Origin of the sequence: Actinomadura syzygii (assembly GCF_008085905.1) — a bacterium.
Taxonomy (GTDB): domain Bacteria; phylum Actinomycetota; class Actinomycetes; order Streptosporangiales; family Streptosporangiaceae; genus Spirillospora; species Spirillospora syzygii.
The window spans coordinates 112981-168177 of the sequence record NZ_VSFF01000013.1 but is presented as its reverse complement, the minus strand read 5'-3'; the positions used below and the strand labels follow the sequence as shown (position 1 = coordinate 168177).

At 72.3% G+C, this 55197-nt stretch carries 54 protein-coding genes and 1 pseudogene (2 of these 55 cut by a window edge); 31 read left to right on the top strand and 24 right to left on the bottom strand.

Features of this window, described 5'->3' with window-relative positions; all coding sequences use genetic code 11:
* Nucleotides 1-176: the 3' portion of a hypothetical protein gene (locus tag FXF65_RS32745; RefSeq protein WP_148353937.1), read on the top strand. The gene continues 1018 nt to the left of window position 1, outside the view; 176 of the gene's 1194 nt are visible here — the last part of the coding sequence; its start codon lies off the left edge, out of view; the stop codon is at nucleotides 174-176.
* A 292-nt stretch (nucleotides 177-468) separates the two neighbouring features.
* Here FXF65_RS32745 and FXF65_RS44875 read toward each other — a convergent pair whose 3' ends face one another.
* Nucleotides 469-837 (bottom strand): hypothetical protein, encoded by a 369-nt coding sequence (locus tag FXF65_RS44875; RefSeq protein ID WP_222868874.1) that lies wholly within the window; start codon nucleotides 835-837, stop codon nucleotides 469-471.
* Between FXF65_RS44875 and FXF65_RS46320 the strand changes: the two are divergent.
* Nucleotides 730-1023, top strand: a pseudogene (locus tag FXF65_RS46320) (hypothetical protein); the annotation flags it as partial. The gene FXF65_RS44875 and the pseudogene FXF65_RS46320 sit on opposite strands and share 108 nt — an antisense overlap.
* Here FXF65_RS46320 and FXF65_RS32735 read toward each other — a convergent pair.
* Nucleotides 1008-2387, bottom strand: coding sequence for an MFS transporter (locus tag FXF65_RS32735; RefSeq protein WP_222868852.1), 1380 nt, complete (start codon nucleotides 2385-2387; stop codon nucleotides 1008-1010). The pseudogene FXF65_RS46320 and the gene FXF65_RS32735 overlap by 16 nt on opposite strands.
* Nucleotides 2388-2470: 83 nt before the next feature.
* Here FXF65_RS32735 and FXF65_RS32730 point away from each other — a divergent pair, with 83 nt between their 5' ends.
* Both FXF65_RS32730 and FXF65_RS32725 read left to right on the top strand, forming a co-directional pair.
* A complete protein-coding gene (locus tag FXF65_RS32730; RefSeq protein ID WP_148353935.1) occupies nucleotides 2471-2950 on the top strand; it encodes a winged helix-turn-helix transcriptional regulator in 480 nt (159 codons plus the stop codon).
* A 40-nt stretch (nucleotides 2951-2990) separates the two neighbouring features.
* Nucleotides 2991-3464, top strand: coding sequence for an SRPBCC family protein (locus FXF65_RS32725; protein WP_148353934.1), 474 nt, complete (start codon nucleotides 2991-2993; stop codon nucleotides 3462-3464).
* On the opposite strand, the gene FXF65_RS32720 is transcribed toward FXF65_RS32725, so the two are convergent.
* The 4 genes from FXF65_RS32720 to FXF65_RS32705 all read right to left on the bottom strand — a co-directional run bounded on the left by FXF65_RS32720 (nucleotide 3461) and on the right by FXF65_RS32705 (nucleotide 7426).
* Nucleotides 3461-4348 (bottom strand): ROK family protein, encoded by an 888-nt coding sequence (locus FXF65_RS32720; RefSeq protein WP_148353933.1) that lies wholly within the window; start codon nucleotides 4346-4348, stop codon nucleotides 3461-3463. The two genes, FXF65_RS32725 and FXF65_RS32720, sit on opposite strands and share 4 nt — an antisense overlap.
* Nucleotides 4345-5160, bottom strand: coding sequence for a carbohydrate ABC transporter permease (locus FXF65_RS32715; protein ID WP_148353932.1), 816 nt, complete (start codon nucleotides 5158-5160; stop codon nucleotides 4345-4347). The genes FXF65_RS32720 and FXF65_RS32715 overlap by 4 nt, the downstream gene beginning before the upstream one ends.
* Before the next feature lie 73 nt (nucleotides 5161-5233).
* Complete coding sequence (locus FXF65_RS32710) at nucleotides 5234-6178, bottom strand: carbohydrate ABC transporter permease (protein WP_246199278.1); 945 nt, start codon at nucleotides 6176-6178, stop codon at nucleotides 5234-5236.
* Entirely contained in the window at nucleotides 6179-7426 is a 1248-nt protein-coding gene (locus tag FXF65_RS32705) for an extracellular solute-binding protein (protein ID WP_148353931.1), read from the bottom strand.
* A 578-nt stretch (nucleotides 7427-8004) separates the two neighbouring features.
* Here FXF65_RS32705 and FXF65_RS32700 point away from each other — a divergent pair.
* Nucleotides 8005-8796, top strand: a complete 792-nt coding sequence (locus FXF65_RS32700; protein ID WP_148353930.1) for an SRPBCC family protein — start codon at nucleotides 8005-8007, stop codon at nucleotides 8794-8796.
* 10 nt (nucleotides 8797-8806) lie between these two features.
* The gene (locus FXF65_RS32695; RefSeq protein ID WP_148353929.1) at nucleotides 8807-9802 is read left to right on the top strand and encodes an SRPBCC family protein; all 996 of its coding nucleotides are present in this window, start codon (nucleotides 8807-8809) and stop codon (nucleotides 9800-9802) included.
* A 6-nt stretch (nucleotides 9803-9808) separates the two neighbouring features.
* Here the strand turns inward: FXF65_RS32695 and FXF65_RS32690 are convergent, their stop codons facing one another.
* Entirely contained in the window at nucleotides 9809-10645 is an 837-nt protein-coding gene (locus FXF65_RS32690; protein WP_148353928.1) for a class I SAM-dependent methyltransferase, read from the bottom strand.
* 183 nt (nucleotides 10646-10828) lie between these two features.
* Here FXF65_RS32690 and FXF65_RS46005 point away from each other — a divergent pair, with 183 nt between their 5' ends.
* A complete protein-coding gene (locus FXF65_RS46005; RefSeq protein ID WP_148353927.1) occupies nucleotides 10829-13033 on the top strand; it encodes a sensor histidine kinase in 2205 nt (734 codons plus the stop codon).
* Here the strand turns inward: FXF65_RS46005 and FXF65_RS32680 are convergent.
* Entirely contained in the window at nucleotides 13030-13635 is a 606-nt protein-coding gene (locus FXF65_RS32680) for a response regulator transcription factor (protein ID WP_148353926.1), read from the bottom strand. The genes FXF65_RS46005 and FXF65_RS32680 overlap by 4 nt on opposite strands.
* Before the next feature lie 122 nt (nucleotides 13636-13757).
* Between FXF65_RS32680 and FXF65_RS32675 the strand changes: the two genes are divergently transcribed.
* Nucleotides 13758-14519 (top strand): ABC transporter ATP-binding protein, encoded by a 762-nt coding sequence (locus tag FXF65_RS32675; protein ID WP_187412621.1) that lies wholly within the window; start codon nucleotides 13758-13760, stop codon nucleotides 14517-14519.
* Nucleotides 14519-16948, top strand: coding sequence for an ABC transporter permease (locus FXF65_RS32670; protein WP_148353925.1), 2430 nt, complete (start codon nucleotides 14519-14521; stop codon nucleotides 16946-16948). The genes FXF65_RS32675 and FXF65_RS32670 overlap by 1 nt, the downstream gene beginning before the upstream one ends.
* A gap of 3 nt (nucleotides 16949-16951) precedes the next feature.
* On the opposite strand, the gene FXF65_RS32665 is transcribed toward FXF65_RS32670, so the two are convergent.
* The 6 genes from FXF65_RS32665 to FXF65_RS32640 form a co-directional block, all read right to left on the bottom strand.
* On the bottom strand, nucleotides 16952-18055 hold the full coding sequence (locus tag FXF65_RS32665) for a DUF6183 family protein (protein ID WP_148353924.1): 1104 nt from the start codon (nucleotides 18053-18055) through the stop codon (nucleotides 16952-16954).
* Nucleotides 18056-18096: 41 nt separating this feature from the next.
* Complete coding sequence (locus tag FXF65_RS32660) at nucleotides 18097-19557, bottom strand: APC family permease (RefSeq protein WP_148353923.1); 1461 nt, start codon at nucleotides 19555-19557, stop codon at nucleotides 18097-18099.
* Entirely contained in the window at nucleotides 19554-20480 is a 927-nt protein-coding gene (locus FXF65_RS32655) for a polysaccharide deacetylase family protein (RefSeq protein WP_148353922.1), read from the bottom strand. The genes FXF65_RS32660 and FXF65_RS32655 overlap by 4 nt, the downstream gene beginning before the upstream one ends.
* Nucleotides 20477-21418, bottom strand: coding sequence for an agmatinase (gene speB / locus FXF65_RS32650; protein WP_148353921.1), 942 nt, complete (start codon nucleotides 21416-21418; stop codon nucleotides 20477-20479). The genes FXF65_RS32655 and speB overlap by 4 nt, the downstream gene beginning before the upstream one ends.
* 78 nt (nucleotides 21419-21496) lie before the next feature.
* Nucleotides 21497-22243 (bottom strand): SDR family NAD(P)-dependent oxidoreductase, encoded by a 747-nt coding sequence (locus FXF65_RS32645; RefSeq protein WP_148353920.1) that lies wholly within the window; start codon nucleotides 22241-22243, stop codon nucleotides 21497-21499.
* On the bottom strand, nucleotides 22244-22975 hold the full coding sequence (locus FXF65_RS32640; protein ID WP_148353919.1) for an SDR family NAD(P)-dependent oxidoreductase: 732 nt from the start codon (nucleotides 22973-22975) through the stop codon (nucleotides 22244-22246).
* Between the two features lie 211 nt (nucleotides 22976-23186).
* Here FXF65_RS32640 and FXF65_RS32635 point away from each other — a divergent pair, with 211 nt between their 5' ends.
* The 9 genes from FXF65_RS32635 to hpnH all read left to right on the top strand — a co-directional run bounded on the left by FXF65_RS32635 (nucleotide 23187) and on the right by hpnH (nucleotide 33940).
* Nucleotides 23187-24248, top strand: a complete 1062-nt coding sequence (locus FXF65_RS32635; RefSeq protein WP_148353918.1) for a PucR family transcriptional regulator — start codon at nucleotides 23187-23189, stop codon at nucleotides 24246-24248.
* A gap of 465 nt (nucleotides 24249-24713) precedes the next feature.
* Complete coding sequence (locus tag FXF65_RS32630) at nucleotides 24714-25514, top strand: SAM-dependent methyltransferase (protein WP_148353917.1); 801 nt, start codon at nucleotides 24714-24716, stop codon at nucleotides 25512-25514.
* A 139-nt stretch (nucleotides 25515-25653) separates the two neighbouring features.
* Nucleotides 25654-26541 carry a DUF5753 domain-containing protein gene (locus FXF65_RS32625; protein ID WP_246199276.1) on the top strand — a complete coding sequence of 296 codons (888 nt, stop codon included), beginning with the start codon at nucleotides 25654-25656 and terminating at the stop codon, nucleotides 26539-26541.
* 343 nt (nucleotides 26542-26884) lie between these two features.
* Nucleotides 26885-27742 carry a squalene synthase HpnC gene (gene hpnC / locus FXF65_RS32620; protein ID WP_148353916.1) on the top strand — a complete coding sequence of 286 codons (858 nt, stop codon included), beginning with the start codon at nucleotides 26885-26887 and terminating at the stop codon, nucleotides 27740-27742.
* Nucleotides 27743-27746: 4 nt separating this feature from the next.
* A complete protein-coding gene (gene hpnD / locus FXF65_RS32615) occupies nucleotides 27747-28607 on the top strand; it encodes a presqualene diphosphate synthase HpnD (RefSeq protein WP_148353915.1) in 861 nt (286 codons plus the stop codon).
* Complete coding sequence (hpnE, locus tag FXF65_RS32610) at nucleotides 28604-29974, top strand: hydroxysqualene dehydroxylase HpnE (protein ID WP_148353914.1); 1371 nt, start codon at nucleotides 28604-28606, stop codon at nucleotides 29972-29974. Before hpnD ends, hpnE begins: the two co-directional genes overlap by 4 nt.
* Nucleotides 29971-30981 (top strand): polyprenyl synthetase family protein, encoded by a 1011-nt coding sequence (locus FXF65_RS32605; protein WP_148353913.1) that lies wholly within the window; start codon nucleotides 29971-29973, stop codon nucleotides 30979-30981. Before hpnE ends, FXF65_RS32605 begins: the two co-directional genes overlap by 4 nt.
* A gap of 39 nt (nucleotides 30982-31020) precedes the next feature.
* Nucleotides 31021-32886, top strand: coding sequence for a squalene--hopene cyclase (gene shc / locus FXF65_RS32600; protein WP_148353912.1), 1866 nt, complete (start codon nucleotides 31021-31023; stop codon nucleotides 32884-32886).
* Nucleotides 32887-32935: 49 nt separating this feature from the next.
* The gene (gene hpnH, locus FXF65_RS32595) at nucleotides 32936-33940 is read left to right on the top strand and encodes an adenosyl-hopene transferase HpnH (protein ID WP_148353911.1); all 1005 of its coding nucleotides are present in this window, start codon (nucleotides 32936-32938) and stop codon (nucleotides 33938-33940) included.
* Nucleotides 33941-33962: 22 nt separating this feature from the next.
* Here the strand turns inward: hpnH and FXF65_RS32590 are convergent, their stop codons facing one another.
* Entirely contained in the window at nucleotides 33963-34808 is an 846-nt protein-coding gene (locus tag FXF65_RS32590; protein WP_148353910.1) for an SMP-30/gluconolactonase/LRE family protein, read from the bottom strand.
* Nucleotides 34809-35119: 311 nt separating this feature from the next.
* Between FXF65_RS32590 and FXF65_RS32585 the strand changes: the two genes are divergently transcribed.
* Together FXF65_RS32585 and FXF65_RS32580 are read left to right on the top strand one after the other, a co-directional pair.
* A complete protein-coding gene (locus FXF65_RS32585) occupies nucleotides 35120-36241 on the top strand; it encodes a PQQ-dependent sugar dehydrogenase (protein ID WP_222868851.1) in 1122 nt (373 codons plus the stop codon).
* Nucleotides 36242-36430: 189 nt separating this feature from the next.
* Entirely contained in the window at nucleotides 36431-37273 is an 843-nt protein-coding gene (locus tag FXF65_RS32580; protein ID WP_148353909.1) for an SAM-dependent methyltransferase, read from the top strand.
* A gap of 60 nt (nucleotides 37274-37333) precedes the next feature.
* Here FXF65_RS32580 and FXF65_RS32575 read toward each other — a convergent pair whose 3' ends face one another.
* Nucleotides 37334-37786, bottom strand: coding sequence for a MaoC family dehydratase (locus FXF65_RS32575; RefSeq protein WP_148353908.1), 453 nt, complete (start codon nucleotides 37784-37786; stop codon nucleotides 37334-37336).
* 158 nt (nucleotides 37787-37944) lie between these two features.
* Between FXF65_RS32575 and FXF65_RS32570 the strand changes: the two genes are divergently transcribed.
* From FXF65_RS32570 to FXF65_RS32560, 3 genes are all read left to right on the top strand, one after another.
* Entirely contained in the window at nucleotides 37945-39984 is a 2040-nt protein-coding gene (locus FXF65_RS32570; RefSeq protein WP_148353907.1) for a SpoIIE family protein phosphatase, read from the top strand.
* Between the two features lie 71 nt (nucleotides 39985-40055).
* Nucleotides 40056-40427 (top strand): BlaI/MecI/CopY family transcriptional regulator, encoded by a 372-nt coding sequence (locus FXF65_RS32565; protein WP_148353906.1) that lies wholly within the window; start codon nucleotides 40056-40058, stop codon nucleotides 40425-40427.
* Nucleotides 40424-41317, top strand: coding sequence for a M48 family metalloprotease (locus FXF65_RS32560; protein WP_148353905.1), 894 nt, complete (start codon nucleotides 40424-40426; stop codon nucleotides 41315-41317). The genes FXF65_RS32565 and FXF65_RS32560 overlap by 4 nt, the downstream gene beginning before the upstream one ends.
* Nucleotides 41318-41332: 15 nt before the next feature.
* Here the strand turns inward: FXF65_RS32560 and FXF65_RS32555 are convergent, their stop codons facing one another.
* Nucleotides 41333-41788 carry a tellurite resistance TerB family protein gene (locus FXF65_RS32555; RefSeq protein WP_148353904.1) on the bottom strand — a complete coding sequence of 152 codons (456 nt, stop codon included), beginning with the start codon at nucleotides 41786-41788 and terminating at the stop codon, nucleotides 41333-41335.
* A gap of 197 nt (nucleotides 41789-41985) precedes the next feature.
* On the opposite strand from FXF65_RS32555, the gene FXF65_RS32550 reads away from it, so the two are divergent.
* Nucleotides 41986-42345, top strand: coding sequence for a hypothetical protein (locus tag FXF65_RS32550; RefSeq protein WP_148353903.1), 360 nt, complete (start codon nucleotides 41986-41988; stop codon nucleotides 42343-42345).
* A gap of 40 nt (nucleotides 42346-42385) precedes the next feature.
* Here FXF65_RS32550 and FXF65_RS32545 read toward each other — a convergent pair whose 3' ends face one another.
* The 4 genes from FXF65_RS32545 to FXF65_RS32530 all read right to left on the bottom strand — a co-directional run bounded on the left by FXF65_RS32545 (nucleotide 42386) and on the right by FXF65_RS32530 (nucleotide 47173).
* Nucleotides 42386-44314 carry an amino acid transporter gene (locus tag FXF65_RS32545; RefSeq protein ID WP_148353902.1) on the bottom strand — a complete coding sequence of 643 codons (1929 nt, stop codon included), beginning with the start codon at nucleotides 44312-44314 and terminating at the stop codon, nucleotides 42386-42388.
* A 112-nt stretch (nucleotides 44315-44426) separates the two neighbouring features.
* Entirely contained in the window at nucleotides 44427-45011 is a 585-nt protein-coding gene (locus FXF65_RS32540; protein WP_148353901.1) for a TetR/AcrR family transcriptional regulator, read from the bottom strand.
* A gap of 6 nt (nucleotides 45012-45017) precedes the next feature.
* Nucleotides 45018-46565, bottom strand: a complete 1548-nt coding sequence (locus FXF65_RS32535) for an MFS transporter (protein ID WP_148353900.1) — start codon at nucleotides 46563-46565, stop codon at nucleotides 45018-45020.
* 74 nt (nucleotides 46566-46639) lie between these two features.
* A complete protein-coding gene (locus tag FXF65_RS32530; protein ID WP_148353899.1) occupies nucleotides 46640-47173 on the bottom strand; it encodes a CGNR zinc finger domain-containing protein in 534 nt (177 codons plus the stop codon).
* A gap of 95 nt (nucleotides 47174-47268) precedes the next feature.
* Here FXF65_RS32530 and FXF65_RS32525 point away from each other — a divergent pair, with 95 nt between their 5' ends.
* On the top strand, nucleotides 47269-48132 hold the full coding sequence (locus FXF65_RS32525; RefSeq protein WP_246199275.1) for an alpha/beta fold hydrolase: 864 nt from the start codon (nucleotides 47269-47271) through the stop codon (nucleotides 48130-48132).
* Between the two features lie 74 nt (nucleotides 48133-48206).
* On the opposite strand, the gene FXF65_RS32520 is transcribed toward FXF65_RS32525, so the two are convergent.
* On the bottom strand, nucleotides 48207-48701 hold the full coding sequence (locus FXF65_RS32520) for a winged helix-turn-helix transcriptional regulator (RefSeq protein ID WP_148353897.1): 495 nt from the start codon (nucleotides 48699-48701) through the stop codon (nucleotides 48207-48209).
* A 97-nt stretch (nucleotides 48702-48798) separates the two neighbouring features.
* Between FXF65_RS32520 and FXF65_RS32515 the strand changes: the two genes are divergently transcribed.
* Nucleotides 48799-50238 (top strand): MFS transporter, encoded by a 1440-nt coding sequence (locus FXF65_RS32515; protein WP_148353896.1) that lies wholly within the window; start codon nucleotides 48799-48801, stop codon nucleotides 50236-50238.
* 6 nt (nucleotides 50239-50244) lie between these two features.
* On the opposite strand, the gene FXF65_RS32510 is transcribed toward FXF65_RS32515, so the two are convergent.
* Nucleotides 50245-50853, bottom strand: a complete 609-nt coding sequence (locus FXF65_RS32510) for a TetR/AcrR family transcriptional regulator (RefSeq protein ID WP_148353895.1) — start codon at nucleotides 50851-50853, stop codon at nucleotides 50245-50247.
* A 65-nt stretch (nucleotides 50854-50918) separates the two neighbouring features.
* Here FXF65_RS32510 and FXF65_RS32505 point away from each other — a divergent pair, with 65 nt between their 5' ends.
* Nucleotides 50919-51653, top strand: a complete 735-nt coding sequence (locus tag FXF65_RS32505) for an SDR family NAD(P)-dependent oxidoreductase (protein ID WP_148353894.1) — start codon at nucleotides 50919-50921, stop codon at nucleotides 51651-51653.
* A gap of 47 nt (nucleotides 51654-51700) precedes the next feature.
* Nucleotides 51701-52438: a GntR family transcriptional regulator gene (locus tag FXF65_RS32500; RefSeq protein WP_148353893.1), complete on the top strand. Its 738-nt coding sequence runs from the start codon at nucleotides 51701-51703 to the stop codon at nucleotides 52436-52438.
* 10 nt (nucleotides 52439-52448) lie between these two features.
* Here FXF65_RS32500 and FXF65_RS32495 read toward each other — a convergent pair whose 3' ends face one another.
* The gene (locus FXF65_RS32495) at nucleotides 52449-53162 is read right to left on the bottom strand and encodes a phosphatase PAP2 family protein (RefSeq protein ID WP_148353892.1); all 714 of its coding nucleotides are present in this window, start codon (nucleotides 53160-53162) and stop codon (nucleotides 52449-52451) included.
* A 201-nt stretch (nucleotides 53163-53363) separates the two neighbouring features.
* Here FXF65_RS32495 and FXF65_RS32490 point away from each other — a divergent pair, with 201 nt between their 5' ends.
* The 3 genes in view from FXF65_RS32490 to FXF65_RS32480 are tightly spaced (at most 2 nt apart) and all read left to right on the top strand, a layout consistent with a single transcriptional unit that may run on beyond the window.
* Nucleotides 53364-54329 carry a tetratricopeptide repeat-containing protein gene (locus tag FXF65_RS32490; protein WP_187412620.1) on the top strand — a complete coding sequence of 322 codons (966 nt, stop codon included), beginning with the start codon at nucleotides 53364-53366 and terminating at the stop codon, nucleotides 54327-54329.
* Between the two features lie 2 nt (nucleotides 54330-54331).
* Nucleotides 54332-55078: a PIG-L deacetylase family protein gene (locus tag FXF65_RS32485; protein ID WP_148353890.1), complete on the top strand. Its 747-nt coding sequence runs from the start codon at nucleotides 54332-54334 to the stop codon at nucleotides 55076-55078.
* Nucleotides 55075-55197: the 5' portion of a hypothetical protein gene (locus FXF65_RS32480; RefSeq protein WP_148353889.1), read on the top strand. 999 nt of this gene lie beyond the right edge of the window; 123 of the gene's 1122 nt are visible here — the first part of the coding sequence; the start codon lies at nucleotides 55075-55077; its stop codon lies beyond the right edge, outside the window. The genes FXF65_RS32485 and FXF65_RS32480 overlap by 4 nt, the downstream gene beginning before the upstream one ends.

Below are 55197 nucleotides of genomic sequence, written 5' to 3'. Positions count from 1 at the left end.
CGCACCGTCCGCCCGGACACCTCCTCCTCTCCCACGACCTGCCCGGCGCGTTCCAGGCGTACACGCATTTCCGCACCCTGCGCCGCCTGCCGATAAAAACAGCGACCATCTTGCAGTACGTGACGGGAATAATTGCCTCGCTGGCCGTCTTCTTCGTCCAACGCCTATTCACCTGACACGCGGCGATCCCTGGTCATGTGTGATGCGCCCCGGCGGGCGGCGGAAAGAGGAACGTTCCGGTGCCGTCGTGATCGTTCGTGCCGAGGAAGACGCAATGTCTGGATTGGCGCCAGATTGACGTCCGGCGGATGAGTGTGCTTCTGACAGTACTGCTACTGTTCTGTCATGGAGATTATCATACTTTTAGCAATGACTTCTGTACACTTTGTGTCCGTTATTTCGGTGCTCCTGTTCTATCGGTTCGGGCGACTGTCCGCGCCAGGGCGCCTTGTGCTCGCTCGCGCCCAGTTAGCCGGGACGCTCGGCCCGGTGGGCGCGTTCGTGGTGCTCTACGGAGCCGGGGTGTTCGTGCTGACGGCGGGCGGCCTGGCCCTCGGCGAGCTGGTGCAGCGCGTCGAGGGCCCCGTAGACCGAGCGGTTTTCGAGATGATGGAGGACCACTACGACCCGCAGTGGGCCGATCCGGTCGAGTTGGTCGGACGGTTGGGCAACGTCTGGCAGACCCGGTTCGTCGCCCTCCTGGCGATCGTCGTGCTCACCGGGGTCGCATTGTGGCGGCGAGAACGGCCCTGGGTTCCTGCCTTTCTCATCGGTACGTCCGTCCTGGTGCAGAAATTCGATCAGGCGGCGCTGGCCAAGGTCGTGGACCGGGGACACCCGCCGACCACGCTGGGCACCTTTCCGTCCGGTGGCTGCGCGCGGGTTCTGGTGATCTACGGCACGATCACGTTCCTCACTTTGGCCTATTCGCGTGCGGGTCGGGCCGTGAAGATGTGGAGTTGGAGCGCCATCGTGACCCTCGCCTACGTCGAGGGATACACGCGCACCTATTTGAACAAGCATTGGGTGACCGATGTATTCGGAGGATGGGCGGTCGGCGGGGCGATGCTGCTCGTCACCGTCTTCGCGGCGCGAGCCTTGCTGGACGCGGGACGAATGGCACCGGACGGCGACGCAGCACCGATCCGCTCCAATCCCGACCGGACGCCCCGCCCCCGCTGTGTTGAGAGGACAGGGTGCTCGGTAGGGCGAAACTTCTCGTCGTCCCGTTTTGGCCGTATGCGCTGGCTGACCGCCCAAACGGAGAGTCCGCAGAGGGCGAAGGCGGCTCCGAGAATGGCGGATCCGGTCCATCCGGCAGCGGAGTAGACCGTCGTGGTGGCGGTTGCCCCGAGGGCTGAGCCGAGAGAGTAGAAGAGCATGTATCCGCCGATGGCGCTGCTCGTCTGGTGCGAGTAAACGGTGGTGAGCAGGTGCTGGTTGCTGACGTGCACCGCCTGGACCGCGAGGTCGAGGACGATGACGCCGACCACGACCAGCCAGAGTGACCACGTCGCCTGACCGGAGGCCAGCCAGGACGCGGCCAGGAGCGCGAGTCCGACTCCCGTGACGAGATTGGCGCGACCGGCATCAGCCCACCGGCCCGCCCTTGCGGCACCCAAGGCGCCGGCGAGGCCCGCGATTCCGAAGAGACCGATTTCCGCGGAGCTCAGATGCCAGGGTTCGGCTGCGAGCGGTAGTGCCAGCCCGCTCCAGAGCGTCCCGAAGGAAGCGAACAGAAAGAACGCGATCAGGCCGCGCGAGAGGAACACGGGCTCGCGAAAGAGACGACCGAGTGAGACCAGCACATGGCCGTACGTCGCGTCAGTGGAGCGATTGTCGGCTGGCAGCAGCTTCAGGACGAGAAGAGTCAGCGCGATGAGGAGTACGGCAAGCGCCACGTAGATGCTTCGCCATCCCCAGACCGCGGCGAGACTTCCCGCGAGGACGCGCGATCCGAGAATGCCGATGATGACGCCGGAAGTGACGATTCCAAGCGTCCGGCCCCGGTCGGCGGGCGTCGCCAGGTCGGCGGCGAACGCGACGGTGGTCTGGACGACGACCGCGAACAGTCCGGTCAGGGCAAGCCCGACGAGCAGGAGCCAGAGTTGGGTGGCGACCGCCGCCAGCACCATCCCGACCGCGGCGAGGAGCAGGTGGCTCGCGATGAGCTTGCGCCGATCGAGCATGTCTCCCAGCGGTACGAGGAAGGCCAGGCCGATCAGGTAGCCGACCTGCCCCGCGGCCACGATCCAGCCCAGGCCCGCGTCCGCCACGCCCAGGTCATGGCCGATCTGGGCGAGGACGGGCTGCGCGGCGTAGATCGTGGCGACGGCGACCGAGCAGATCACTGCGAGCAGCGTCCTCCGGCCGAACGTGAGGCTCACGGGAGACTCCAATCAGTAGCAGATTGCAACTAAGCTGACCGTACGGCAGAATAGTTTCAATCCGCAACTCATCTGGAGGTGTGATGACCGCCACCGCCCGCCTCGGCGACATGGACTGGACCGACTCCAGCTGCCCGGTCGCCCGTGCGCTCGACCTCGTCGGAGAGCGGTGGAGCCTGTTGATCATTCGCGACGCGATGGACGGCGCCCGGTCGTTCACCGACTTCCAGCGGTGCACCGGGATCGCGCGCAACATCCTCACCGACCGCCTCCGGCGGTTGGTCGAGCGCGGCATCCTCGACCGGCGGACGGCACCGTCAGGCCGTCGGCAGGTCTACGTACTCACCGACGTGGGACGCGACCTCTTCACCGTCATCGTGGCCATGCGCCAGTGGGGCGAACGTCATGCGTTCGCTCCGGACGAGGCCCACTCGGTCCTCGTCGACGAGAGCGGACTCCCGCTCGCGCAGCTACGCGCCACCGATTCCCACGGCGCACCCGCGAGCATCGACACGACCGCTGTCCAGCGGAAGGACCAGAGCCCGCAACCTGGGGCAAGGTAGATCCCTGAGACGCGGCCCGCATCGTGGTAGAGGTAGGTCCATGTACTCGACGCAGGTCACCCGTCGCATCGACGCGCCGCGTCCCGTGGTGTACCGGGCGCTTCTCGACGGGGACGCGATCGCGGCTTGGCGGGTGCCGGACGGCATGACCAGCCGGGTGCACGAGTTCGACGGACGTGAAGGCGGCGCCTTTCGCATCTCGCTGACCTATGACGAGCCGACCGCGACCGGAAAGACGTCCGCCCACACCGACACCTACCACGGCCGGTTCGTGAAGCTCGTACGGGACGAGCAGGTGGTCGAGGTCTTTCAATTCGAGACCGACGACCCGGAGTTGAACGGCGAGATGACGATGACCACGACACTCGCCGACGCGGACGGAGCCACCGACGTGACCGTTCTGCACGAGGGGATGCCCGACAGCGTGCCCGCCGCGGACAACGAACTCGGCACCCGAATGGCCTTGGACAACCTTGCGAGATTCGTCGAACGCGGCGAGCGCGGAACGGGTTAGGGCGAGTCCTCCACCAGTCGGGCGGCCAGGATCGTTGCGCCCTTCACGGCTGCCTGGTCGTCCAGTTCGGAGTGCAGGAGGCCGGGAGGCGGGCGGAACGTCAGCCGGGCCGCGAGGCGTGATTCGAGCGGTTCGAGGAGTCCTCGGTCCGCCTTCGCCAGGCCGCCGCCCAGGATGATCAGGCCCGGGTCCATGAGGAGCGTTGTGGCGGCAAGGCCGTCCGCCAGGCAGTCGAGGGCTTCCGTCCAGACCCGCGCTGCCTTTTCCTCGTTCTTGTCGGCTCGGGCTATGACCTCCTCAGCTGGGACGTTGCCGCCGTAGCGGCGGGAGATCGCGGCGGCGGAGGCGTACGTCTCCAGGCAGCCCCGGTTGCCGCACGCGCAATCCTCGCCGTTCGGCCGGACGACCACGTGACCGATCTCACCGCTCCAGCCGGCGACACCCGAATACGGTGTGCCGCCGATGATGAGGGCGGCGGCGATGCCGGTGCCGATGGCCACGAAGACGAAGTCCCCGGCATTGCGGCCCGCGCCGAGAACGGCCTCTCCGAGGCCGCCCGTGCGAACGTCCTGGCCGATCGCGACGGGAATCCCGATGCGTTCCCGCACCAGTTCCAGCATGGGCACGTCCCGCCAACCGAGGTTCGCGGAATTGACGGCGACGCCCGCCTTCTCGTCCACGATCCCGGGGACGGCGATTCCCGCGGCGCGGGCCGGAGAGCCGACTGCGGCGGCGCGCGCGACCAGGTGGGCGGCGAAGTCCAGGATGCCGCCCACCGGGTCCACGTGGTCGGTGGGCCACGACTCGGTCGCCACCACCGCGGAGTCCCGGGTGATGGCGGCCTTCATCGTGGTCCCGCCGACGTCGAGTCCGATCAGGCTCATTTCACCGAGCCCGCGGTGAGGCCGCCGATGAGGTAGCGCTCGATGAAGATGAACAGGATGACGACCGGCACGATCGCGATCAGCGACGTCGCGAAAAGGAACTGCCAGTGCGCCTGGTATTGCGTCACGAACGACGGGACGCCGACGGTCAATGGGCGCCGGTCCGGCGACGCGGTGACCGTCAACGCCACGATGTACTCGTTCCACGCCGCGATGAACGTGTAAACGATCGCGGTGACGACGCCCGGCATGGAAATGGGCAGTGTGACGCGGGTGAGCGCGCCGACGCGCCCGGCGCCGTCCAGGAAGGCCGCCTCCTCCAGCTCTTTCGGGATGCTGGAGAAATAGCCGTGCAGGATCCAGATGCAGAACGGCAGGTTGAACGCCGCGTTCACCAGGATCAGCGCGAGCAGCGTGTCGGTCAGGTTGAGCGCGACCATTTCCCGGTAGATGCCGATGACCAGCGCCGTCGGCGCGAACATCTGCGTCACCAGGACGAGCAGCAGGAAGGCCCCCCGCCCGCGGAAACGGTTCCGCGCAGTGTAGTACGCGGCGGGCATCGCGCACGCGAGCGTCACGATAGTCGCGGCGGCCGCGACGGTGAGCGAGACCCGCAGATATGTCCAGACCGGCGCGGCCGACCAGACGTCGATGAAGTTCGACCACGTCCAATGCGACGGGAGGTAGGTGCCCGGCGACTTCGTCAGTTCCTTCTCCGGCTTGAGCGCGGTGATGAACATTTGTAGGTACGGCAGCAGGAAGACGAAGGCGACCAGCCAGCCGAGCCCGGTGAGAACGACCCGGCGAGTCATCGGCCCCTACCTTTCTGGGGGGCGACCCCCAGGCCCCCGAGCCGGAGGTTCGATGATCCTCGCTTCGCTCCGGTCATCGAACCTCCTCCCGCCAGCGCGCGGCACGCAGATAGAACAACACCATGACAAGGATCAGGGCGAAGTTGACGACCGCCATGGCGCCGGACTCGCCGACGTGCTGGTCGTAGAAGGCAAGTTTGTACATGAACGTTGTTGTGGTGTCGGTGTCGCTGCCCGGCCCGCCCGCGGTCATCGCCCAGATGATGGGGAAAGAGTTGAACACGTTGATGACGTTGATGATGGACGCGATCAGAATGGCCGGGCGCAGCAGCGGAAGCGTGATGCCGAAATAGGTCCGGAACGCGCTGGCGCCGTCGACCCGAGCCGCCTCGTACACGTCCTCCGGAATCGTCTGGAGCCCCGCGAGGATCACGAATGACGTGAACGGCAGCGAGACGAATACCGCGACCCACATCATCCACAGCATCGCCTGGCCCGGATGCGCCAGCCAGTTCACCGGTTTGTCGATGATGTGGAGGTCGAGCAGAACGCGGTTGACGAGCCCGGAGTAGTTGTCCAGCATCCATTTCCAGATCAGCGCCGTCATCAGCACCGACGCCGCCCAGGGGACGATGACGGCCCAGCGGACGACGCGCCGTCCGGGGAAGCGGGCGTTCAGCAGCTGGCCGAGCGCGAGGGACAGCGTCATCGTGATGACCACGATCCCACCGACCCACAGCAGCGTTCGCAGCACGACGGGGATCAGGTCGTCCTCGTCGAACAGGTCGGTGTAGTTGGTGGTGCCGTTGTAGCCGACGGTGACGCCGGACGAGGTGATGTGCTGCAGCGACGTCCGCACCATCTCGATGACGGGCCACAGCACGACGACGCAGATCAGCACGAGGGACGGGCCGAGCCACGCCAGCGGCGTCAGCGCCCGTCCGGTCCGGCGGAGCAGGGAGGGGCGGGGGGCCTGGGAGGTGGCGGCCCCCCGCCGCCTGGTCTTGAGATCCTGCACTCAGCCGGCCTTCTCGGCGGTCTCCTGGATCTTGTCCAGAACCGACTTCGGGTCTTTGTTCGCGACGGAACTGCCGAGGTCCTGCTTGACCGCGCCCGCGACTGCGGACCACGCCGGGTTGGTCGTGGGGGCGAACTTGGACGTCGGGAGGGCGTCCACGAACTGCTTCATGTACGGGTCGGCGCTGAGCGCGTCACCGGCCGACTTCGTCACCGGAAGGAAGCCCTCGGTGGTGAGGAACTTCGAGGTGTTCTCCTTCTGGTAGAAGAAGTCGAGGAACTTCTTGACGGCGTCCTTGTTCTTGCTGTCGTCCTTCTTGAAGGCGGCGAGAACGTCCATGACGCCGAGCGTGTTGTGCTCGCTGCCGCTCTTGCTCGGCAGCGGCGCGACGCCGAAGTTCAGGCTCTTGTTCACCGGGTCGATGAATCCGGCCTTGGTGAACGGGCCGCCGATGGCCATTCCGACCTTGCCCTGCGCGAACTGGTTGAACACCGTCTTCCGGTCGGTGCTCTCCGGGTTCGGCTGGGTCAGCCCGGACTTGTTGAGGTCCTTCAGGAAGGTCAGCGTGTCGATGTTGGCCTGCTGGTTGATCGCCCATTTCCCGGACGCGTCGACCCAGCCGCCGCCATTGTTCATCGCCCACGAGTAGAACTCGGCCTGCGCCTCTTCGGGGCCGAGCGGCAGACCGTAGCCGATCGTGCTGCCCTTCTTGATCTTCTTCGCGTCGGCCTTGACCTCGTCCCAGGTGGCGGGCGGGGACTTGATGCCGGCCTTCTCGAAGAGGTCCTTGTTGTAGAAGAGCAGCCGGGCGCTGGAGATGAACGGGAGGCCGTACTGCTCGCCGTTGTACTTCGCCTGCTCGACGAACGTGGGGGTGAAGTCGCTGAGCGTCGTCGGGGACAGCACCTCGGACGCCTTGTAGATGAGGCCGTCCCGCGCGAAGTCGGAGAACGCGTTGTAGTTCAGGACGTCGGGGACCTGCTTGGTCTGGACGTAGGTCTTCACCTTCGCGTCCATCTGGGACCAGTCGACCATCTCGAGGTTGACCTTGTAGCCCGAGTTCTTGGCCTCGAAGTCCTTGATGAGCGCGTCCCAGTAGGGCTTCGTGTTGTCGTCGTAGATCGCGGCGACGAACTTGATGGTCTTTCCGTCCGAACCGCTGTCCGATGAGCTGCCCTTGCCGCATCCGCTGACGCCGAGCGCCACGGTCAGACCCGCGGCTACGACGCCCAGGAGGTGCCGTTTCATCTGTCCCCGCCTTCTCCGCCTTGCAATGGTGGACGCATGGAGGCGCGCCCGTGCTGAGGTGTGCCGTATTTCCTGCGCTGAGGTCGCCCTGCCGTGATCGGCTCCGAATGCTCCGTCAACCCCGGGGAGCCGAGTACTGCGGTCGGGAATCACATGTTCACGATGTGCGTCCGGCGATCCCGGACCCGCCCCGGCGCCCCCCTTCGCGCATGAAAAAATGTGCGCGATGTGAATGCTCCTTGAACACAAACGCGCGTTGTGGCCATGAAGATAAACACTGGTCCGTACCAGTTCAAGGGTTCGATTACGCAAGAGTCTTAACCGTTATCGACCATCCTGAGGTGGGCTGTCTGGTCTGGTGCACACGCTGGGCTGGTCTGGTCGGCCCAACAGGAGTGTCCCTCCGTTCACTCTGAGCGCACACTCGCCGTTCACTCGCCCGTCCTGTCGCGGACATCGGAGGCGGTCGCCGCGGGTCATCCGGCCCGCCGTTGGCTTGGTGCCTGTTTTGCCGCTCTTTGACCGGGTACTTCGGCCGCCGTACCGAGACCGGACGACAGCCACGAGATGGAGCCGAGATGAACTTCCGGACGGGCCTGGCAGCCGGCGCGGGTGGAGCCGCCGCCGTGCTGTCGGCCCGGAGCCTGGCCGGACGGCTGGCGCGCGCCGCCGTCCGACGGCTGGAGAGGCGGCTCGAACGGGCCGTCCGGCGGCTGACGACGGCGGCCGAGGAGGGCGGTCCGCTCATGCGGGCGGCACTGGCCGGGGTCACGGCGCTGCACGACGGGAAGTCCCCGTTCCGCGCGCTGCTGAGCTTCGGCTGGACGGCCCTGAAGGAGACCCTCGCCCGCATCTTCGGCCGCGGCCGCAAGGCGAGGGTCACCAACATCGTCGAGCAGACCGACATCGGTGTGCCGCGCCGCGTCGTCTACGACCAGTGGACGCGGTTCCAGGACTTCCCGTCCTTCATGAAGAAGGTCGTCAGCGTCGATCAGACCGACGAAACGAAACTGAACTGGAAGGCGAAGGTCTTCTGGTCCAGCCGGACGTGGGAGTCCACGATCGTCGAGCAGGTCCCGGACGAGCACATCGTCTGGCGCTCGAAGGGCCGCAAGGGACATGTGAACGGGACGGTCAGCTTCCACGAACTGTCGCCGAACCTGACGCGGGTGCTGCTCGTCCTCGAATACCACCCGCGCGGGCTGTTCGAGCGGACCGGCAACCTCTGGCGCGCGCAGGGCCGCCGCGTCCGCCTCGAACTCAAGCATTTCCGCCGCCACGTGACCTCGCGTGCGCTGACCCGGCCGGACGAGGCCGGGGGCTGGCGCGGCGAGATCCGCGACGGCGAGGTCGTCACAACCCCTGAATGAGGAGCGAAGAATGAAACGCGGAAGTCGGACGGGCCGACTGCCCGTCGGCAACATCGGAAACAACATCGGGAGCGTCGCGGGACGGCTGCCGGGCCGCCGCCGCAGCAGCGGCCTCAGCCGGATCACGAAGAATGTGCCCGGCGGGGGACGGGCCGCCGGGACGGCCGGAGGCGTCCTGCTCGGCGCCAGCGCGGCGGTCGCCGCGACCAAGGCGATCAGCGGGCGGCGCGACTCGTCCGCGGAGCAGGACGACACGTCCGGCAAGTCCAAGTCCGGCAAGTCGGACGCGAAGTCGAACGGCAAGTCCGGCGGCAAGTCGGGCGGGAACGCCGAGCACAACGGCTCCGGCCTGCTCGGACGGCTCAAGGACACCGCGAGCGACGCCCTGCCCGACTCCCTGCCGTCCGCCCTGCCCGGCGTCGGCGACAAGGGCAAGGGCAAGGGCGGTGGCAAGGGCGGCAAGAAGGTGAAGGTCACCAACATCGTCGAGCAGATCGACATCGGTGCGCCCCGTCGCCTCGTCTACGACCAGTGGACGCAGCTGCAGGACTTCCCGGCCTTCATGAAGAAGGTCGTCAGCGTCGACCAGGCCGACGAGACGAAGCTGCACTGGAAGGCGAAGGTCTTCTGGTCCAGCCGGACGTGGGAGTCGACCATCGTCGAGCAGGTCCCGGACGAGCACATCGTCTGGCGCTCGAAGGGCCCGAAGGGCCACGTCGACGGGACCGTCAGCTTCCACAAGCTGTCGGCGAACCTGACGCGCGTCCTGCTCGTCCTCGAATACCACCCGCAGGGGCTGTTCGAGCGGACCGGCAACCTCTGGCGCGCGCAGGGCCGCCGCGTCCGGCTGGAGCTGAAGCACTTCCGCCGGTATGTGATGACCCAGTCGCTCACGCACCCCGACGACGTCGAGGGCTGGCGCGGCGAGATCCACGACAGCGAGGTCGTCCGGACGCACGAGGAGGCCCTGGACGAGGAGGAGCGCGAGTACGAAGAGGCCCACTGAGCCGGGTCAGCCGGTTACGACCGCTCTGACCAGCCGGAAGTAGTCGAACGGGCGCAGTGAATCGGTGCGCCTCCACAGTTCCGGCGGAACGGCGTCGGCAAGGCGGACGTTCTCGGCGACATCGGCCCCGTGTCCTTTGAGGAGGGCGTCGATGTCGCCGGGGGCGAACGCGGTCCGGTAGGGCTCGCCGGATTCCGCGACGACCCGTTCGGCTGTTTCGCCGTAGGCGTCGCCTTCGGCGTCCCGCAGTCCGGCCGGGAGCGCGTAGTCCATGACGAGTTCGGTCCCGGGCGCGAGCCGGCCGACGCGGGCGAGGGTCGCCGCGACGGCTTCGCGGGTGAGGTAGAAGCTGACGCCGAGCCAGCTCACCAGCGCGGGTCGCTCGGCGTCGAGTCCGGCGGCTTCGAGTCGGGCGACGAGATCGTCCGACTCGAAGTCGACCGGGACGAACGCGACGGACGCGGGCACCGGAATTCCGGCCGATTCGAGCAGGCTCTTCTTCCATTCCTGCGTCGCCGGACAGTCGACCTCGAACACCTTGACTCCGGCGTCGCCGCGATAGCCGTAGGTGTCGAGACCCGCGCCGAGAATGACGTACTGCGTGTGCCCGCCGAGCCGTTCCTCGGTATACCGACTCCGCACGGTCGTGATGGCCCGCGTCCCGGCGAGGATGATATGAGCGCCCTGCGCGCGGTGGTAGCCGATCATCTCGTCCGCGCGGCCGCCGAGCAGCCGTGCGGCCACGGTGTCGGCGAAGATCCGCGGCTCGTCGTCGGCCACCAGGTGGGCGGCCCGCGCCGCCGCCGAAGAGAACGCCGTCGCGCTGGGCTTTCCCGCATCCATGTAACCGCTCCCCTTTCGTCGAAGGGGGAGCATATATGCCATTTTCTCCATCATATCAGAGCAAAATAAATTTCCGATCAAGGCGCCGTTGCATTACACGATCGGCCGCCGCCCGCGCCCCGTCCCGCGCTGCCGCTCCACCGCCCGGGTAAAATGATCGTCTTCTAACGGGGAGCGAAGTTCTTGGCTGAGGCGGGGCCGGATCCGCGGATCGCGCGGGTCGTCGTCGGCGTCGTGCCGGCGGCGCTCGCCGGGGTGTACGCGCTGGCGGCCCCGGCGCGGACCGACGGAGCCGTGCGGATCGGCACGGCGGTAGCCCTGGTCGCGTCGGTCCTCGTGCTGCACCTCGTCTGGGTCATGCCGCGGCTCGCGCGGTGGCGGCGGGGGTGGGTCGTCCCCGCACAGGCCCTGGCCGCGTACACCGTCGTCCTCGCGTTCGGGACGTCGGCCGTGATCCTCGCGTTCGTCGCCGGGTCGCTGCTGGCGGCGGGCGTCCCGCGGCCCAAGGCCGCGTGGCCCCTGGCGGCCGGGGTCGTCGGCAGCGCGACGCTCGTCGACGTCCTGCGGGGCGGCGCGAGCGTCGACGTCACGATCACGTGCCTGCTGGCCGCGCTGGTGCTGTACGGGCTCGTCCGGCTGGCCGACCGCGCGGACGACGCGGCGGCGGCGCGGCTGCCGCTCACCATGGCGGCGGTCGGCCGGGAACGGCTGCGGATCGCGGCGGAGCTGAACCGGGGCCTCGGCGCAGGGCTCCGCGCCGTCTCCGACGGCACCCGGCGCGCGGCCGGGCGACCCGAGGCCATCCGATCCGAGGCGATCCGACCCGGGGCGATCGGGGACGTGCTGGCGGTCGCGCGGCGGTCGCTGAACGACGCCCGCGCCGCGGCCGCCGACTTCCGGAGCATGTCGCTGGCGCCCGAGGCGACGGCGGCGCGGGCCCTGCTGGAGGCGGCGGACGTCCGCGCCGAGGTGCGGACCGGGCACCGCGAACCGCTCGGCCCGGCCGGGGCGCTGCTGGCGATGGTGCTGCGGGAGGCCGTCACGGACGTGGTCCGGGCTGGCACGGCGCGGTCCTGCCTGGTCGAGACGTCCGAGCGCGGCGGGGCCGTCGTGCTGCGCGTCGTCAACGACGGCGTCCGCACGGCGGAACGCGGCGCGGACGGGCTGGCGGAGGCCGCGGCGCGGGTCCGCGCCGCGGGCGGCGCGTTCTCCGCCGGGTTCGGCGGCGACGGCCGGTTCGCGGTGGAGGCCGTCGTGGACGCCGGGGACCGCGCGGTGAGCGTCCCCGACAAGGCGGCGTACCGGCTGTCGCTGACCCTGCTCGCGACCGTGCTGGCCGGGTTCTGCGTGAAGGGCCTGCTGCTCGTCCCGTGGGGGCCGCGCTGGGCCGTGGCGGCGGTCGTCCTGGCGCTGGTCGCGGTGGCGCAACTCGTCTGGACGGGCACCGGCCGCCCCCGGTGGTGGCCGCTGGTCCTGACCGTGCTCAGCGTCGCGCCGGTCCCGGTGTTCGGAGAGGCGTGGCTGGGCCTCGCGGGCGTCCTCGCGGGGACGTTCCTGGTCGGGCTCCCGGCGCGGGCCGCCGTCCCGCTCGTGGCGGCGACGATGGCCGGGGTCGGGGCGGGTGCGGCTGCGCTCGGCCTCGGGACGGCGGCGACCGTCAACTTCACGGTGAGCACGCTGGTGACGGGCCTCGTCGTGTACGGGTTCGTCCGGCTGGCGAGGCTGGTGCGCGATCTGCAGATCGCGGGCGCGGAGCTGGCGCGGGCCGCGACCGTCCAGGAGCGGCTGCGGGCGGCCCGGGACCTGCACGACCTGCTCGGCCACAGCCTGGCGGCGATCCTCCTGAAATGCGAGCTGGCGCGGCGGCTGGCGGACGCCGACCCGGAGCGCGCCCGCCGGGAACTGGCCGAGGTCGTCGAGATGGCGGAGCGGGCCCGCGGAGACCTCCGCGCCGCGACCGGCGGCGAAGCCGGCCTCTCGCTGGACGGCGAGGTAGCGTCCGCCCGGTCCGTGCTCACGGCCGCGGGCGTCGAGACCGACGCGGACCACGCCCCGCTGGACGGCCGGGTGGACGGCGACGTGTCGGCGGTGCTCGGCGCCGTCCTGCGCGAGGCCGTGACGAACGTGCTCCGGCACAGCGCCGCCACGCGCTGCGCCATCCGGACGGAACGGGACGGCGACGCCGTACGGCTGGTCGTGGAGAACGACGGCGTCGACCCGGACGCGCCCCGCACGCCGCCCGGATCGGGCATCGGGAACCTGACCACGCGGCTCGCCGCGCACGGCGGGACGCTCAGCGCGCGCGCCGACGGCACGGGCCGCTTCCGCCTGGAGGCGAGGATCGGCCGGCGGACGGGCGACCGTCCGAAGGAACGCGCGATCGGCTAGAGCCAGCCCGCCTCACCGGCGATGCGCGCGGCGTCGGTGCGGTTCCGGGCGTTGAGCTTGGCGACGACGGCGGTCAGGTGGTTGCGGACCGTCCCGGCGGACAGGTGCAGGCGCGCGGCGATCTCCGTGGCCTCGGCCCCCTCGGCGGCGAGCCGCAGCACGTCGGTCTCGCGCGGGGTGAGCGGGTTGTCGGCGCTGTCCCAGGCGGTGAGGGCGAGCCGCGGGTCGAGGACGCGGCCGCCGGCGGCGACCGCGCGGATCCCGGCGGCGAGCTCCTCCGGCGGCGCGGTCTTCAGCAGGAAGCCGCGGACCCCGGCGGTCAGGGCGCGGCGCAGATGCCCCGGCTTGCCGTGCCCGGTGAGGACGAGCGTCGCCACCTCCGGCAGCTCGGCGCGCAGCGCGGCGGCCGCCGCGAGGCCGTCGAGGCCGGGCATGTCGACGTCGAGGACGGCGACGTCCGGCCGGGCCGAGCGCGCCGCGGCCAGCACCTCGTCGCCGCGGTCGACCTCGGCCACCACGGTCAGGTCGGGTTCGAGGCCGAGCAGTCCGGCGAGGGCGCTGCGGACGACGTGGTGATCGTCCGCGAGGAGCACCTTGATCACACGTCCCTGTCTACCAGCAGGTGTACCAGCGACGCCGTCATGGCCCGACCCATGACGAGGTCACGGGTGCCCGGTGATCACATCTCTGGCCCATGAACGCCCAGGTCAGAAGACTTGAGGGCATGAACGAGAGGGTCATCGAGGGGACGCGCACGGCGGCCGCGGTGCGGCTGGAGGCGGTCAGCAAGGTCTACGGGCGGGGCCGGGGCGCGGTCGCGGCGCTGCGGGAGGTGACGGCGTCTGTGCCGCGCGGACGGTTCACCGCCGTCATGGGGCCGTCCGGGTCGGGGAAGAGCACGTTCCTGCACTGCGCGGCCGGTCTGGACACGCCGACGTCGGGGACCGTCCGGCTGGGCGACACCGACCTGTCCGGGATGGACGAGACGAGGCTGACGGAACTGCGCAGGAAGCGCGTCGGGTTCGTGTTCCAGGCGTTCAACCTGGTGTCGTCGCTGACGGTGGAGCAGAACATCACGCTGCCGCTGCGCCTTTCGCGGACGCGGGTCGACGCGGACTGGCTGGCCGAGGTGGTCGCCCGGGTCGGGCTGGGCGAGCGGGCCGGGCACCGTCCGGCGCAGCTCTCCGGCGGGCAGCAGCAGCGCGTCGCGATCGCCCGCGCGCTGGTGACGCGGCCGGAGGTCGTTTTCGGGGACGAGCCGACCGGCGCCCTCGACACGATGACGGCGCGCGACGTCCTCACGCTGCTGCGGGAGACGGTCGACGACATGGGCCAGACGGTCGTGATGGTCACGCACGACCCGGTCGCCGCCTCCTACGCCGACACGGTGCTGTTCCTGGCCGACGGGCGGATCGTCGACTCGATGGACGCCCCGTCCAGCGACCGGGTCGCGGCCCGCATGACCCGGCTGGGGGCGTGGAAGTGATGATGTGGCTCGTTCTCAGCACGCTGCGGCACCGCAAGGCGGGATTCGCCGGTGCGTTCGTCGCGCTTCTGTGCGCCGCCGCTCTGGTGTGCGCGTGCGGTGTCCTGCTCGACACGGGACTGCGCGGCTCGGTCGCGCCCGAAAGGTACGCGGGATCGCCGGTCGTCGTCACGGGGGACCAGTTCGTCCACAAGACGTTCGTCAAGAAGAAGGGCAAGGTGAAGCACAAGGCGAAGGGCATCGCGGAACGCGCCTGGCTGCCGGAGTCCGTCGCGGACAAGGTCCGGAACGCGGACGGCGTGCGCGGTGTGGTCACCGAAGTGACCTTCCCGGCCGAGATCGGCGGCTCCACCGGCGGTGACCGCGAATCGTGGGGCCACGGGTGGGAGTCCGCCGCGCTCACCCCGTTCACCATCCGGGACGGACGCGCCCCGAGCGCGGACGACGAGATCGTCATCGATGCCGCGACGGCCCGCGCCGAGGGGTTGCGGCCGGGCGCGACCGTGGAGGTCTCGTCGGTGGTTCCGGGGCGCTACCGCGTCGTCGGCGTCACCGCGCAGGCCCTCGACCACCAGACCGCCGTCTTCTTCTCCACCGCGCGGGCCCGCCGCCTGTCCGGACGGGACGGCAAGATCACCGCGATCGGCGCGCACGGCCCGCGGCAGGCGGTCGAGGACGCCGTGCGCAGCACCGGGGCGACCGTCCACACCGGCGCCGACCGGGGCAGGGCGGAGTTCCTCGGCGCGGAGAAGTCCCGGATCAAGCTGATCAGCCTGGGCGGCGCCCTCGGCGGGACGGCCCTGCTCGTCGCGATCCTCGTCGTGGCCGGGACGTTCGCCCTGTCGGTCCAGCAGCGCGACCGGGAGCTCGCGCTGCTGCGCGCCGTCGCCGCGACGCCGCGCCAGGTCCGCCGGATGATCGGCCGGGAGGCGCTGCTGGTCGGGCTCCTCGCGGGACCGCTCGGGGCGGCGGCCGGGCTGCCGCTCGCGGTCCTGCTGCGCGACCGGTTCCGCGGGCTCGGCGCGCTGCCGCCGAACCTGGACCTGGTCGTCGGCCCGTTCCCGCCGGCCGCCGCCGCGCTCGCGGCCGTCGCCGCCGCGTTCGCCGCGGCCCGGATCACGGCCCGGCGGACGGCCCGGATCCGTCCGGTCGAGGCGCTCGGCGACGCCGCGCCCGCCCGGGGGCGGCTCGGCGCCGTCCGGATCGCCGCCGGGCTCGCGGTCGCCGCCGGGGCCGCCGTCCTGACGGCCGTGCTGTCCGGGCTGCACACGGAGGCGGCGTCGAGTCCGGTCACGGTGCTGACCGCGATCGTCTGGACGGCCGCCGTGGCGCTGCTCGGCCCCGCCGTCGTCCGCGCCGCCGTCGCCGTCCTGGCGGTGCCGCTGCGGCTGTCGCCGGTCGGCGGGCACCTCGCGGCGGCGAACCTCGGCGCGGGCGCGCGGCGGGTCGCGTCGGTCGTCACGCCGCTCACCCTGATGACCGGGCTGACCGCGACGATCCTGTTCGCGCAGACGACGATGGGCCACGCCGCGACGCGCCAGGCGACCGAGGGCACGATCGCCGCGCACGTCCTCGGCCCGAAGGTGCCGCACGCGACGGCCGAGCAGATCCGCCGCGCGCCCGGCGTGACCGCCGTGACCGAGGTCCTGCACGGCACCGTCCGCGTGGACCTGGAGAACTACGCGATCCAGGGCGTCACGCCGGAGGGCCTGAACCAGACCATGGACCTGGACGTCCGCGAAGGCTCCCTCCGGGGCCTGGACCCGTCTACCATCGCCGTGAGCCGGACCGCCGCCGACCGGCTCGGCGTCCGGCCCGGCGAGCGGCTGCGCCTCGACCTGGGCGACGGCGCGCCGATCGCGCCCACGGTGATCGCCGTGTACGAGCGGGGCCTCGGCTTCGGCGACCTCACCGTCTCCCGCGACCTGCTCGCCGCCCATGTGGACGACCCGCGCGGCCTCCTGCTGATCGCCGGCACGTCGCCCGCGGGCCTGCCCGGGACGGACGCCGCCGCCCTCGCCGAGGCCGGTGCGAGCGCGAACGCCGAGGTCAACCTGGTCGCGATGGCGCTGATCCTCGCGTTCACGGCGATCGCCGTGGTGAACACCCTCGCGATGGCCACCGCGGGCCGCGCCCGCGAGTTCGCGCTGCTGCGCCTCGTCGGGACGACCCGCCGCCAGATCATGCGGATGCTCGGCTGGGAGACCCTGGCCGTCGTCGCCGTCGCGGGCGTCCTCGGCGCCGCGATCGCCCTCGCGACGCTCACCGCGTTCGGCAAGGGCATGACCGGCGGTGGAGCGCACGTCCCGCCGCTCGGCCTGCTGGGCGTGCTCGCCTGGGGCGCCGTCCTCGCCGGGGCCGCGACGGTCCTGCCCGCCTGGACGGCCATGGCCGCGCGTCCCGCCGACACGATCAGTGCCCGCGACTAGCGGTCAGTCGCTGTCGGTGGCGGCGACGACGGCGACGGTTCGGCCGTCCGGGCGGAGGGCGGCGATGCCCACGTCCATGGACGGATGCACCTGGAGATGCCAGTCCGAGGTGTAGAAGACCCAGGCGCACTGGTCGGCGGCGCGTTCGACGGCCGCTTGGTCGTCCGGCTCCAGACCGGCGAGGGCGGCGAGCGACTCCCAGGAGGCGAGCCGCCCGTACGCGCCGCACAGGCCGGGCCCGTACGCGCTGCCGCTCGCGGCGCCGCCGAACAGCGTCCATAGGACGTCGGGCGTCGTCACCCGCCGCGTCTCGGCGAAGGCGCCGCCCGCGCTCTCCAGGCCGAGCACCCGCAGGACGGACCCGCCGAAGTCGCCGGGCGCGAGCGTGCCGTCCAGGCGGAACAGGCGCGCCTCGGTGCCGTCGCCGTCGTCCGACACCCAGGCGCGGTGGGCGCTGAGCGCCCGCCGGGCGTCGGGCCAGTCGAGCTCGACGGCGGTCACCCCGGGATCGGCCGGGCCGTCGGCGGGCGGCGCGTCCGCACCGGGCCTCGACCAGACAGGACGCGCCGTGCCCGGATGCCGGGGCAGCCGGTGGTCCCGCTCGGCCGGGGCGGCGCGCAGCGGCAGCCCGGCCAGCGGGTGCCCGGCGGCGCGCAGCCGCTCGGCGAAATCGGCCGCCGCCGACGCGTCGTGGCGCAGCGCGGTCTCCTGGAGCAGGCACGCGGCCAGCTCGTCCGCCGGGTCGGCGGTCGCCAGCGCGGCGAGCAGGTGCTCGGCGGGCTGGCCGCTCGCCAGCCACCACGCGACCTCGCGAAGGTCGTAGCGGACATCGCCCCACGCCAGTCCGGCGGCGGCGAGCCGGCGGACGCTCCGCACCCGGTCCGCACCGCCCGGCGCGGCCGCGAGCCGCCGCAGCGCCACCGGGAAGCCGTACCGCATCGGGTAGGTCGGCGACTCCACCCGCAGCAGCGCTTCGAGCAGCGCTTCGAGCCACGGCGGCTCCGCCTTCTGGACGACCTGGTCGGTCACCTTGACCGCCTTGCTCCAGTGGCGGTCGCGGTAGGTGTCGGCCAGCCCCATCCGCCGGACGGCCTCCTCGATCTCCATGAACCGAAGTCTGACCACCGCGCACCCCGGCACGCACCCGGTTATGAGTCCCGGACGGTTTCCCCGAAGGCGGGGGTGATGCGGTGGCGCGACCAGCCGAGGTAGAGGGCGGCGCCCGCGGCGCCCACGACGGTGAGGGTGATCACCATGCTCCACTCGATGTACCAGGCGTCGCCGGTGTCACGCGGCCACACGATGTTGACCGTCTGGAGGGCCAGCCACACCGCCGCCACGTACGTCACCGGTGCGCTGAACCGGCCGAGGCTGAACGAGCCGGGACGCCAGCGGCCGCGCAGGTGCTGGAGCGCCGCGCCCCACACCGGCAGCCCGAACGCGACGTAGAACCCGACCGTCGTGAAGTTGACCAGCACCGAGTACAGCTTCGACCCGGACAGGAGCACGAACACGGCCGCGCCCACCGCCGTCAGCAGGATCGCGGGGACGGGCAGCCGCTCCGGCCCGGCGAGCCTTCCGAGAACGCCGGAGCCGGGCAGCGCCTTGTCGCGCGCCGACGCCCAGATCACCCGGGACACGGCGGCCTGGACGGCGAGGAAGCTGGCCAGGAACCCGATCACGAACATGACGAGCAGCGGACGTCCGATCGACGACCCGAAGTGGTACACGAGCGTGTCGCTGACGGGGTCGGCGACGCCGCCGTCCATCACCTTCGGCAGGTCCGGGATCGCGAGGATCAGCCCGGCCGCCGAGTACATGACGATGATCCCGACCGCCAGCAGCGCGAAGATCAGCGCCTTCGGCACCTCCCGCTCGGGGTGCTCCACCTCCTCGGCGATCGCGCCCGCCGACTCGAACCCGACGAACGACCAGCCGACGAACGCGGCGGCCGCGAGCATCGGGCCCGCGAGCCAGCCGCCGCCCCCGGCGGTGCCCGCGCCGTCCAGCAGGAAGCCGAACGAGTGCTCCCGGTAGAACAGCAGCAGGACGGTGCCGAGCCCCACGGACGCGAGCACCTCGCAGACCAGGCTCGCCACGACGAGGATCTTCAGCGTCCGGCGGCCGACGATGTTGGCGAGGCTGCCGAGCGCGAGGATCGCGAGGGCCGTTCCCATCGTCGCCGCCTTGCCGGGCGCGTCCACCCCGGCGGCCTGGAGCAGGAAGCCCGCCGCGCCGTACGACAGCGTGGACAGCGCGATCGTCAGCCCCCACATGTACGCCCAGGCCGCGAACCAGCCGGCGCCGGGGCCGCGCACGTGCCGGGCCCACTGGTAGACGCTGCCCTCGTACGGCCAGCGGGACGCCAGCTCGCCGAACACGCAGGCGACCAGCAGCTGCCCGCCGAGGACGATCGGGAACGCCCACCAGAACGCGGGCCCGGCCGCGAGCAGCCCCAGCGTGAAGATCGCGTACAGCGCGACGATCGGGGACACGTCGGCGAACGCGAGCGCGGTCGCCGACCGCAGGTCGAAGCCCTTGCGGAGGGTGTGCGGGTGCTCGGCGGCGGGCGGCACGCCGCCCGCCTTCTCGTTACTGGACGTGGTCATCGCGAACCCTTGCGGTCGTCGTCCGAGGGGTGGCCGGACGGGGGCGGCGGCGGGAGGCGGCGCGGGGACAGGTTGAGGGAGCGGACGTGCCGGGCGATGTCGCCGAGCGGGGCGAGCCACACGTCCGGGCAGGACGCGACGTGCTCGATGAGTCCCTCCAGCGCGGCGGCGCGGCCGGGACGCCCCGACAGGAACGGATGCGCGGTCAGGACGAAGCAGCCGCCCTCGGCGCGCAGCGCCTCGAACTCGTCCCGCCACATCCCGGCGGCCTTCGCCGGGCTCTCGATCAGGCCGGTGCCGGAGACGCCGGGGATGAAGCAGTACTGCTCCCAGTCGTCCAGCCCCCAGTGGACGGGGATCTCGACAAGGGACGCGCCGCCGCCCGCGTCCAGCTCGTAGGGGACGTCGGCGTCCATGAGGCTCGTGTCGTACAGGAACCCGCGTTCGGCGAGCAGGCGCGGCGAGGCGTGGGTCAGCTCCCACATCGGCGCGCGGTAGCCGTCCGGGCGGACGCCCGCGACCTCCGCGAGGGCGTCGAGGCCCCGGTCGAGGATGTCGGCCTCCGTCCGCTCGTCGACGGGACCGGACGGCCCGATGAGGGTCTCGTGCAGGTAGCCGTGGTGGGCGATCTCGTGGCCGCCGTCGGCGATCGCGCGGACGGCGTCCGGATGCCGGTGCGCGGTGAAGCCCGGGACGAAGAACGTCGCCCGCACCCCGTGCCGCGCCAGGACCCGCAGCAGCCGGGGCAGTCCGGTCAGCGGCCCGTACGCCTGGTGGCTCAGCACGCTCGGCCGCAGGGCGGTGCCCGGGTCGGCGCTCAGCACGGCCGACTCCGCGTCCACGTCGAACGTGAACGACGCCGCCGACGTCGCGGCCCCCGGCCAGCGGACGGGGTCGGCGGGGCGCATCCCGGCGGGCGTCATGGTCGGTCCTTCGCCAGCAGGCCGAGGATCTCGTAGACGACCGTGGCCGCCGCGATGGACGTGATCTCGGCGTGGTCGTAGGCGGGCGCGACCTCCACGACGTCCGCGCCGACGATGCGCAGGCCCGCGAGCCCGCGCAGGATCGACAGCAGCTCCCGGCTGGTCAGGCCGCCGCTGTCGGGCGTCCCGGTGCCCGGCGCGTACGCGGGGTCGAGGACGTCGATGTCGATCGACAGGTACACCGGCGCGTCCTGGACGCGGGCCCTGATCCGCTCGGCGACGCCCGCCGTCCCGAGGCCCTCCACCTCCGCGCAGTGGACGATCGTGAACCCGAACCGGGCGTCGTCCACCAGGTCCTGCGGGTCGTAGAGGGGTCCGCGGATGCCCGCGTGGACGCTCGCGTCCCGCATCAGCAGCCCCTCCTCGGCGGCGCGCCGGAACGGGGTGCCGTGCGTGTACGGCTCGCCGAAGTAGGTGTCCCAGGTGTCGAGGTGCGCGTCGAAGTGGACGAGCGCGACGGGCCCGTGCAGCGCGTGCGCGGCCCGCAGCGCGGGGAGCGCGATCGTGTGGTCGCCGCCGATCGCGACGGCGCGGGCCCCGTCCCCGGTGAGGTCGCGCAGGCCCGACTCCACCTGGGTGATCGCCGCGCCGATGTCGAACGGGTTGCAGGAGATGTCCCCGGCGTCCACGACCTGCATGGACGCGAACGGAAGCACGTCCAGCGCCGGGTTGTAGGGCTTGAGCAGCCGCGACCCCTGCCGCACCGCCGCCGGGCCGAACCGCGCGCCCGGACGGTACGAGACCCCGCCGTCGAACGGCACGCCCACGATCGCGACGTCGTAGCCGGAGACGTCGCCGCGGGCCGGAAGCCGCGCGAACGTCGACGGGCCCGCGAACCTCGGGACCTCCAGTGCGTTGACCTGTCCGACCGGCTCCATCGATGTCCTTTCGCGTGATTGCTGAAGTTCGCGGGGTTGCCAAATAGGGGTCGCTGTGCGTGAGGGGTTAGTCGCAGGTTAGGCGCGGGATCGGGTGGTGCCGCCGTTGACGTGCAGAATCTGGCCGACGAGGGTCGGGAGCCGGTCGTCGGCGAGCAGTGCGATCGCCGCCGCTACCTCCTCCGGTGCGGCGATCCGGCCGAGCGGGACGCGGGCCGCGTACCGCTCGCGGATCTCGTCCACGCTCACCCCGGCGGCCGTCGCGTCCACTTCGAGCTGCGGGGTGTCGATCACGCTCGGCGCGACCGCGTTGACCGCGATGCCGAGCGGGCCGAGTTCCCGGCCGAGCGACTTGGTGAGCGCGATCATCCCGGCCTTGGACGCGGAGTACGCCGTCGCGTCCGGCCAGCCGATCAGCCCCCACTCGGACGAGACGAGCACCATCCGGCCGCCGCCGCGCTCGACCATCCCGGGCAGGACGGCCTGCGCGCAGGCGAACGTCCCGCCGAGGTTGACGTCGACGATCCGCCACCAGTCGTCCGGGTCGTGCGCGGCGAACGGGGCCATCGTCATGTGGGCGGCGGCCGCGACGAGGACGCCGACGTGCTCGCCGGTCCGCTGCTCGACGTCCGCGACCATCGCCTCGACGGCCTCGGGGTCGGCGACGTCGGCGGGCGCGGCCACGCCGTCCAGTTCGGCGGCGAGGGCCGCGACGCTCCGGTCGGGATGGTCGTTCAGCGCCACGAGGTGGCCGTCGGCGGCGAGCCGCCGCGCGACCGCCGCGCCGAGACCGCCGCCGGCGCCCGTGATCAGCGCCACCGCCATCTAGATCACCGCCCCGGCGTTGGGGGACAGGACCTCGCCCGCGCAGAACGTCCCGTCCTCGACGAGGTAGGCGGCGGCGAGCGCGACCTCTTCGGCGGACGTCAGCCGTCCCGCCGGGAGGGTCTGCAGGTAGGACGCCTTGCGCCAGGGCGACTCGGGCGGCAGCAGCGGCGTGTCGGTCGGGCCGGGCGCCACCGCGTTCACCCGCACCCCGGACGGTCCGAGCTCCACCGCCAGCGACCGGACGAACCCGATCACCGCGCCCTTGGCCGCGGCGTAGTGCGCCTCGGCGTCGCCGCCGCCGATCGCCAGCTCGGACGCGACCGCGACGACCGCGCCCTCGCCCCGCTCCACCATGCCCGGCGTCACGGCCCGGCACACGTTCACCAGGCCGCCGAGATGGACGCGGAGCATGCGCCGCCACTCCGGCCACGCGATGTCCGACACCGGGACGATCGCGTAGTGCCCGGCCGCGCACAGCGCCGCCCCGACCGGGCCGAGCTCCCGCTCGATCCGCCGGACCGCGGCGCCCACCTGCGCGGGGTCGGACACGTCCACGCCCACCGAGTGGTCGGCGTCCGGCGCGGGGCTGAGGTCGAGCCCGGCGGTCGTCCAGCCGCGCCCGGACAGCTCGCGCACCATCGCGGCGCCGATCCCGCTCGCCGCCCCCGTGACGAGCGCGACCCGGCCTTGTCCGGCAAGGCTTTCGGGACGCTCCGGTCGTTCCGGCATCGGGCCTCCGATCCGCTCGGTATCCCCTGGTGGGGCGGAACTCCCAGGCAAACCCGCCATAACAGTGGGTGACAAGGGAGACAGCGATTTCTTGGCCGAACGCACCGCGGGGCACCCGAAAGGTCGTGCTCTTCTCCAAAACTCGTTTCCTTGCCCAAAAGACGGCGACGCGCCACCGTCCACGCGCGTCCCGGAGTGAGAGGCTGAGGCCGTGACCAGCGATCCGGCGGTGCTGCGCCTCACGGTCCGACAGCTCTTGGAGATGCCGCGGTTCCGGCTGCGGCTGGTCGCCGGGGCGGACGGCCTGGACCGGTCGATCCGCTGGGCGCACTCGACCGAGCTGCTCGACCCCGGGCCCTACCTGCGCGGGAACGAGATCGTCCTGACGGTCGGCGCGGCGCTGCGGGACGCGGCCGCCTGCGCGTCGTTCGCCGGGTCCGTCAAGACGAGCCGCGGCGCCGCGATCGGCTACGGGATCGGCGACGTCACCGACGCCGCGCCCGCGGACCTGCGCGAGGTCTGCGACCGGCTCGGCCTGCCGCTCCTGGAAGTGCCGCCGGAGGTCCCGTTCCTGAGCTTCACCGAGTGGTTCGCCGAACGGCTCGCCGCCGGACGGGACGAGCGGCACGAGCGCGAGGAGACCGGACGCCTCCTCCGCATGGTGGGGGAGGGGCTCGCGTCCGCCGAGGTGCTCCGGCCCCGGATCGACGACGCGGGCCTCGACCCGGCGACGCTCCGCGCGATCGCGATCCCGCCGCCCGAGGAGGATCTGCCCGGCGTCCTCGGCGTGGACGGCGACACCGCCATCGTGATCACCGACGGGGACGGCGTCTGGCCGGAGCCCGCGGGCATCGGCAGCCCCGGCCCGCTCGACCACCTCCCGCTGTCGCTGACCGAGAGCCTCGCCGCGCTGGACGCCGCGCGCCGCACCGGCGGCGTCGTCCACGCCGCCGACCTCGCCACCTTCCAGGCCCTGCTCGGCCGCCTCGACCAGGACCAGCTCGCCCCGTTCATCGACCAGATCGCGCGCCCGCTCGCCGACTACGACGACGCGCACGGGACCCGCCTGGTCGAGACGCTCCGCACGTTCCTCGACAAGGGCGGCGCGGTCGGCGCCACGTCCCGCGCCCTCTACCTGCACCCGAACACGCTGCGCCACCGGCTGTCCCGGATCGAGGCGCTCACCGGCCGCAACCCGCTCCAGTTCGAGGACCGGGTGGCCCTCGCCATCGCGATCTGGTCGGTGACCCGGCGCGGCGTTTCACCGTCCTGACGGCGGCGGACGATTCGGTTATCCGCGCGGCGGGGAAGGTCGGGTCGGCGGTGCCCTTTTTGTGATTACCGCAGGGTGTTCACTCGGCTAATTCTGGTTTCTCTGATTTGGATGGTTTTGTCCAGGATGATCGTGGTGTCGACCTGGCGAAATGCGAAGTTCATCCGGCCTGTCGTCGGTGAACGGACGGACGTGTCGACAGCACGGCCGATTCCGGCCGTCCAAAGATCAAAGAGAGTGCGGCGCCCCCCGAGTCTCGCTGGTCACGAGGGTCACTGGGGATTCGCCGGGACGGGCACGCAGAGTATTGCTAAATGTCCCGAATGCGAATGTGGACAGGTCCAAATTCGATGTTCCTGACCTGCTGCCGAGGGACGGGTCTAGGTTTGTGGGCGTCGGGCGGCGGTCCCGAACGGCGGCGCCCGCGCACCGCGAACCCGTCCCGCCGAAAGGAGCGTCAGACCGATGACGGATGCGAGCCCCGGCCCGCGACAGGGTCCGGACGCGAAGATCAACACTGACGTTCCCCAGTCGGCCCGGATCTGGAACTACTGGCTCGGCGGGACCGACAACTACGAGGTCGACCGGACCGCCGGCGACCAGTACGTCGGGCTGTATCCCGGCATCGTCGACATCGCCCGCGCCGGGCGCTACTTCATGGATCGCGCCATCCGGTTCCTCGCCGCCGAGCGCGGCATCCGCCAGTTCATGGACTGCGGGACCGGCCTGCCCACGCTCGACAACACCCACGAGATGGCCCAGCGCGCCGCCTCCGACGCGAAGGTCGTCTACGTCGACAACGACCCGCTCGTCCTCGCGCACGCCCGCGCCCTGATGGCCGAGGGGCGCACCGCCTACATCGACTGCGACCTGCACGACCCGAAGACGATCATGGACCACGCGGCCGACCTGCTCGACCTGACCCAGCCGGTCGGGCTGCTGATCATCGGCGTGCTCGGGCACATCGTCGAGCCCGGCGAGGCGTACGGCGTCGTCAAGGGGCTGATGGAGCCGCTGGCGTCCGGCAGCTACCTGATCCTGCACGACTCGACCGACCAGAACGAGGACTTCAACGCGGCCCAGCGCGCCTACGACGAGACCGGCGCCATCCCGTTCCGGCTGCGCAGCCCCGACTTCATCCGCCACTACTTCGACGGTCTGGAGATCGAGGAGCCGGGACTCGTGACGAGCGGCGCGTGGCGTCCCGAGGTGGACGTCGAGGCCGCCCCGCTGCCGACGCTCTGCGCGGTGGCCCGCAAACCCTGACGCCCGTAAACCCTGACGCACGGCGACCTCGGACCGCCCCGCCATACTGAAAGGTAGCTCAACGTCCCGTCTTCGACGCGGTGCGTGAAGGTTATAGTGAGGCGGTCGTCGCACGTTGATCTCCCGGGAGGAGTCCCCGTTGGCCTCCGTCGCGATCACCGGCAGGAGACGGTACACCGGCGCCCAGGGCGGTGATCCGCTCGTCCCGCGGATGCTGCTGGCCCGCCGGCTGCGCGAGCTGCGCGAGGCGGCCGGGCTGAGCCGGGCCCGCGCCGCGCGGGCGATCAGCGCGTCCGACTCCAAGGTCGGACGGCTGGAGCTCGGCCGGTCCGGCTGCAAGCCGCGCGACGTGGCCGCCCTCCTCACCGTCTACGGCGCCGACGGCGACGAGCGCACCACGCTGCTCGCCCTCGCCGAGCAGACCAACGCGCGCCCCTGGTGGGCGGACGACGCCGACCTCGTCCCGTCGTGGGTGCGGCCGTACCTGACCGCCGAGCAGGCGGCCAAGCTGGTCAGGACGTTCGAGACCCGGTACGTCCCCGGCCTGCTCCAGACCGAGGACTACGCCCGCGCCCTGTTCGTCGCCGGCGGCTCCGGCCCGGACGTCGAACGCCGCGTCGAGTTCCGGACGCGGCGGCAGCGCGTGCTGCGGCGCCGCCCGCGCCCGCTCAACCTGTGGATCGTGCTGGGCGAGAAGGCGCTGTGGCGCCCGGTCGGCGGCCCGGCCACGATGCGGGCGCAGATCCAGCGCATCATCGAGCTGTGCAGGCGGCCGAACGTGACCGTCCAGCTCGTCCCAGACGCGACCTGCACGGCCGTCGCGGGCGACGGCCCCCTCACGCTCGTCCGGTTCCCGCAGCAGGGCCTGGCCGACCTGGTCTACCTGGAGCGGACCGGCGGCGCCCGCTACCCGGTGCGGCCCGCCGAGGTCGAACGGCACTGGCACGTGTTCAACAGACTGGTGACCGAAGCGTCCCCGCCCGAACACACGCCCCGGCGCCTGGCCTCCATCCTCACCACGTACTGAGCCGCCGCGTACCGGCCGGGACCTCGCTCCGGGGTTCCGGCCGTCCCGTGCCCGCCCTCGTGCCCGCCCCCGTGCCCGCCCGGTGGCCGCGTCCGGTCGCCGGATCATGATCGCGTGCTGAGAATGCGCCATGACAAAGGGTGATCGCCGGCAAGGTGGATCGCATATTCCCGTCTGACCACTTCCGGTCTATATTCATAAAAGACGGATATTCGGGAGGGTCGGCGCGGTTACCAGGGGACGTAGGCCGCATGACCCTCATTGCCCGCGATTCCGGGCGAGCACCCGGTTATCGGGCAGCGTTGTTGACCGCCCCATACGCCGCCGTCCTCGAAGGAACGTCATGTCCGTCAGCGAGCGTTTGTGGAACGAGACAGCGGAACGTCGTTCCCGCGACGAACTGCAGGCCGGAGAGAACTTTCCGGTCGCCAGCCGCCTCCTGCCCGCGCGCCACCGCGCCCATCTGCTCAACGTGTACGGCTACGCCCGGCTCGTCGACGACATCGGCGACGAGGCTCCCCCGGAAGAGCGCGCCGGACTTCTCGACCTCGTAGAACGCGACCTCGACCGCGTCTATGCCGGGGAACGTCCGGAACTGCCCGCGATGCGCGACCTGGCCCGCACCGTGGCCGCGTGCGGAATACCCGCCGAGCCGTTCCGCCGCCTTCTCAAGGCCAATCGCCAGGACCAGGACGTGACGCGCTACGCGACGTTCGACGACCTGCTGGCGTACTGCGCGCTGTCCGCCGATCCGGTGGGGCACATCGTCCTGCACGTGTTCGGCGCCGCCACCCCGGACCGGCTCGCCCTCTCCGACAAGGTGTGCACCGCGCTCCAGATCATCGAGCACTGCCAGGACGTCGCCGAGGACCACCGCAACGGCCGCGTCTACCTGCCGCAGGACGATCTCCGCCGCTTCGGCTGCGTCGAGGGCGACCTGTCCGCCGCCGTCACCCCGACGCGGCTGCGCGGCGTGGTCGCGCTCCAGGCCGACCGCGCGGCGCGGCTCCTGGCCGAGGGCACGGCCCTCACCCCGCGGCTCCGCGGATTCGCGCGGGTCGCCGTCTCCGGCTATGTCGCGGGCGGCCTCGCCGCGCTCGCGGCGCTGGACCGAAACGCTTATGACGTGCTGGGCGGCGCGCCGAAACCGAAGAAGTCGCGGTTGCTCGTCGAGTGGTCGCGGACTTTGGGAAGGAGATGAGGAGATGGACGAGGCCAGCGCTCACCGGTACTGCGAGAGCGTTGTGCGGACGCAGGCGCGCAATTTCTCCTACGGGATCCGGCTGCTGCCCGCGCCGAAGCGGCGGGCGCTCAGCGCCGTCTACGCCTTCGCCCGGCGGATCGACGACATCGGCGACGACCACGACGCGCCTCCCGATACGAGGCTCGCGCGGCTGGCGGACGAACGCGCGCGGCTCACCCGCATCGCGGACCATCCGGACGACCCGGTGCTCGTGGCGCTGGCGGACGCGGCCCGCGACCACCCGATCCCGCTGGACGCCTTCGGCGAGCTGATCGACGGCTGCGAGGCCGACGTCCGCGGCGCAACCTACGACACCTTCGACGACCTGCTCTGGTACTGCCGCTGCGTAGCGGGCGCAGTCGGCCGGCTCTCCCTCGGCGTCTTCGGCACATCCGATCCGGACACGGCGATTCCGCGAGCGGACGCGCTCGGGGTCGCGCTCCAGCTCACCAACATCCTGCGCGACATCCGCGAGGACGGGACGAACGGCCGCGTCTACCTCCCCGCCAAGGACCTCGCGAGGTTCGGCTGCTCGCTGCACCTGGACGAGTCCGGCCGGTTCACCGACCCGCCGGAGCACCTCGTCTCGCTGATCCGGTTCGAGGCGGCCCGCGCGGACGAGTGGTACGCGACCGGGCTGAAGCTGCTCCCCCTGCTCGATCGGCGCAGCGCCGCGTGCGCGGGCGCGATGGCGGGTATCTACCGGCAGGTGCTGAAGCGCATCACGGCCGACCCGCTGGCCGCACTGGAGACGCGGACGTCGCTGCCGACCTGGCAGAAGGCGACCGTCTCCGCGATGGCGATGTCCGGGATCCGGCGATGACCGGCCCCGTGCGAGACGTGGCGATCGTCGGTGGCGGGCTCGCCGGCATCACCGCCGCGCTGGCCCTCCAGGGGGCCGGGCTGCGGGCGACGGTCTACGAGGCGCGTCCCCGGCTCGGCGGCGCGACGCACTCCTTCCAGCGCGACGGCCTCACCGTCGACAACGGGCAGCACATCTTCCTGAAGTGCTGCACCGCCTACCAAGGGCTGCTCGGACGGCTGGGCGCGCACGACCTGGTCCGGGTGCAGGACCGGTTCGACGTCCGCGTCCGCACCCCGGACGGCGGCGGCGGGCGGCTCCGCCGCGCGAAGGCGCCGGGCCCGCTGCATCTGCTCCCGGCCCTCGCCGGGTACTCGCTGCTGCCGCCGTCCGACCGGCTGCGGGCGGTGCGCGCGTCGCTGGCGCTCGACCGGCTCGACACCGCCGACCCCGAACTCGACAAGACGAGCATGGGCGGCTGGCTCGCCGGGCACGGCCAGCGCGAACGGGCCCGGCTCGCGCTGTGGGAGCTGTTCGTCACGGCCGCCCTCAACATCAGGCTGGACGAGGCGGCGCTCGGCCCGGCCGCGTTCGTCTGCAAGACCGCGCTGCTCGGCCGCTCGGACGCCGCCGACATCGGCGTCCCGGCCGTCCCGCTCGGGGAGTTGCACGGCACGATCGCGGCGAAGGAGATCCAGGAGGGCGGCGGGAGCGTCCGGCTCGGGGCGAAGGTGACGGCCATCGAGGACGGCCCGAAACTGCTGGTCGACGGCTCGCCGGTGAGCGCGGACGCGGTGGTCGTCGCGGTGCCGCACCGGGTCGCCTCGGGGCTCGTCCCCGAGGAGGCGTCCCCCGACCGCGCGAAATGGGCGGGGCTCGGCTCCAGCCCGATCGTCAACGTCCACGTCGTCTACGACCGTCCCGTCCTGGACGAGCCGTTCGTCGCGGCGATCGACTCGCCCGCGCAGTGGATCTTCGACCGGACGCGGATCGGCGGCCCGGCGTCGGGCCAGTACCTGGCCGTGTCGGTGTCGGCGGCGGACCGCTGGATCGACACGCCCACCGCCGAGATCCGCGACGTGTTCCTCGCCGAGCTGGCGCGGCTGCTCCCGGCCGCCCGAAAGGCCCGCGTCACCGACTTCTTCGTGACCCGGGAGCGGCACGCCACATTCCGCCAGGGCCCCGGCAGCGGCGCGCTGCGCCCCGCGTCCGCGACGCGGCTGCCGTGGCTGTTCCTCGCCGGCGCGTGGACCGACACGGGCTGGCCCGACACGATGGAGGGAGCCGTGCGCAGTGGCCTGAGCGCCGCCCGGCTGGCCCGGCGGCACCTGTCCGGCGCGGGCGGGGCGAAAGGCGCGAGCACCGCGAACGGGGTGACCGGACGATGACCGCCGTCCCCGCCTCGATCACCGACGGGCGCGCGCTGGTCGACCAGGCGATGCGCGCCGCCGCCGAACGCCTCGACCCGTCGATCCGGAAGGTCGTCGCCTACCACCTCGGCTGGACCGACGAGCACGGGCGTCCGGCCGCGGCGGGCGGGAAGGCGCTGCGTCCCGCGCTGGCGCTGCTGTCCGGCCGCGCGGCCGGGACGTCCTACGAGACGGCGCTGCCCGGCGCGGTCGCCGTCGAGTTCGTGCACGCGTTCTCGCTGCTGCACGACGACATCATGGACGGCGACCGGACGCGCCGGCACCGTCCCGCCGCGTGGACGGTCTTCGGCCCGTCCGCCGCGATCCTCGGCGGCGACGCCCTGCTCGCGCTGTCCGAGGAACTCCTGCTGGACGAGAACACGCGCGGCTCGCACTGGGCGGCCCGCGCGCTGACCGCCGCGACGCAGCGGCTGATCTCCGGCCAGTCGTTCGACCTCGGGTTCGAGCAGCGCGACGACGTGACGCTCGACGAGTGCCTCACCATGGCCGCGGACAAGACGGGCGCCCTGCTCGCCTGCTCCTGCTCGATCGGCGCGATGCTCGGCGAGGGCCCGGCGGACCTCGTCACCGAGCTGACCGGGTTCGGCTCCGAGATGGGCCTCGCGTTCCAGCTCGTGGACGACCTGCTCGGCATCTGGGGCAGCCCGGACACGACCGGCAAGCCGGTGCTGTCCGACCTGCGGGCGCGCAAGAAGTCGCTCCCGGTCGTGTTCGCGCTGAACGCGGGGACGCCCGAGTCGGCGCGGCTCGCCGAGCTGTACGCGCGTCCCGGCACGGCGTCCGAGGACGACCTGCGCGAGACGGCCCGGCTGGTCGAGGCGGCGGGCGGGCGCGACTGGGCCGCCGCGGAGGCGGACCGGCGCATCGCGTCCGCCGAGAAGCACCTCGGCGACGCGGGCATCGACGAGCACGTCCGCGCCGAGTTCCGCGACATCGCCCTCTTCGTCACCGAAAGGGACCACTGAGGCCCCGGCCCAACGCACGCGGACAGTAAGGAGCGCTGAATGACCACGACCGACGTGTCCGGACTCACCGGTGCCGCCGCTGCCGCCGCCGAGGCGGCCCGCGACCACCTCCTCCGCCTCCAGTCGCCGGAGGGCTGGTGGAAGGGCGAGCTGGAGACGAACGTGACCATGGACGCCGAGGACCTGCTCCTCCGGCAGTTCCTCGGCATCAGGTCCGACGCGGAGACGGCGGAGGCGGCGCGCTGGATCCGCTCCCAGCAGCGGCCGGACGGGACGTGGGCGAACTTCCACGGCGGCCCGCCGGACCTGTCGACCACCATCGAGGCGTACGTCGCGCTGCGCCTCGCCCGCGACCCGGTCGACGCCGACCACATGCGCCGGGCCGCGGGGTACGTCCGGGAGTCGGGCGGGATCGAGGCCGGCCGGGTCTTCACCAGGATCTGGCTGGCCCTGTTCGGGCTGTGGTCCTGGGACGACCTGCCCGTCATGCCGCCCGAGCTGATGTTCCTGCCGAACCGGTTCCCGCTGAACGTGTACGACTGGGGGTGCTGGGCGCGGCAGACGATCGTCCCGCTGACGGTGCTCGGGTCGCTGCGTCCGGTGCGGGCGCTGCCGTTCGACCTGCCGGAGCTGCGGAGCGGCGTCCGTCCGGCGAAGGACGAGCGGGGCTGGGGACGGTTCTTCACCGGCCTCGACCGCGTCCTGCACGTGTACCAGCGGCGTCCGGTCGGCCCGCTGCGCCGGGCCGCGGTCCGCCGCGCCGCCGACTGGATCATCGCGCGGCAGGAGGCGGACGGCTGCTGGGGCGGCATCCAGCCGCCCTGGGTGTACTCGCTGATGGCGCTGTACGAACTCGGCTACGGCCTCGACCACCCGGTGATCAAGCGGGGCCTGGACGGCCTCGACCGGTTCACGATCCGGGACGAGAGGGGCCGCCGCCTGGAGGCGTGCCAGTCCCCGGTGTGGGACACGGTCCTCGCGATCAACGCGCTCGGCGACGCGGGCGTCCCGCCCGCCGACCCGGCGCTGCGCCGCGCCGCCGCCTGGGTCGTGGACGAGGAGGTCCGCGGCCTCGGGGACTGGGCGGTGCGCCGCCCGGACGTCCCGCCGGGCGGCTGGGCCTTCGAGTTCGACAACGACGTCTACCCCGACACCGACGACACCGCCGAGGCGATTCTCGCGCTCCGCAAGGTCGATCTCCCCGAGGCGGAGCAGCCGATCCAGCGCGCGATCCGGTGGCTGGAAGGTATGGCGTCCCGGGACGGCGGGTACGGCGCGTTCGATGCCGACAACACCCGGGAGCTGTGCACGAAACTGCCGTTCTGCGACTTCGGCGCGGTCATCGACCCGCCGTCCGCGGACGTGACCGCCCATGTCGTCGAGGCCCTCGCGGGGGAGGGCCGCGCCGAGTCGCGCACGGTCAAGCGGGCCGTGGTGTGGCTGCTCAAAGCGCAGGAGGCGGACGGCTCGTGGTTCGGACGCTGGGGCGCCAACCACGTCTACGGGACGGGGAGCGTCGTCCCCGCCCTGGTCGCGGCGGGCGTCCCGGCGCACAAGCCGCCGATCCGCCGCGCGGTCGAATGGCTGGAGGCGCACCAGAACCCGGACGGCGGCTGGGGCGAGGACCTGCGCTCCTACGAGGACCCCGCCTGGATCGGACGGGGCGAGTCGACCGCGTCGCAGACGGCGTGGGCGCTGCTCGCGCTGCTCGCGGCGGGGGAACGGTCCCATGCCGTGGACGCGGGCGTCCGCTGGCTCGTCGACCACCAGCGCCCGGACGGCACCTGGGACGAGGACCAGTTCACCGGCACCGGATTCCCCGGCGACTTCTACATCAACTACCACCTCTACCGGCTGGTCTTCCCGATCAGCGCCCTCGGGCGCTACCTCGGAGGCTCCAGATGACGCGCCCGGCGGAGACCACCGAGTTCACCCCGCCAAAGGAGGTTCGACCATGAGCATGCCCATTCGCCAAAGCGTTCGCATCGGGACCTATATCCTCCGCAACAAACTCCAGGGCCGGGAGAAGTTTCCGCTCATCGTCGAACTCGAACCGCTCTTCGCGTGCAATCTCGCGTGCGCCGGGTGCGGCAAGATCCAGCATCCGCACGACGTCCTCAAGAAACGCATGCCGGTCGAGCAGGCGGTCGCCGCCATCAAGGAGTGCGGCGCGCCGATGGTGTCGATCGCGGGCGGCGAGCCGCTCATGCACCCGCAGATCGACGTGCTGGTGGCCGAGCTCATCAAGATGAAGAAGTTCGTGTTCCTGTGCACGAACGCGCTGCTCATCCCCAAGAAGCTCGACAAGTTCAAGCCGTCGCCGTACTTCGCGTGGGCGGTGCACATCGACGGGCTCAAAGAGCGGCACGACGAGTCGGTGTGCAAGGAGGGCGTGTTCGACGACGCGGTCGCCGCCATCCGCGAATGCCAGCGGCGCGGGTTCCGCGTCACTACGAACACGACGTTCTTCAACACCGACACGCCGCAGACCGTCATCGACGTCCTGAACTACCTCAACGACGACCTCAAGGTCGACGAGATGATGATCTCGCCCGCGTACGCCTACGAGAAGGCGCCCGACCAGGAGCACTTCCTCGGCGTCCAGGAGACGCGGGAGCTGTTCCGCAAGTCGTTCGCCGACGGCCGCCGCAAGAAGTGGCGGTTCAACCATTCGCCGCTCTTCCTCGACTTCCTGGAGGGCAAGGCCGACTTCCCGTGCACGGCCTGGGCGATCCCGTCCTACTCCCTTTTCGGGTGGCAGCGCCCCTGCTACCTGATGTCGGACGGCTACGCCCAGTCCTACAAGGAACTCCTGGACGAGACCGACTGGGATTCCTACGGTCGCGGCCGCGACCCGCGCTGCGCAAACTGCATGGCGCACTGCGGCTATGAGCCGACCGCCGTGTTCTCCACGGTCGGCTCTCTGAAGGAATCCCTGCGGGCGATCCGCGAGAAGTGATGGCGGGCCGCCCGTGGCGATGTCACGGGCGGCCGACGCCGGGGACGTCCACCTCCACGGCCTGCACCTGGCCGCTGCCCGGCGTCACCGGTTCCGGCTCCGTCATGCCGCGCCATTCGGCGGCGACGACGAAGAGCGTCCGGCCGTCCGGGCCGCCCAGCGCGCAGGCGAAGCCGCCCCGGTCGAGCTCGACCGTGTCCAGGACGGTCCCGCCCTCGGCGACCCGGACGCACCGCCGGTTCGGGACGTCCGCGTACCAGACGGCGCCCTCCGCGTCGAGGCAGATGCCGTCCGGCGCCGCGGCCTCGCCGAGGTCGGCCCAGACACGCCGGTTGGACAATCCGCCGTCGCCGTCGATATCGAAGGCCAGCAGGTTATGTCCATAGGAATCCGCGACGACCAAGGTCGAGTCGTCCGGGGTGACGGCCATTCCGTTGGGAAAGGCGATGTCACCCGCGACCTCTCGCACTGAGCCGTCGGAGGCGGCCAGGAAGACGCTTCCCGGTTCCGCTATCTCGCCGCTCATCGGGTCGAATCCGACCCTGTTGACGTAAGCGTTGCCCTTTCCGTCAAGGGCGATGTCGTTCCAGCCCGGCCTGCCGAGTTCCGCGTGGACCGTGAGGGAGCCGTCCGCTTCGCGGCGCAGCAGCCGCCCGTCCGCCGACGAGACGATGAGCAGGCGTCCGTCCGGGTGCCAGGCGGTGCAGAGCGGCAGCGACGCCACCCGCGCGACCACCTCGCTCTCCCCTTCGAGCCCGATCGCGACGACCTCGCCCGCCGTCCAGTCGGAGAAATACAGCCGGTCGCCGTGCCAGCGCGGCGACTCCACCAGCCCGTGCCCGGTGAGCAGCGTCCTGACCTCGCGCATCGTCGTTCCACCTCCGTCTCGCGCGCGGGCCCGGCGGCCCGCGTCCCACCCTCTACACGAACGGGGACCGCCCGGATCGACAGCCGCGGCCGAACGGGTTTCACTTCGCACTGGTATACCCGCTGACTTCCCCATTTCCGTAAAATCCGCGCCGCCGCGAGGGCTTTCTATTTCCTACGGTTGGACAAAATGTGAAAGGTGAAAAAGTAGAACTTCACAGCGCCTAGTGGGGCGGGTAAGTTGTCTCCGGAATGCTCCCGAGGTCGTGTGATCAACGTGACCTGCCCGCCGGTAGAAAAGGCGTGCCTCCCATGAAGCTCCCCGCCGCGTTTTCCCGTTCGCTGCGTACGCCCGCCGTGGTCACCGCCATGGCGGTCGCGGCCGCGCTGCCCGTCCCCGCCGCCGCGGCGGCGCCCGTCCCGGCCGGTCCGGCCGCGGCGCGCGCCGCCGACCCCGCGTTCGACTTCAACGCCCCCAAGGTGCTCGCCACCAACCTGACCGTGCCCTGGGGCCTCGCGTTCCTGCCCGACGGCAGCGCGCTCATCTCGGAACGGCCGTCCGGCCGCGTCCTCAAGCTGGCCCCGGGCTCGACCACCCCGACCGAGGTGGCCAAGCTCACCGGTCCCGTGTCCACGGGCGAGGGCGGGCTGCTCGGCCTCGCCGTCTCCCCGACCTACGAGCAGGACGGGTACGTCTACGCGTACTACACGTCCTCGTCCGACAACCGGATCGTCCGGTTCAAGCTCGCGTCGCCCGCGCAGCAGGAGGTGCTCTACTCGGGCATCCCGAAGAACACCTTCCATGACGGCGGCCGCATCGCCTTCGGCCCCGACGGGAAGCTCTACGCCACCGTCGGCGACGCCGGGACGCGGACCAACGCCCAGGACAAGAACTCCCCGTCCGGGAAGATCCTGCGGATGAACCCGGACGGCACCCCGCCCGCCGACAACCCGTTCCCGAACTCCCGGGTCTACTCCCTCGGCCACCGCAACGTGCAGGGCGTCGCCTGGGGCAACGGCCAGATGTACGCCACCGAGTTCGGCGAGAACTCCTGGGACGAGATCAACCACATCGTCCCCGGCGGCAACTACGGCTGGCCGAACGTCGAGGGCAAGGGCGGCGAGCCCACCTACATCGACCCCCTCGTCGTCTGGCAGACGCGGGAGGCGTCGCCCAGCGGCGCCGCCGTGGTGGGCGACACCCTGTACGCCGGGGCCGTCGGCGGACGGCGGCTCTGGACGGTCCCGCTGGACGGCAAGGGCGGCACGTCCGGCGCCCCGACCGCCGTCCTCTCGGGCACCTACGGGCGGATCCGCACCGTCTCCCTCGCCCCGGACGGCAGCCTCTGGATCATGACGAGCAACCGGGACGGCCGCGGCTCGCCCGCCGCGACCGACGACCGCGTGATCAGCTTCCCGAAGAAGAGCCGCTAGCCGGGTCGCTTCCGGCGCTCCCGCGGCTGGACCGCCTGCGCCGGCCGGACGAGCTCGGGTCGTCCGGCCGGCCGCGGGTTTCGCCGCGTCCGGCGCCCGTCCGGCCGCCGCCCTTCGCCGGAGCCGACCGCCGTGCTCTGCTGTAGGGAGCGCCGCTCCCGGCGCCCGCGACCGAAAGGCAGGACGGACATGCCGGACGCCCCGCAGGGCCGCCTCGAACCGCACGGCCGCCTCGAACCCCAGAGCCGCCTCGACCCGAGCGAACTGCAGACCGACCGGCCGCACTCGGCGCGCGTGTACAACTACATCATCGGCGGCGAGGACAACTTCGCCCCCGACCGCGAGACCGCCGCCGAGGTGCTCGCGGGCTGGCCGGGGCTGCGCACGTCGATGCTCGCCAACCGGGCGTGCATGCGGCGGATGGCCCGCTACCTCACCGGGCTCGGCCTCCGGCAGTTCGTCGACGTCGGCAGCGGCATCCCGACCTCGCCGAACCTGCACGAGGTCGTCCAGACGATCGCGCCGGACGCCAAGATCGTGTACGTCGACAACGACCCCGTCGTCCTCGCGCACGCGCGCGAGCTGCTGACCAGCACCGCCGAGGGCCGCACCGCCTACATCCAGGCCGACATGCGCGACCCGGAGGCGCTGCTCGGCGACCGCGTCCTGCACGGGCTCGTCGACCTCGGCCGGCCGGTCGCGCTCACCGTGATCGCGATGCTCCAGTTCGTCGCGGACGCGCAGGGCCTGGTCGAGGCGCTGGTCGGTCCGCTCGCGTCCGGCAGCCACGTCGCTGTCACCGTCCCGACCGGGGACCTCGCGCCCGAGTCGCGGCGGCTCGCCGAGCAGTACACGCGCAGCGGGATCCCGATGCACCTGCGCGACCGCGCCGAGGTGGAGCGGCTGTTCACCGGCCTGGAGATCCTCGCGCCCGGGGTCGTCCCGATGCCGCGCTGGCGTCCCGAGCCCGGCGTCGCCCCGCTTCCCGACACGGCCACCAACATGTACGCGGCCGTGGCCCGCAAGCCCTGACCGCCCGCCTCACGGGACGCACCGCCTCACGGGACGCACCGCCTCACGGGACGCACCGCCTCACGGGACGTACAGCGACAGCGTGTCCGCGACGCACGCCGGACGCTTCTCGCCCTCGACCTCCACCGTGACCCGCACCGTCGCCAGCTTCCCCGCCGGGGAGTTCTTCACGTCGACCAGCTCGGCGCCGCCCCGCACGCGCGCGCCCGTCCTGACCGGCGAGGGGAAGCGGACGCGGTTGAGCCCGACGTTGACGCCCATCGCCACCCCGTCCACGTGGAAGATCTCCGGCATGAACGCGCTGACCAGCGACAGCGTGAGGTATCCGTGCGCGATGGTGCCGCCGAACGGGCCGTCCGCCGCGCGCTCCGGGTCCACGTGGATCCACTGGTGGTCGCCGGTCGCCTCGGCGAACAGGTCGATCCGGTGCTGGGTCACCTTGCGCCAGGGGCTGTGGCCGAGGTGCTCGCCCTTCGCGGCGGCGAACTCGGCGAGGTCCGCGAAACGTCTCATGCCGCCGATCCTCACGATTCGGCCCGGCGGCGGGCAATGCCGCGGCGGCACAAGACGCCGCCTCCCGGTTTGTCCATGGGCGGACGTACGGACGGTCATGTCCCCTGCTAGTGAGGGTAGGGGCAGGGGAAGGCGCAACCGGCAACCGAGGGGACGGCATGGACGACGCCTGGAAGGAGGAGTACCACGGCAAGGCGCCGGAGCTGTTCGATCCCGCCCCGGTCGGCGTCGCCATCACCACCGGCCCGGACCACACCCTCACCTACACCAACGAGGCGTTCCGCAGGAGTTTCGGGGACCGGGCCCCCGGACGGCCGATGCGCGAGACGTTCCGCGACCTCCTCCAGGAGGACTACCTCGACCTGTTCGACCGCGTCCTGTCCACCGGCCTCCCGGTCAGCCTCGCCGAGGCCCCGATCAGCCTCTACTACCCCGACAGCGGGTACGAGGAGCGGTTCTTCTCGTTCAGCCTGTCCAGGATCTCCACCGACAGGCCGGGCATCCTCATCCTGGTCGTGGACGTCACCAGGCACGTGATGGCCGCCCAGCAGGCCGACCACACGGTCGAGCGGCACCGCCGCGCCCTGCACAGGTTCCAGAGCCTCCTGCGGGTCAGCGCGGACATCGTCTGGGTGACGAACCCGGAGGGCGAGCCCATCGAGCCGAGCCCCGGCTGGGAGCGGGTCACCGGGCAGACGTGGGAGGAGTTCCGGGGCCGGGGGTGGCTGCGGGCGCTGCATCCGGACGATCGCGAACCCGCCTACCGGTCGTGGCGCGCGGCCATCCAGGACGCCCGCCCGTGGGAGTACGTCTACCGGCTGCGCACCGTCGACGGCGACCACCGGCACTTCGAGATCCACTCCGCGCCCGTCTTCGAGGACGGCGCCATCGTCGAATGGGTCGGGACGTGCGTCGACATCGAGCAGCGCTGGCGGCAGGAGCGCCGCAGGGAACTGCTGGAGCGCGCCGCCGTCGCGACCGCCGAGCACGCCGGGGTGCGGGAGATGCTCGGCGCGCTCGCGGACGTCCTCGTCCCGGCGATCGCCGACGGGTGCGGCGTCCACCTGCTGCCCGACTTCACCGACCGGCGGGGCGGCGCGCCGGTCGTCGCCGAGCGCGTCGCGACCGCCGCGCGGGCCGGGCTGCCGCGCCAGCCGCCGTCCGGCGAGGAGTGGTTCGCCGCCGACAGCGAGTTCACCCGGACGGTCCGGCGCCGCCGCCCGCTGCACCGGACCTTCCCGCCCGGCGAGCCGCCGCGCGGCCTGCTGCCCGAGGCCACCCGCGACTGGCTCGTCAAGGCGAGCGCGAACAGCGTCGTCATGCTCCCGGTGACCGTGGACGGGACGGTCGCCGCCGTCGTGACCGCCGCCGCCACCGCCGACCGCGAGCCGATCAGCGGGGACGACGTCGCCCTGCTCGGCCAGCTCTTCGACCACGCCCACGACGCGCTGAGCAGCGCCATCCAGTACCAGCGCACCCACCAGGTCGCGCTGGCCCTCCAGCACAGCCTGCTCGCGGAGCCGCCCGCCGTGCCCGACCGCGAGATCGTCGCCCGCTACCGGCCGAGCCCCGCGACCGCCGAGGTGGGCGGCGACTGGTACGACTCGTTCGTCCTGCCGGACGGCGCGCTCGTCCTCGCGATCGGCGACGTGGCGGGGCACGACCTCGCCGCCGCGGTCGCGATGAGCCAGCTCAGGAACATCCTGCGGGGGCTGATCGTTGACCGCGAGGGCCCGCCCGGGGAGATCCTGCGGCGGCTGAACATCGCCATGGCCACGCTGACCCCGGACGGCACGGCCACCTGCGCCCTCGCCAAGATCGAGGAACCCGAGCCGGGCGAGCCGCGCCTCAGCTACGCCACGGCGGGCCACCCGCCGCCGCTCCTCGTCGGCCCGGACGGCGACTCCCGCCTCCTGGAGGACGGCACCAACCCCCTGCTCGGCCTCGGCGACCTCTTCGACCCGCCCTTTCGCAGCGCGACGCTGGGCCTGCCGCCCCGCCACACCCTGCTGCTCTACACCGACGGCCTGGTCGAACGGCCGGGCGAGAACCTGAACATCGGCCTCGGACGGCTCCGCGAGCGGGCGGGCGAACTCGCCGGGCTACCGCTCGCCGCCTTCTGCGACGGCCTGATCGGCCACCTCCCGACCGCGGGCATCGACGACATGGCCATGATCGCCCTCCGCCGTCCGGGCTGACGGGACCTCAGCGGTGGTCTATCTTGAGCCGGACGCAGGCCGGACGCAGGCCGTCAAAGGGAGGTGGGCCGGTGCCGCGCAGACCGCTCGGGCAGTTGGAGGCGGAGGTCCTCGCCGCGCTGGCCGGGCTCGGCGGGCACGCGAGCACGGCCGAGATCGTGGCGCGGCTCGACGGCGACCCCGCCTACACGACGGTGAACACGATCCTGCACCGGCTGCACGAGAAGAGGCTCGTGTCGCGCACCCGGTCCGGGCGGTCCTACCGCTACCGGCTCGCCGTGGACGAGTCGGCCCTCGTCGCGGGACGCATGCACGACCAGCTCCGCCACGCCAGCGACCCGGGCGGCGTGCTGAGCCGGTTCGCGCGGTCGCTCAGCGCGGACGAGGCGCGCGCGCTGCGCGAGTTCCTCGACGTCGCCGACCGGCCGGAGGACGCCGGGTGACCTGGTTCACCTTCCTGCCCCTGACGATCATGCTGACGCTGGGAACGGCGCTCGGCCGGGCGCCGCTGCCGCTGCACCCGGCCTGGTCGGCGCGGCTGCTCGCGACGACGGCGGCGATGGCGGCGACGGCCGCGCTCGGCACCGGGATCTTCGTCGGGATCAACTACGCGGCGTCGCTGGCGCCGTCCGCCGCCGCGCACGTCCCCGAATGGGCGCTGTTCGGGGACGACCGGCCGGTGCCCGACCTGGTCGGCGTCCCGGCGTTCGTCCTGACGCTCGCCGGGCTGGGCGCGGCGGCCTGGACGGCGGTCCGCTGGACGCGCGAGCTGCGCGCCGCGCGGACGGCGGCGGCCGGGGAGCCGCTGGAGACCGACGTCCCGATCGCCGTCGCGGTGCCGGGACGGGACGGCGGGGTGCTCCTCTCCCGCGGGCTGCTGAGCAGGCTGACGACCCGGGAGCTGCACGTCGTGTTCCAGCACGAGACGTCGCACCTGCGGCACCGGCACCACCGCTACCTCGCGGCCGGGCTGCTCGCGGCGGCCGTCCTGCCGCCGCTCGGGGCGCTGCGCGCGCGGCTGCGCCTCGCGGTGGAGCGCTGGGCGGACGAGGACGCCGCCGAGGCCGTCGGCGACCGGACCCTGGTCGCCCGCACGATCGCGAAGGTGGCCCTGGCCCAGCCCCTGGCCGCCGGGCCGGGCGCCGCGTTCGCCGACTCGGGGGTCGTCCAGCGCGTGGAGGCGCTGCGCGGCACGGCCCCGGCGAAGAACGCGGTCACCGGCCCGCTGCTGTTCATGGGCAACGGCGTCGTCACCGGCACGCTGACCGCGACGACGCTGCAACTCGACCACGTCCTCGTGTCGTGCCTGGTGTCGCTGCTCGCCTTCGGGTGACCCGGCCCGGCCGGGTCAGAGCTCGAATTCGGCGGGGTCGAGGCCGACGGCGAAGCACGCCTCGCGGACGATGGCCTTCTCCTGGTCGTCGAAGTGGCCGTCCGCGCCGCCGATCACGATGCCGATCTGGATGACGGCGCGTGCCTCGGCGGGCTTCTTCTTGGTCTTGCCGATGTCCTGGAGCACCGACACCTTGCCGAAGTCGAAGTCGGCGGTCAGCTTGGAGACGTAGTCGTTGAAGCGGCGCTGCAGGTCGTCGGCCGGGAAGTTCTGCAGCACCTCGTTGGAGGCGATCAGCGACGCGGTGCGCTGCCGCTCGGCCGGGTCGACGCTGCCGTCGGCGGCGGCGACCAGCGCGCACATCGCCATGCTCGCGTCGCGGAACGCACCGCTCTTGAGCTCGTTCTTCTTGCTGAGGAGCTGAGTCTGCATGGTCTGGGTGGACTCACGCAGCTTGTCCCAGAAAGGCATGTGTCATCCTTCGCTCGTCGGCTTTCTGCCACAAATGTAGTAGCAGATCCGGGCGGACGGGCGGCGCCGCTCGCCTTACGACATCCCTAACGACAGGGTGTCGGGAAATGAGTCGAACCCCGCGCGCCCGCGGAGCATCCTTGAGACAGAGGCGCAGACGAAGGAGATACGCCACGACGCACGGGGGCGAGACGACGATGAGCGACCAGGGGCTGCTGCGGTTGGGCGCGCGGATGGCCGAGGTCGAAGGGGCCTGCGTCCGGGTGCTGCGGGCGTCCGGGCCCCGCGAGGAGGAGCGCGAACTGGCCGAGCTGGCCGAGGCGGCGTCCCTGCTCGCCGCGGCGGCGCGGAGCATGATGCCGAGCACCGGGACGAGCACTGGAGCGAGCGCTGGGACGAGCACCGGGCCGGGCACGGCGGCCGGACGGCCGCGAGGCGGGGACCGGCGGCCTCGGGCGGGCGCGCCCGAACGGACGCGGTTGCGGCGCCGGATCGTCCGCGTCCGCCGCACCACCGAGTGGATCATCTCGCGGTCCGGCGGCGGCCCGCGCGGCTGAGCCCGGCGCGGCCCAGCCAGCGCGGCCTAGCCGACGTGGTTCAGCCGACGTGGACGACCGGGCGCCGTTCGACGTCCGGCTCGGCCTGGCGGAGGATCTCGCGGGTGAGGGGCGGGATGTCGCCGCCGCCGAAGACGAGGTAGCGCAGCAGCGCCCCCACCGGGTTGCCCTCCACCCAGTGGAAGTAGACGTGCGCCGGCTTGCCGGTCTCGTCCTGGACGTGCAGCAGGATCGCGGCGATGGCGTTGGCGATGCTCGGGCTCTCGGCGCGCAGGATCCGGTAGCCGTGCCGCTCCTCGCCGACGACGCGGACGGTCGACTCGAACTCGGAGGCGTCCGAGACGGTCATCTCCAGGAACAGCAGGCCCTCGTCGGCGCGGAGCCGGTGCAGCGCCCACGCCTCGTCCGCCTTGTCGCGGTACTCGCGCTCGTCGCGCTCGTCCGGCTCGTTGGCGATGACGTGCAGGTCGCGGGTCTCGTCCAGGAACCGGCGGGCGGTCTCGTCGAGCTCGACGCCGGTGATGCGCAGCTCGGTGGAGCGGGTCGCGCGGGAGATCAGCGACGTCACGACGATGGCGACGCAGAACAGGACGGCGATCACCACGCCGTCCGGCCGCTCGATGACGTTCGCGACGGTCGCGTACACGAGGATCGCCGTCACCACGCCGAACCCGACGCCGACACGGCGCCGTCCGCGCCGCCAGGCCGCGAGCGTCGCGGCGACCGCGGCGGACAGGATCAGCGCCAGCACCCCGGTCGCGTACGCGCCGCCCTGCGCCTCGACCTCCGCGCGGAACAGCAGCGTGATCGCGAAGGAGACGCCGGTGAAGATGAGGACGAGCGGCCGCGTCGCGCGCGCCCAGTCCGGCGCCATCCCGTAGCGGGGCAGGTAGCGCGGCACGATGTTGATCAGCCCGGCCATGGCGGACGCCCCGGCGAACCACAGGATCGCGATCGTGCTGATGTCGTAGACGGTGCCGAACCAGTCGCCGAGGTTCTCGTGCGCGAGGTAGGCGAGCGCCCGGCCGTTGGCCTTGCCGCCGTCCTCGAACTCCTTCTTCGGGATCAGCACGGTCGTCGCGAAGCTGGACGTGATCAGGAACACGCTCATCAGGGCCGCCGCCGTGGTCAGCAGCTTGCGCGCGCCCCGGATGCGCTGTTCGAGACCGCCCTTGACCAGCGGCATCACGGCCACTCCGGTCTCGAACCCGGAGAGGCCGAGGGCGAGTTTCGGCATCACGAACAGCGAGACGGCGATCATCGCGATGGGGCTGGAGTGCTCGGTGGTGAGGACGTCCGTCCAGTCGCCGACGAGCGAGGTGTCCCCGGCGACCTTGGCGAGGGCCGTCCCGACCACGACGATGTTCAGCGCGAGGTAGACCGCGACCAGCACCACGGCGATGGAGATCGCCTCGCTGAAGCCCACCAGGAAGACGCCGCCGAGCGCGGCGATCAGGACCAGCGTGACGGGGATCTGCCAGCCCGCCATCGCGTCCGGGACGAACGGGTTGTGCAGCAGGTGCGCCGTCGCGTCCGCCGCCGACAGGGTGATGGTGACGATGAACGCGGTGGCGACGAACCCGAGCAGGAACAGCACGAGCAGCTTCCCGCGCCAGCCGGGCAGCAGCCGTTCCAGCATCGACAGCGAGCCGAGCCCGTACGGGCTCTGCCCCGCGACCGACCGGTACACCGGCAGCGCGCCGAACAGCGTCAGCGCGACGAGCAGCAGCGTCGCGATCGGGCTGAGCGCCCCGGCCGCGAGCGCCGCGATCCCCGGCTGGTAGCCGAGGGTGGAGAAGTAGTCGACGCCGGTCAGGCACATGACCTGCCACCAGGCGTGCTGCTTGTGCGGCGCATCCTCGTGGCTCGGCCGGCGGTGCGGGCCCGCCTTCCGGCCGGGACGGTGCAGCCCCTGCAGCAGCCATCGCCGCATACCTGAGCCCGTGTCCCGCTGGATCGACGCGCTCATCCGCATTCACCTCGGTCCCACCCCGACTGACAAAAACAGGACACTTTACTGGCGTCAGGGCGGGTCGTGCGTCACCTCGGGAAGAAAGATCGGCGAACACGCGCCGGACGGGCTATCGGCGGGCCTGCTCCAGCACTCTGCCGAGGACGGCGCGGACGCGGTCCGGGTCGGCGTCCTCCTCGTTGAGGAGGATGGCCGTGCACAGGCCGTCGGACAGGGCGACGAAGGCTTCGACGGCGCCGGGGTCGTCCGTCTGCGTGCGGGCGAGTTCCGCGACGTTGTCGCGCCAGCGCCGGGCGACCGGTCGCAGGGCGGGACGGCGGGCGGCCAGGGTGGACAGCTCCCGTTCGGCGAGTGCGCGCTCCCGCCCCGGCCCGGCGGATTCGGCGATGAGCCGGGCGAGGCCGTCGAGCGGGTCGTCGCCGGACTCGATGAGCCGACGAATGCGGGTGGTGTACTCGTCCGTGACGCTGGTCAGGGCGGCGACCAGCAGGTCGTCCAGGGTCGCGAAGTAGTAGAGGGTCAGGCTGGTGGTGATCCCCGCCTCCTTGGCGACGGCGCGGTGGGTGACACCGGTGGCGCCGTCGCGGCGGACGATCGCGAGCGTCGCCTCGATGATCTGCGCCCGGCGGCGCTCGCCGCGCAGCCTGCGCCTATCGACGGTGCCCTGCCCGGCAGTGCCCTGTTCAGCCGTCATCCCCGCTCACCAGTCGTCTCCGCCCCCGACCGTCGAGGCTACCGGCTCCGCCTCGGGGTCGGCCTCGCCGAGCGGCCGGAGGTGGCGCAGCGTCGCGAAGCAGGCCACCGAAGCGGCCGCCATGGCGACGCCCGCCACCGCGGCGGCGGTGTTGAGCCCGCTGGTGAACGCGGCTCGCGCCTGGTCGAGAGCCTCCTCCGGCAACCGGGCGTCGAGGGACGAGGCCCCGGAGAGGCTGTCGCCATAGGCGTCGGCCTCGGACGCGGACAGCCCGGACGGCGCCTCGACCCCCCTCCGGTAGATCACGGTGGTGAGGCTTCCCAGGAGCGCGACGCCTGCCGCGACGCCGAGTTCCTGCACGGCCTCGGAGAGCGCCGCCGCCGCTCCCGACTTCTCCGCCGGTGCCGCGCCCACCACGATGTCGGTACCGAGCGCGGCGATGACCCCGAGCCCGAGGTAGATGAACGCGAACCCGGCGACCACGCTCGTCCTGTCGTCCGTCCCCGCGAGGGTGAGCAGGACGTATCCGGTCAGCGACACCGCCAAGGTGCCCGACATGACGACGCCGGGCGACACGCGTCCGGCCACGAGCGGGGCGCCGATCGCGCCGACGAGCATGGCCAGCGCGGGCGGCCCCATCCACAGCCCGGCCGCCGTCGGCGAGAGGCCGTCGACGAGCTGCAGGTACTGGGTGACCAGGAACATCACCCCGCCGAAACCGACCAGGCCGACCAGCAGGACGGACAGTGCCGCGGAGAAGGCCCGGCCGGTGAAGAGCTTCATGTCCAGCAGCGGTTCGCGCAGCCGCAGTTGGCGACGGACGAACACGACCCCCGCCCCACCGCCGACGAGGATCGCCGCCAGAGCCCGGACGTCGACGCCCTCGGCGGCAGCGTGCTTGATCGCGTAGACGATCGGCAGCATCGCCGCGAGGGAGAGCCCGACGCTCAGCGGGTCAAGACGTCCGGTGGCCGACCGGTACTCCGGCAGCAGCACCGGCGCACCGGCCAGGACCAGCGCGGCCACCGGCACGGCGACGAGGAAGACCGCGCCCCACCAGAAACCGGCGACCATCGCGCCGCCCGCGACCGGGCCCGCCGCCATCCCGAGGGCGAACATCGTCGCCCACACGCCGATCGCCAGCGCCCGCTGCCGGACGTCCCCGAACATGTTGCTGATCAGCGACAGCGTCGACGGCATGAGCGTCGCGCCCGCCACACCCAGCAGGGCCCGCGCGACGATCAGCCAACCGGCGCTCGGGGCGAAGGCCGCGAAGACCGAGGCCGCGCCGAACGCCGCCACCCCGATCATCAGCAGCCGGCGCCGCCCGACGCGGTCGCCCAGCGTCCCCATCGTGATCAGGAAGCCCGCGATGAGGAAGCCGTAGGCGTCCATGATCCACAGCGTCTCCGTCGCGGACGGGCGCAGGTCCGCCGCCAGGTTCGGGACGACGAGGTAGAGCGCCGTCACGTCGAGTCCCAGCAGCATGGTCGGCAGCGCCAGCAGCGCGAGCCCGGTCCACTCGCGCCACCCGGCGCGCCCTCGCTGTGCCATGCCCGTCCCGCCCCCGTCGAATAGATAGTTGAACCAACGTACTACTTGTACGTTAGTTCAACTAAATCCGGCGGCTAGCCGCGGGTGGTGGTGCGGGCGTAGTGGGCCCTGGCCTTGGCGCGGTTGCCGCAGGCGGTCATCGAGCACCAGCGGCGGCGGCCGTTGCGGGACGTGTCGAGGAACCACAGGATGCAGCCGTCCCCGGCGCAGCGGCGCAGCCGGTCCGGGGGAGCGGCGGCGATCAGGTCGAGGTGGGCGCGGGCCGCGAGCCAGGCCGGACGCCACGCCTCGTCGTCCAGGACGGGGTGCTCGGCCGGCGCGCCGTCCTCCAGGGAGAGGCGCAGCGTGCCGTGGGCCAGGACGGCGTTGACCCCGTCGTCGACGCCGTCGTCCAGGGAGCGGCGGATCGCCGTCCGTGCCGCCCGGAGGGGCGCGAGGTAGCGCTCCGGATCGCCGTCGGCGCCGCCCGGCGGCAGGTCGTGTTCGCGCAGCCAGGCGGCGAGCGCGCCGGGCTCGTCGAACTCGTCCAGCATCGCGTCGCCGCTGGGCCATCGCGTGTTGACGAGGTCCAGCGGGAGGGGTTCGCCGGTCAGTGGTCGATGCGCCATGGCTCCATGCTAACCGGCAAGACGAGCTTGACAAGTTAGGCGCGAACCTGGCTAACTCTGACTGTCGTTATTCGTTTCAACGGTTAGGGGCAATGATGGTCGTCCGTCATCACACGGTGCGGGTCAACGGGCTCGACGTCTTCTACCGGGAGGCCGGAGACCCGGCCAAGCCCGTCCTGGTGCTGTTGCACGGGTTTCCCACCAGCTCGGCGATGTTCCGCGACCTGCTGCGCGACCTGGCCGACGACTTCTACCTCGTCGCGCCCGACTACATCGGCTTCGGCCAGTCGGCGATGCCCTCCCTGGACGAGTTCGACTACAGCTTCGACAGCCTCGCCGAGGTCACCCTCGGGCTGCTCGACGCGCTGAGGCTCGACCGCTTCGCCATCTACATCCAGGACTACGGCGCGCCGATCGGGCTGCGCATCGCCAGCCGCAACCCGGAGCGGATCACCGCGATCGTCACGCAGAACGGGAACGCCTACGAGGACGGGTTCACGCCCTTCTGGGACGGCCTCTTCGAGTACTACAAGGACCGCGAGACCCACGAGCCGACCGTCGCCTCGTCGCTGGGCCTGGAGGCGATCCACTGGCAGTACACGCACGGCGTCCCCGCCGACCGCCTGGACCGCGTGTCGCCCGACTCCTGGACGCTCGACATGAGCTACCTGAACCGTCCGGGCAACAAGGAGATCCAGGTCCAGCTGTTCTGGCTGTACCAGACCAACATCGCCTCCTACCCGGCCTTCCAGGAGTACTTCCGGACGCACCGTCCGCCCACGCTGATCGCCTGGGGACGCAACGACGAGATCTTCGGCGTCGAGGGCGCCCGCGCCTACACCCGCGACCTTCCGGACGCCGAGCTCCACCTCCTCGACGCCGGGCACTTCGCCCTCGAGACCCACGGCCCCGAGATCGCCGCCCTCATCCGCGGCTTCCTTCCCCGCGCCGTGGCCTGACCCGCACGGGTCCCACCGCCACCGGCCGCGACCGGCCCGGTCGCCGCCGGTGGCGCCGTCGGATCCGCGCGCCGTCAGGCCCGGACGGGGAGGGCGGCGCGGGCGACGGCGTCGCGTTCGGCCGCCTCGCGCTCGGCGGCCTCCCGTTCGGCGGCGGCGCGCAGGTCGTAGGCGGTGCGGGCGGCGGCGATGGCGCTCTGGTGCTCCTCCGTCCACCCGACCAGGGCGCGGATGGTGCTGTGCAGGGTCGCGCCCATCGGCGTGAGCGCGTAGTCGACGCGGGGCGGGACGGTCGGGTGCACCGTCCGGCTCACCAGCCCGTCGCGTTCGAGATGGCGCAGCGTGCGGGTCAGCATCCGCTGGCTGACGCCGTCGATCGCGCGGCGCAGCTCGGTGAAGCGCAGGCTCCGCTTGTCGAGCAGCGCGATCACGAGAAGCGACCACTTGTCGGCGACGCGGTCGAGGATCTGCCGGACCTCGCAGTCGGCCCGCTGGTCCCACTGGACGACGTCGTCGTCAAGGCCGGTATCACAGGGGTTACCGAGGGACTCCGAAGTTCCGTCTTCCATGCTCACCAATGGTGTCCGACGATGCTGTCGGTTACAAGAGGGAACCGACCGACATTCGGGGAACCACCCCGGACGGCTCCCTCCGCGAAAGGGCGCCATGTCTGATTCCGTGACCGGGTCCGCGGACGGGCCCGTCCGCCTGACGGGACGCGCGCGGGCCGTGCTCCTGGTGCTGTGCGGCGCGATCTTCCTGGAGGGGATCGACGTGGCGATGCTGAACGTGGCGCTGCCGTCGATCCGCGCCGACCTCGGGCTGTCGACCGGGACGCTCTCCGGCGTCGTCAGCGCCTACGTCCTCGGCTACGGCGGGTTCATGCTGCTCGGCGGGCGGGCCGCCGACCTGCTCGGGCACCGCCGGGTGTTCGTCTCGTCGCTGGCCGTCTTCCTCGTGTTCTCCGGCCTCGGCGGGCTCGCCACCGAGGGCTGGACGCTGCTCCTCGCCCGGTTCGCCACGGGCGTCGCCGCCGCGTTCATGGCGCCCGCCGGGCTGGCGCTGGTCACGTCCAACTTCCCGGCGGGGCCGCTGCGCACGAAGGCGCTCGGCTTCTACGCCGGGACGGCGGCGGGCGGCTTCTCGCTCGGCGTCGTCGCGGGCGGAGTGCTCGCCTCCGCCGGATGGCGGTGGGTGTTCTTCGCGCCGGTCGTGTTGTCGGCGCTGATCCTGGCGGCGGCGCTGGCCGTCGTCCGCGACACCGGGGGCGAGCGTCCGCAGGGCGGGTTCGACCTGGCGGGCGCGTTCAGCATCACGGGGGCGATGCTTTCGCTGGCGTACGGCGTCGTCCGGCTGGAGCATCCCGGTGAGGAGATCTGGTTGACCGTCGTCGTGTTCGCCGCCGGTCTGGTGCTGCTGGGGCTGTTCGTGGTGGTCGAACGGCGGTCGTCGTCGCCGCTGGTGCGGCTCGGGGTCCTGCGGTCGGCGCCGCTGGTGCGGGTGAACGTCGCCGCGCTGCTCTTCCTGGCCGCGTTCGCGGGATTCCAGTTCCTGGTCACGCTGTACTTCCAGGAACTGCGGGGCTGGAGCACGCTGGAGACCGGCCTCGCCATGCTGGTGATCGGCGTCGACACCGTGCTCGCGCCCGTCCTGACGCCGCGCCTGGTGGACCGGTTCGGCAACGTCCGGGTGCTGTTCGGCGGGGTCGTGCTCGCGGCCGTCGCGTACGCGCTGTTCCTCCCGGTCGGGACGGACTGGACCTACGCCGCCATGCTCCCGTCGCTGGTCCTGCTCGGCGTGTCCTTCGCCCTCGCCTACGGGCCGCTCACCATGGCGGCCACGGACGGCGTCGCGCCGGACGAGCACGGGCTCGCGGGCGGCCTGCTCTACACGTCCGTCCAGTTCGGGACGGCGCTCGGCCTGTCCGCCGTCACCGCCGTCAGCGTCGCCGCCGGATCGGGGATGGACGGCCTGCGCGCCGCGCTGATCGTCCCCGTCGTGGCGGCGGCGCTCGGCGCGGTCGTCGTCGCGACCGGCCTGCGCGCTCCGCGCGACGCCCCGCCGACCGTGGCGGCCCCGGCCGAGACGGTCGCGCCCGTCGCCTGACCGAGGTCAGTCGAGCCGGACGACGCTGCCGAGCAGGGGCAGCAGCGTCCGGCCCAGCCCGGTCAGGTCGGCGCGGAGCCGGGTGGCGATCTCGTCGCAGGCCGGGAAGCCGGTGACCGTCCCGACGACGACCGTGGCCTGGCGGACGCCGAACGGCTCCTGGAGCCGTCCGGCGTCCGCCAGCCGCCGCACGAACCCGCCGATCCGGCGCAGCCGCCAGTCCTCCCGTCCGGCGACGACCTGATGCGCCTCGGGATCGACGGCGGAGAGGCTGATCAGCCGCCGGAGCAGCTCCGGGTCGGTGCCCCAAAACCGGCACAGCTCGCCGACCATCGCGGTGAAGGCGGCGGCCGGGTCGCCGATCCCGGCGGCCTCCCGCATCCCGGCGACCAGCCCCGACCGCTGCGCGAGGTCCTCGCCGACGGCGTCGAGCAGGCCGAGCTTGGACTCGAAGTGCCGGTAGATGGTGACCCGGGTGACGCCCGCGTCGGCGGCGACGTCCTCCAGGCTGAGCCGGTGGTAGCCGGACGCGACGAGGTGCCGCCGGGCCGCGTCGAGGATCCCGCGCCTCGTCCGCTGCACGTTCGCGGCCCGCAGTCCCGTTTCCCTCACCATCCAGTCATGATACAGCTTGTATATTGAGATGCAGGTCGTAACATCAACGGAGGAAGGGGCGAAGCATGGCCGACCGGCAGGTGGCGCTCGTGACCGGCGCGAACAAGGGGCTCGGCAAGGAGACGTCCCGGCAGCTCCTCGGCTGCGGGATGACGGTGTTCATGGGCAGCCGCGACCCGGACCGCGGCGCGGCGGCGGCCGATGACCTCGGCGGCGCCGGGACGGCCGTCCCGGTGCGCCTCGACGTCACCGACGCCGCCGACGTCGAGGCGGTGGCGGACCGGCTGCGCCGCGACCACGGACGCCTCGACGTGCTGGTCAACAACGCCGGAACCGTCGTCGACCGGCTCCCCGCCGACACCACGGCGGCCGAGCTGCGCGAGACCTTCGAGGTCAACGTGTTCGGCGTCGTCACGCTCGTCCACGCGATGCTGCCGCTGCTGCGCGCGTCGGCCGCGCCGCGGATCGTCAACGTGTCCAGCACGACGGCGTCGATGGGGCTGACGAGCGGCGGCGCCGACTTCGGCGGCGACGCCGACCGGCGGATGGCGTACGCGGCGTCGAAGGCCGCGCTGAACATGCTGACCGTGCAGTACGCCCGCGCCTTCGCCAGGGACCCGGACCTCGCGCACATCGCGATCAACTCGGCGACGCCCGGCTACACCGCCACCGACCTCACCGGCCACCGCGGCGCCCGGACCGTCGAGGAGGGCGCCCGGATCATCGTGGACCTGGCCGCGTCCGCGGACGCGGTCCAGACCGGCGGCTTCTTCAACGACCGCGGGCACGTGCCCTGGTGATCGGCTCATCGCCGCCGGATCGGACGATGATCGGATATGCATGAAGGGTGATCGATCCCTCCGGGCCCGTGCCGAAGTACCTCCAGCTCCGCGCCATCCTGCTGGACATGATCGAGAACGACCGGCTGCCGGTGGGGGCGCCCGTCCCGTCCGAGCGCGACCTCTGCCGCAGGTTCGGGCTGTCGCGGGCGACCGTCCGGCAGGCCGTCGACCAGCTCGTCGCCGAGGAGCGCCTCCGCCGCGTCCAGGGGAAGGGCATGTTCGTGGCGCGGCCGAAGGTGTGGATGCCGAAGGAGCTGGTGTCCTTCACCGAGGACATGCGCGCCCTCGGCATGGCGCCCGGCTGCGTCGACCTCCGCGCCCGGACGATCGAGGCCGACGCGCGCCTCGCCGGGTACTTCGGCGCGGCGCCCGGGCTGTCCGTGCACGTGCTGGAGCGGCTGCGGCTCGCGGACGGCGAGCCCATGGCGGTGGAACGCTCTCATGTCCCGGCGTCCCTCGGGCCGGACCTGTTCGAGCGCCGCGCGCCCGGCGGCTCCCTGTTCAAGGTGCTGGAGACCGAGTTCGGGATCGTCATGGACGAGGGCGACCAGACGATCGAGGCGGGCCCGGCCGGGCGCGAGGACGCCACGCCGCTCGGCGTCGCGCCGGGCGCCGCCGTGTTCTTCCTGCGGCAGCGGACGTACAGCCGCGGGATCTGCGCCGAGGTCGCCTTCTCCACCTACCGGGCCGACCGGTACCGCATCCACCTCGGGTTGAAGTCCCCGCGCCGCTCCGCCACGTAGGTGGGCCGAGTCAGCGTTTCGGCGGTTTCGCGCGTTCGGTGAATTCGGCGAGCCGGTCGATCACGCGGGCGGTGGTTTTCACGGCGAATACCGTCCACAGGATGAGGGGGCCCAGCAGCCAGCCGCCGATCACGTCGCTCGTCCAGTGGTAGTTGCACCACACCAACGCCGTTCCGTACGAGCCCGCCGCGACGGCGATGACGGCTCCGATCGCGGACAGTTTCCAGCGCGTCAGCGGCCAGGCGGCGAGGATCAGCGCGGTCCCGTAAAGGGTGAGGAATGTGGTGGTGTGGCCGGACGGGTAGAACCCGGTCCCGCTGTTTCCCGGATCGGCGGGATTGGGGCCCGTCCGGTGGTAGAGCAGTTTGGGAATCAGCACCGTGACGACCAGCAGCGACACGGCCGCCACGGCGTAGAGCATCGGCCGGACGTCGCGCCGGAGGAACGCCAGGACGAGGGCGACGAGGGCCAGTACCGTCCCGGCCGCGAGCGGGTCGCCGACCTCGGCGTACTCGCGGGCCGCGCGCGTCGGAGTGGGCCATCCTCCGTCCGCGGTGGCGTGCACGACGGCGTCCCTGATCGTCACGTCCAGGTGGATGACCGGGCCTCCCACCAGGACGAGGAGGGTCCACACCGCCAGCGCGGCGGCCAGCGCGAGGGGCGCGGCGACCCGCCGCCACCGGCCCGCGCCCGGCTCGGCGGACGGCGCGACGGGTCGTCGCATTTCGGACGCACGCACGAGCCAACCCCCGGTCGCCACCTGTGCCTGGGCTCCACGTCCGGGACGAGGTCGGCGCGGCGGCCCCTTCGCCCGGCAGGACGACGGTACAGCGCGCGACCGCCCGGCCGCGGCGACGCGCCGCTGTCCCGGTCCATTGTTGTGTAAGATCATCAGCAGTTGTACGGCCCCCCGAGAAGGTGCTTCTTGACAACCGCCGAATCATTAGGTGATCGGGAACTGCGGCAGCGGAGAGAGCACGCCGACCGGCTCGGCGACGGGGGCGATACGTCCCGCGCGATCGCCCTCCTCGGAACGTTGCTCCCGCGCTTTGCCGACCACTACGGCCACGCCCATATCGAGACGCTGACCACCCGCGACTTCCACGCGCACTGGATCGGGGAGGCGGGCGACCCGCAATACGCGCTGCGCGCTTTCCGGGAATATCTGCCCGAGTGGGAAAGGGTCGCGGGCCCGGAACATCCGAACACGCTCCATTGCCGCCAGAACCTCTCCTTCTGGACCGGCGAATGCGGCGACTTCGCGGGCGCGGCCGACCGGTGCCGCGACCTCCTGCCCGTCCGGGCGCGGGTCCTCGGCGCGGAGCACCCCGACACCCTCACCACGCGGCACCGGCTCGCCTACTGGACGGGCGAGGCGGGCGGCCACGAGACCGCCCTCGAAACGCTGGACGCGCTCCTCGCCGTCCGCGTCCGGCTGCACGGCGCCGAGCATCCCGACGCGCTCACCACCCGGCACGAGATCGCCCGCCGGACGGGCCTCGTCGGCCGCCCCGGCGAGGCGGTCGCGCTGTTCCGCGAGCTCCTGCCCCTCCGCGAGGCGGCGTGGGGGCCGCGCAACGCGAGCGTGCTCACCACCCGGCACGAACTGGCCCGCTGGACGGCCGAGGCCGGGGACCCGGCGACCGGCCGCGCCCTCCTCGAAGAGCTGCTGCCGATCCGCCGGGACGTCCAGGGCCCTGATCACCCGCGCACGCTCACGACCGGCCACGAACTGGCCCGCTGGACCGCGGTGACCGGCGACGCCACCGCCGCCCACGCGCTCCTCGCCGACGTCCTGCGGCGCCGCCGCCGCGTGCTCGGCGCGGACCATCCGCACACGCGCGCCACCGGGTCCCTGCTCGGCGGCCTGCCGACCCCGGAAGGCGCCTAGCCGTGGCCGCCGCCGAAGGGGCGGTGCGGGTGTTCTCCCCCCACCTCGACGACGCCGTCCTGTCGGCGTCCGTGCAGCTCACGCGCCCGCACGCGGAGGTCGTGACGGTGTTCGCGGGCGCGCCGCCGGGGAGCGTCGAGCACACCGAATGGGGACGGCTGACCCGGGCGCGCTCGGCCGCGGAGCGGCACCGGGAGCGGCTGGCCGAGGACGACGCGGCCATGTCCGCGCTGGGCTGTGCTCGGCGTCGCCTCGACGAGCCGGAGGACGAGTTCCGCACCGGCGAGCTCGACCTCGGACGGCTGGCCGACCGCCTCCGGCCCGAGATCGCGGGCGCGGCCGAGATCTGGATCCCGGCCGGTATCGGCGGCCACCCCGACCACGTCGCGCTGCGGCGGGCCGTCCTCGCCGCGCTGGACGCCGCCGGTGACCGCGCCACGCCGGTCCACCTCTACGCCGACCTCCCCTACACGATCGTGCACGGCTGGCCGACCTGGGTCACCGGCGCTGAGCCCGCCGAGTACCTCGATCCCGACCGGTGGGTCATCGATGAGCTGGTGTGCACCGGCGTCGACCCGGACGCGCTGGTCGGGCGGGCCGTCCGGCTCACGGCCGACGAGCGGGAGCGGAAGGCGGGTGCCGTCAGGGCGTACCGCAGCCAGCTCCCGGCGCTCGGGCTCGGCCCCGCCGACGCGCGGCGGTGGACGGCGCTCCTCGGCCACGAGGCCGCGTGGCGGATGGCGCGATGACCGTCCGGCTCAGCGCGGTGATCATGCATCATCCGCGCCGGGCCGCGCTGCTGCCCGGACTGCTGAGGTCGTGCGCCCCGCTGGCCCCGAGGGTCATCGAGGACCCCCGCCCCGGCGGC

Excerpts from the sequence above, each read along its gene's own strand:
- FXF65_RS32510 (WP_148353895.1), bottom strand. The coding sequence starts at position 50,853 with ATGGTGAGGGAAACGGGACTGCGGGCCGCGAACGTGCAGCGGACGAGG.
- FXF65_RS32550 (WP_148353903.1), top strand. The coding sequence starts at position 41,986 with ATGAGCGACCAGGGGCTGCTGCGGTTGGGCGCGCGGATGGCCGAGGTC.
- FXF65_RS32590 (WP_148353910.1), bottom strand. The coding sequence starts at position 34,808 with ATGCGCGAGGTCAGGACGCTGCTCACCGGGCACGGGCTGGTGGAGTCG.
- FXF65_RS32665 (WP_148353924.1), bottom strand. The coding sequence starts at position 18,055 with ATGGAGATCGAGGAGGCCGTCCGGCGGATGGGGCTGGCCGACACCTAC.
- speB (WP_148353921.1), bottom strand. The coding sequence starts at position 21,418 with ATGGAGCCGGTCGGACAGGTCAACGCACTGGAGGTCCCGAGGTTCGCG.
- FXF65_RS32605 (WP_148353913.1), top strand. The coding sequence starts at position 29,971 with ATGACCGCCGTCCCCGCCTCGATCACCGACGGGCGCGCGCTGGTCGAC.
- FXF65_RS32570 (WP_148353907.1), top strand. The coding sequence starts at position 37,945 with ATGGACGACGCCTGGAAGGAGGAGTACCACGGCAAGGCGCCGGAGCTG.
- FXF65_RS32700 (WP_148353930.1), top strand. The coding sequence starts at position 8,005 with ATGAACTTCCGGACGGGCCTGGCAGCCGGCGCGGGTGGAGCCGCCGCC.
- FXF65_RS32540 (WP_148353901.1), bottom strand. The coding sequence starts at position 45,011 with ATGACGGCTGAACAGGGCACTGCCGGGCAGGGCACCGTCGATAGGCGC.
- hpnC (WP_148353916.1), top strand. The coding sequence starts at position 26,885 with ATGTCCGTCAGCGAGCGTTTGTGGAACGAGACAGCGGAACGTCGTTCC.
- FXF65_RS32580 (WP_148353909.1), top strand. The coding sequence starts at position 36,431 with ATGCCGGACGCCCCGCAGGGCCGCCTCGAACCGCACGGCCGCCTCGAA.
- FXF65_RS32670 (WP_148353925.1), top strand. The coding sequence starts at position 14,519 with ATGATGTGGCTCGTTCTCAGCACGCTGCGGCACCGCAAGGCGGGATTC.
- hpnH (WP_148353911.1), top strand. The coding sequence starts at position 32,936 with ATGAGCATGCCCATTCGCCAAAGCGTTCGCATCGGGACCTATATCCTC.
- FXF65_RS32545 (WP_148353902.1), bottom strand. The coding sequence starts at position 44,314 with ATGAGCGCGTCGATCCAGCGGGACACGGGCTCAGGTATGCGGCGATGG.
- FXF65_RS32655 (WP_148353922.1), bottom strand. The coding sequence starts at position 20,480 with ATGACGCCCGCCGGGATGCGCCCCGCCGACCCCGTCCGCTGGCCGGGG.
- FXF65_RS32525 (WP_246199275.1), top strand. The coding sequence starts at position 47,269 with ATGGTCGTCCGTCATCACACGGTGCGGGTCAACGGGCTCGACGTCTTC.
- FXF65_RS32520 (WP_148353897.1), bottom strand. The coding sequence starts at position 48,701 with ATGGAAGACGGAACTTCGGAGTCCCTCGGTAACCCCTGTGATACCGGC.
- FXF65_RS32630 (WP_148353917.1), top strand. The coding sequence starts at position 24,714 with ATGACGGATGCGAGCCCCGGCCCGCGACAGGGTCCGGACGCGAAGATC.
- FXF65_RS32660 (WP_148353923.1), bottom strand. The coding sequence starts at position 19,557 with ATGACCACGTCCAGTAACGAGAAGGCGGGCGGCGTGCCGCCCGCCGCC.
- FXF65_RS32725 (WP_148353934.1), top strand. The coding sequence starts at position 2,991 with ATGTACTCGACGCAGGTCACCCGTCGCATCGACGCGCCGCGTCCCGTG.
- FXF65_RS32495 (WP_148353892.1), bottom strand. The coding sequence starts at position 53,162 with ATGCGACGACCCGTCGCGCCGTCCGCCGAGCCGGGCGCGGGCCGGTGG.
- FXF65_RS32690 (WP_148353928.1), bottom strand. The coding sequence starts at position 10,645 with ATGGATGCGGGAAAGCCCAGCGCGACGGCGTTCTCTTCGGCGGCGGCG.
- FXF65_RS32720 (WP_148353933.1), bottom strand. The coding sequence starts at position 4,348 with ATGAGCCTGATCGGACTCGACGTCGGCGGGACCACGATGAAGGCCGCC.
- FXF65_RS32730 (WP_148353935.1), top strand. The coding sequence starts at position 2,471 with ATGACCGCCACCGCCCGCCTCGGCGACATGGACTGGACCGACTCCAGC.
- hpnD (WP_148353915.1), top strand. The coding sequence starts at position 27,747 with ATGGACGAGGCCAGCGCTCACCGGTACTGCGAGAGCGTTGTGCGGACG.
- FXF65_RS32575 (WP_148353908.1), bottom strand. The coding sequence starts at position 37,786 with ATGAGACGTTTCGCGGACCTCGCCGAGTTCGCCGCCGCGAAGGGCGAG.
- FXF65_RS32695 (WP_148353929.1), top strand. The coding sequence starts at position 8,807 with ATGAAACGCGGAAGTCGGACGGGCCGACTGCCCGTCGGCAACATCGGA.
- FXF65_RS32705 (WP_148353931.1), bottom strand. The coding sequence starts at position 7,426 with ATGAAACGGCACCTCCTGGGCGTCGTAGCCGCGGGTCTGACCGTGGCG.
- FXF65_RS32585 (WP_222868851.1), top strand. The coding sequence starts at position 35,120 with ATGAAGCTCCCCGCCGCGTTTTCCCGTTCGCTGCGTACGCCCGCCGTG.
- FXF65_RS32515 (WP_148353896.1), top strand. The coding sequence starts at position 48,799 with ATGTCTGATTCCGTGACCGGGTCCGCGGACGGGCCCGTCCGCCTGACG.
- FXF65_RS32715 (WP_148353932.1), bottom strand. The coding sequence starts at position 5,160 with ATGACTCGCCGGGTCGTTCTCACCGGGCTCGGCTGGCTGGTCGCCTTC.
- FXF65_RS32675 (WP_187412621.1), top strand. The coding sequence starts at position 13,758 with ATGAACGAGAGGGTCATCGAGGGGACGCGCACGGCGGCCGCGGTGCGG.
- FXF65_RS32535 (WP_148353900.1), bottom strand. The coding sequence starts at position 46,565 with ATGGCACAGCGAGGGCGCGCCGGGTGGCGCGAGTGGACCGGGCTCGCG.
- FXF65_RS32530 (WP_148353899.1), bottom strand. The coding sequence starts at position 47,173 with ATGGCGCATCGACCACTGACCGGCGAACCCCTCCCGCTGGACCTCGTC.
- FXF65_RS32645 (WP_148353920.1), bottom strand. The coding sequence starts at position 22,243 with ATGGCGGTGGCGCTGATCACGGGCGCCGGCGGCGGTCTCGGCGCGGCG.
- FXF65_RS32505 (WP_148353894.1), top strand. The coding sequence starts at position 50,919 with ATGGCCGACCGGCAGGTGGCGCTCGTGACCGGCGCGAACAAGGGGCTC.
- FXF65_RS32555 (WP_148353904.1), bottom strand. The coding sequence starts at position 41,788 with ATGCCTTTCTGGGACAAGCTGCGTGAGTCCACCCAGACCATGCAGACT.
- shc (WP_148353912.1), top strand. The coding sequence starts at position 31,021 with ATGACCACGACCGACGTGTCCGGACTCACCGGTGCCGCCGCTGCCGCC.
- FXF65_RS32640 (WP_148353919.1), bottom strand. The coding sequence starts at position 22,975 with ATGCCGGAACGACCGGAGCGTCCCGAAAGCCTTGCCGGACAAGGCCGG.
- hpnE (WP_148353914.1), top strand. The coding sequence starts at position 28,604 with ATGACCGGCCCCGTGCGAGACGTGGCGATCGTCGGTGGCGGGCTCGCC.